Below are 55,854 nucleotides of genomic sequence, written 5' to 3' on the forward strand. Positions count from 1 at the left end.
CGAAGTCAGCGGTGCCCAGCTGTGGCAAGTTTTCCAGGACGAGTACCTGCCCTCGGGCAAGACTGACGGCCAGTGGGGCCGCTATGCCCTGGGTGCCGTCAAGACGGAAACGGACGACGACGGCGGCATGACGCTGCACGCCTCCCTCACCATTGACGGGGCGCAGGTCAGCCGTACGGGCACCGGCAACGGTCCCATCGCCGCGCTGCTGGGCATCCTGGGGGAAGACGGAGTGGATGTCCGCGTGCTCGACTACAGCGAACACGCCCTCTCCGAGGGCGGCAGCGCCATGGCAGCTGCCTACGTCGAATGCGCCGTGGGGGAGCGGGTGCTCTGGGGCGTCGGCATCGATGCCAACACCAGCATGTCCTCCCTGAAGGCAGTCATCTCCGCCGTGAACCGCGCCATCCGGGACGCCCAGGCCTGAGCATCGCACTGCCGTGCCGCCGGAAGCTTCCGCCGGCACGGCAGCACGCGGCACGGCTGTGGCGGCAAAGAATGGGAAGATAGAAGGCGTGGCCCAACACTCTTTCGCCTCCCGCGCGTACCGGGACGACGCCGTCGTCCTGCGCACCCACAAGCTGGGCGAGGCGGACCGGATCATCACCCTGCTGACCAAGCACCACGGCCAGGTCCGGGCTGTGGCCAAGGGAGTCCGACGCACCAGCAGCCGGTTCGGCGCGCGGCTCGAGCCGTTTATGGTGGCGGACCTCCAGCTCGTGTCAGGCAAGACCCTGGACATCGTGACCCAGGCCGTGGCCAAGGGCGCCTACGGCGGGAACATCGCCGCGGACTACGGCCGTTACACGGTGGCCGCTGCCATGACCGAGACAGCTGAGAAGCTGACGGACGTGGACGGCGAGGCGGGGACAGCGCAGTACAACCTGCTGGTGGGCGCGCTGGCGTCCCTCAGCAGGGATGAACATGCTGCCGGCCTGATCCTCGATTCCTATCTTTTGCGGGCATTGGCCACCGGAGGCTGGGCGCCCAGCTTCACGGACTGCGCCCGGTGCGGCCTGCCGGGCCCGCACACGGCATTTTCGGCTCCCCTGGGAGGGATGGTCTGCAGCGGATGCAGGCCTCCTGGCTCGCCGGCTCCGGCGCCGGAGACTGTGGTGCTGCTGGCGGCGCTGCTGACCGGTGACTGGACGACGGCGGACGGTTCCCTTCCCGTGCACCGGAAAGAGGCCGCGGGCCTGGTGGCCGCATACCTGCAATGGCACCTCGAACGGGTGCTGAAGTCCCTCAAACATGTGGAGCGTAGCTGACAGTGGCCCTCGGCAAAAAGAACACCGTGTCCCGGAAGCGCACCCACCCGGTGGTTGCCCCGTACCCGCACCCGTCCGGGGCCGTTGCGCCCTCCATTCCGGCTGAGTTCATTCCCCGCCATGTGGCGATTGTGATGGACGGCAATGGCCGCTGGGCCAACCAGCGCGGCCTGCCGAGGATTGAAGGGCACAAGGCCGGGGAGCCTGCGCTGCTGGATGTGATGGCAGGTGCCATCGAGCTGGGCATCGAGTACGTCAGCGTGTATGCCTTCTCCACGGAGAACTGGCGGCGGTCCCCGGAGGAAGTCCGTTTCCTGATGGGATTTAACAAGGATGTGCTGCGCCGGCAACGGAACCAGCTCGATGAATGGGGAGTCCGGGTGCGGTGGTCCGGCCGGCGGCCGCGGCTGTGGGGTTCCGTCATCCGCGAGCTTGAGGAAGCGGAAGAGTTCACGGCGGGCAACAGCACCTGCACGTTGACCATGTGTGTTAATTACGGCGGCCGGGCAGAAATCACGGATGCCGTCACGGCCATAGCAGCCGAGGTGGCCGCCGGGAGGCTCAAACCCGGTGCCATCACCGAGCGGACCATCCAGAAGTACCTCGACGAGCCGGACCTGCCGGACGTGGACCTGTTCCTCCGCAGCTCGGGGGAGCAGCGGCTGTCCAACTTCCTCCTCTGGCAGTCCGCCTACGCCGAGTTCGTCTTTATGGACACCCTGTGGCCCGACGTCGACCGGCGGACGCTCTGGGCCGCAGTGGAGGAGTACGCGCAGCGGGACCGCCGCTACGGCGGGGCCGTGGACGCGGCCGCGCCCGCGGGTTCCTAGGCTCCAGGCTGCGCAGGCGACGCGCCCGCGGGTCAAGCAGGGGGCGCCATTCAGCCGGAGTAAGCCCTGAGCCACGCTGCCAGGTCCCGGCAGGCCTCCTCCCGTACGCCGCGGCGGGAAAGGAAGACGTCGTGGATGGCGCCGGGATAGCGGAAGACTGCCACCCGCCGTCCCAGGCGCAGCGCACGGTGGGCTGTCTCCTCGACGTCGATCACGGCGTCGGCCTCCATCATTTCGGCGGACCACTCGATCTGGATGCGCGTACGGTTCGAGAGCAGGACGAGCGCCGGAGCCAGGATGTCCAGCCTGCGCTCCACCGCGGCATGGCCGGCAAGGACCGCTTTGGCCCAGCCGGCCCTGATAGGAAATGATGCTCTGGGACGCCACCGGGGGTCGAAGTGCCATTCGCCGTGGGCCTCTCTGCTGACGCTTTGCCAGTAGCCGGGCATCTCCGGGAGCCACAAGGGACGGCGGGGGTCGGCCCTGGACAGCGGGTCCACCAGGTGCATGGCGAGGGTGCGGATGATACTGCTGCCCTGCAGCTCCAGCCATGGCGCGTTGAGGATCAGGGTACCCAGTGCCGTCGGGTTCCGGTCGGCCCACAGCGCCGTAATGAGCCCGCCCAGTGAGTGGGCCAGAACATGGACGGTGGGTTCAACCCCCGGCCCCAGGAGGTCGGCGAGGTCTTCCCTGATGGCCGCGAGGGCGGCGGCGAGGTCCTCGTCATAGACCGCCAGGTCATCAGTGAACCCGGGCGTCTGCCAGGGCCGCAGGCTGCGGCCGAACTTGCGCAGGTCCACGGCGTAAAAGGGGAACCCGGCGTCGGTCAGGTACGCCGCAAGCTCCTCCTGGAAGAAATAGTCCGCCCAGCCGTGGACGTACAGCACCGCGTTAACCGCAGGCTGCTGCGCCGCCGTCGGTAGTGGCCCCGGACGCGTGGTGCCGCAACGGACGAGCGTCGCGCAGACGTCGCCCTCGTAATCCGGGGCAAGGGGAAGGACGCGCTGTTCGAAGCGCCGTCCCAGGATGTCGGCGGTCCACAGAACCTCGTTCGTGTCCCTGTCAACCTGTGTGCCGCTCATTCGCTGTCCCAGCTGCCGGATGGGTCCGGTTCACCGTCCCCATAGGCCCGGAGCCAGCGCGCAAGCCTGGCGTAGGCGTCGGCGCGCACGGCGGCGGGGGAGAGGAACACGTCGTGCAGGGCGCCGTCGATCCGCTCCACGGTGACGGTCCGGCCCAGGGTCAGGGCACGGGCAGCAATGATATTGACGTCGAGGACGGCATCCGTCCGCCGCATCTCCTCGGACCAGAAGAGTCCGTTGGCGCTGCCGCTGGAGAGCAGGACAAGGATGGGGACCTCGATCTTGAGTCCCCGCGCCACCCGCGTATGCCCCGCCAGCACGGCACTGAGCCAGCCCGCCCGCACGGGAAAAGCCATCGGGGGACGGTAGCGGTCATCGAGCGTCCATTCTCCGTCGGCCGAGCTGCTGATGGTCCGCCAGTAAAAGCCACGCTCCGGCAGCCGGAGCACGGCTTCGGGCCGGAACCGGGCCACGGGTCCCACCATGCCCGCAGTGGCACGCCGTACCAGTGAACTGCCGTGCATTTCCAGCCAAGGACTGTTGAGGACCAGCCGTGACACCCTGCCGGGATGCCGGTTTGCCCAGAGCACGGCCACCAGCCCTCCTGTCGAATGCCCCATGAGGGTGAGGGACAGGTCTGCCCCGTCCTGGGCGATCAGCCGGCATGCCGTGTCGATTTCGGCGTCATAATCCCCAAGGTCCGACACATAGCCGCCCGGGGTTTCCGGCCGCAGGCTCCGGCCATGGTTGTGCATGTCCAGTGCGTAGAAGTGGTAACCGGCCGCTGACCAGAAGCGGGCAAGGTCCACGTTGAAGAAATAGTCGCTCCAGCCATGGAGGAAAAGAACCACCCGGCGGCGTCCGGGGGAGGAAGGCAACGCAGCCACGGCAGGACGGAAGCGGACAAGGGTGGCCGTGCGTTCCACGCCGTCCGGACCCATGGCCTGGAAGGCGTGCGACTCGAAGCCCTCGCCCAGGATGTCCTGCTGCCACTCCATGGTTTTATGTTAATCCGCTCCCAGTTCGGCCGGCTCATTTTGGTCTGGGCCCTCCAAAGCGGAAAACTAGAGGCATGCGCGTTTACCCCACATTCTTCAGGCTTGCCTTTTCATGGATGGACGCCGAGCGCGCCCACAAAATCGGGTTCAAGGCCATCAGGCTGGCGCACCGTTCCGGCGCGGGAAGGGTCCTGGAAAAGCTGGCTGCGCCCGCACCATCCCTCCAGACGACGGCTTTCGGCGTAACGTTCCCGTCCCCGTTCGGGCTTGCTGCCGGATTCGACAAGGAGGGGCACGGCATCGAGGCGCTGGCCGAACTCGGGTTCGGCCACGTGGAGGTGGGTACCATCACCGGCCAGGCCCAGCCCGGCAACGAGAAGCCGCGGCTCTTCCGCCTGGTCCAGGACCGCGCCGTCATCAACCGGATGGGGTTCAACAACGACGGCGCAACCGCTGTGGCCCCGCGCCTCAAGGCTGCCCGTGCCGCCCTGCAGCGCCGGCACCCGGACGTGCGCCCTGTCATCGGTGTCAATATCGGCAAGACCAAAGCAGTGGAACTGGCTGACGCCGTGGGTGACTATCTTGTAAGTGCCCGCAGCCTTGCGCCTGCCGCCGATTACCTGGTGGTCAACGTGAGTTCGCCCAACACTCCCGGACTGCGCCTGCTGCAGGATGTGGAGTCGCTCCGGCCCCTGCTGGCCGCCGTGGGTGAAGAAGCTGACCGGGCTGCCGGGCGCCACGTGCCCCTGCTTGTAAAGATCGCACCGGACCTCAGTGACGAGGATATCGACGACGTCGCCCGCCTTGCGCTGGATCTCAAGCTGGACGGCATCATCGCCACCAACACCACCATCGCCCGGGACGGTTTGGCCTCGCCGGCGGACCAGGTGGAGAAATGCGGTGCGGGCGGGCTCTCCGGCGCTCCGCTGAAGCAGCGTTCCCTCGAGGTGCTGCGCAGGCTGAAGGATGTCACCGGCGACGCCCTCACCCTGGTGGCGGTGGGCGGCGTGGAAACAGCGCAGGATGTCCAGGACAGGCTGGATGCCGGGGCAACGCTGGTCCAGGGCTACACGGCTTTCCTTTATGAGGGGCCATTCTGGGCTGCACGCATCAACCGCGAACTGGCGAAGAAGCGCCGGTCCTGACCGATAGAGCGCGGCTCCCTGAGCGCACACGTTCTTAAACGCGAAACCCCGGCGGATCGACCGCCGGGGTTTCGCGTTTACTGGACCATTGCCGGTCAGGCGGGGTATTGCCCGCGCTTGACCTGGGGCTTGGGAAGGCGGAGTTTGCGGAACTGCAGCGAACGCATGGAGCCGTACCAGACGGTTCCGCGCTCCACCTCGCCGAACTTGGCGGTCAGCCGCTTGCGGAGCTGGCGGGACAGGATGAACACGTCCACGAAGACGGCCAGGAACATTACCCAAAACCCGCCCAGGACGTAAATCATCATGTCGCTGGATGCCGGGACCACCAACGACACCAGGACGAACACCAAGGCGCCGAACATCAGGTATTCGCCCAGGCTGAAGCGCGCGTCAACATAATCACGGGCGAAGCGTTTCTGCGGGCCCTTGTCACGCAAGGGCAGGAATTTTTCGTCGCCGGTATCCAGCGCCTGGCGCATCTTGAGGCGCTGGTCCTGGATGGCCTGGCGCTCGGCAGCTTTCGATGCCTTGCGGTCCTCAGGGACCAGCGGGCGCTTACGGGCTGCTTCCTGTGCCTTTCGGGTGGGAGTCGGGGCCCCCTTGCCGCTCAATCCGTTGGCCCGCGCCGCCGCCTCTGCAGCCTGTTGGTCTACTGTTTGCTGCGCCGAGGGCGCTTCCTTTTTACGTCCGAACACCTGAACAGAATACCTTGCGGCGGGCCCCGGATTTGATGCCCGGCCCTCGCCGCGCCCCACGGCGGGGCATGTGACGCGGGTAATGTTTTTGCCATGACGTCATCGCCCACGGCTACGCCGCAAAATCCCAGTGCCCACCCGTTCCCGGGCTTCGCCGGAAACAAGTCGACGGAGGACCTCCGTGCCGCCATCGACAGGTCCTTCGCCCTTACTGTTGAACGGCTTAAAGAGCTGGTCGCCATCCCTGGCATTGCATGGCCGAGCTTTGACCGCGGGCCCTTGGAACGCAGTGCTGAAGCCGTAGCGGAACTGCTGCGCGGCGCCGGCCTGGACAACGTTCAGATCCTTGCCTGCAACAAACCGGACGGCACTCCGGGAGGTCCCGCCGTCGTCGCCCGCAGGCCCGCCATGGAGGGCAAGCCGACGATCCTCCTCTACGCGCACCACGACGTCCAGCCCACTGGGGATCCCGGGCTGTGGGAGACCGAACCATTCACCGCCGTCGAGAAGGACGGGCGCCTGTACGGCCGGGGCGCAGCGGATGACAAAGCCGGGATCATGGCACACGTTGCCGCCTATGCGGCAGTTTCGGAGGTGCTCGGCAGCGCGCTTGGCCTCGGCGTGACGTTCTTCTTTGAGGGCGAGGAAGAAGCAGGATCACCCACCTTCCGGTCATTCCTGGAGGAAAACCGTGAACTGCTCCGCGCCGATGTCATCGTGGTCGCCGATTCGAGCAACTGGAAAGTGGGCATTCCCGCCTTGACCACCAGCCTGCGCGGCCTCGTGGACGGGACCATCGAAGTCCAGGTCCTCGAGCACGCCGTCCACTCGGGCATGTACGGCGGGCCCGTGCTGGATGCACCCACCCTGCTGTCCCGTCTCATCGCCACACTCCACGATGACGAAGGGAATGTTGCCATCGAAGGACTGCTGGCAAGGGACACGGCCGCCGTGGACCTTCCGGAGGAGGACTACCGGGCTGACGCATCAGTGCTCGACGGCGTCCGGCTGGCCGGGTCAGGGAGTATCACCTCGCGGCTCTGGACCAAGCCCGCCCTGTCCATCATCGGGTTCGACGCACCTTCCGTGGACGCTGCCTCGAATACGCTGCTGCCCCGCGCGCGGGCGAAGTTCAGCCTTCGGCTGGCGCCTGGACAGATTCCCGCAGAAGCGATGGAGGCCGTGCGCAGGCATGTGGAGTCGAACGCTCAGTTCGGTGCGCGGGTGACCTTCACGCCGGGGGAGAGCGGAAACCCGTTCCTCACGGACACCTCCTCGCCGGCGGCCTCGCTGGCGATGTGGGCACTGGGGGAGGCCTGGGGAGTGCCGGCAGTGGAGACCGGCATTGGCGGTTCCATCCCCTTCATCGCCGACCTGACGGAGCTGTACCCGGACGTGCATATCCTCGTGACAGGGGTAGAAGATCCTGACTCCCGGGCTCACAGCGCCAATGAGTCACTGCACCTTGGCGACTTCCGCAAAGCCATCCTTGCCGAGGCGCTGCTCCTCGCCCGGATCAACGAACAGGGGCTTTAGGGTCCACCCGAGGGGCGGCTGCCGGGAAGCGCTCCAGGACCGGATTAGGGGCCTCCCCGGGAACAAGGGGGGACCATCCATGGTTACCTCAGGAGTTAGAGCTACACGTCCGCCCCGCGTAGCATGTAGCTATAGCCCATACCGAAACCGTAGGGGCAGGCGCCGCCAGCGCGGCGCCGCCAGACCGTCCTAAGAAGGTAGGCCCATGAGCACCGCAACAAATGAGAACAGCACCGGTACCACCAGCACGGCCAGTGAAGAACTGCCCGTCCACGAGGTCAAGCTGACCGACGTCGCAGCAGGCAAGGTACGCAGCCTTCTCGAGCAGGAAGGCCGTACGGACCTGCGCCTCCGGGTTGCTGTGCAGCCCGGCGGCTGCTCCGGGCTGATCTACCAGCTGTACTTCGATGAGCGGCTCCTGGACGGAGACGCAGTCCGGGACTACGACGGCGTCGAAGTTGTTGTGGACAAGATGAGCGTTCCCTACCTCAGTGGTGCCTCCATTGACTTCGAGGACACCATCTCCAAGCAGGGGTTCACCATCGACAACCCCAACGCCGGCGGCTCCTGCGCCTGTGGGGATTCGTTCCACTAAGCCGGTTATTTCGCCCGATGCCGGCGCCGGGCCACCTGCCGAAAATAACGGTACGGAGGCACGGCGCCGACATGTGGGCGAAACGCCCGGCGGAGCGGTAAGCTCTACACCGAGTAGTAAAACTTTTAGTGTGCCCGGGGCGGCCGAGTCTTCCCGGACAGCAGCAACAAGTAGGAAGGGCCGTCTGTGAGTTCGCAGAACCGAACCGGCAGCCGACGCAAAACGATCACAACGATCACAAGCTTGGCAATTGCCGGCGCGTTGGTTTTGACCGGATGTTCGCCAGAGGTAGAGAAAGGGTGGCTGCCCACGGAACGTGGCACCACCAGCAACACCGACCGCATCATGGACCTCTGGGTCAACTCATGGATTGCCGCCCTGGTTGTGGGCATCATTACCTGGGGTCTGATCGTCTGGTGCCTGGTCGCATACCGCCGCCGCAAGGGCACCGTTGGGTTCCCGCGGCAGACCAGTTTCAACCTCCCACTGGAAGTCTTCTACCTGACCATCCCGCTGTTCATGGTTGTGGTGTTCTTCTACTTCACCGACCGCGACCAGCAGGCGATCGATAACCGCTCAGAGCCCGCCGACGTCGTTGTCGACGTCCGCGGCAAGCAGTGGGCATGGGACTTCAACTACAAGGCCGGCGACGTCATCGAAGAAGACGTCTACGAAGCCGGCGTGCAGACCAACCTCACCGGAAACACCATCGACAAGGAACAGCTCCCCACGCTGTACCTGCCGGTGAACAGGTCCGTTGACCTCGAGCTCAACGCACGCGACGTCATCCACTCCTTCTGGGTTCCCGCCTTCCTGCAGAAGCGCGACATGATCCCGGGCAAGACCAACTACATCAGGTTCACCCCCACTAAAGAGGGCACCTACGACGGCAAGTGTGCCGAACTTTGCGGCGAGTACCACTCCGAAATGCTGTTCCGCGTCAAGGTGGTGTCGGAATCCGAATTCCAGGCCCACATGGACGAACTGCGCGAAGCAGGCAACACGGGTCTCCTCGGCGTCGAGTACGACCGCAACCCGAACGTGAACGAAATTAAGTAAGGGGAGCGACGTGGCTACGTACACTCAATCCGCACCCACCGGAGCCCTTCAAGCTCCCGTGGTTCCGAAGTCCAAGGGACGCATCGTCGTCAACTGGATCACCTCCACCGACCACAAGACCATTGGGTACATGTACCTGATCTCGTCCTTCGTGTTCTTCTGCCTGGGCGGCGTGATGGCCCTGCTCATCCGCGCTGAGCTGTTCGAGCCCGGCATGCAGATCCTGCAGACCAAGGAGCAGTACAACCAGCTCTTCACGATGCACGGCACCGTGATGCTGCTGATGTTCGCAACGCCGCTGTTTGCCGGCTTCGCGAATGTCATTATGCCGCTGCAGATCGGCGCACCTGATGTTGCCTTCCCGCGGCTCAATGCGCTGGCTTTCTGGTTCTTCCTCTTCGGCTCCACCATCGCGGTGTCCGGCTTCATCACGCCCCAGGGTGCAGCGTCATTCGGCTGGTTTGCCTATGCGCCGCTGTCCAACACCACCTTCAGCCCCGGCATCGGCGGAGACCTCTGGGTGTTCGGCCTGGCACTGTCCGGCTTCGGGACCATCCTGGGTGCGGTCAACTTCATCACCACCGTTATCTGCATGCGCGCCCCGGGCATGACCATGTGGCGGATGCCCATCTTCACCTGGAACATCCTCGTCACGGCCATCCTGGTCCTGATGGCCTTCCCGCCGCTGGCCGCAGCCCTGTTCGCGCTCGGCGCTGACCGCCGTTTCGGTGCCCACATCTTCGATCCGGAGAACGGCGGCGCAGTCCTCTGGCAGCACCTGTTCTGGTTCTTCGGCCACCCCGAGGTGTACATCATCGCCCTGCCGTTCTTCGGCATCGTGTCCGAGATCTTCCCGGTGTTCAGCCGCAAGCCGATCTTCGGCTACAAGGGCCTGGTCTACGCCACCATCGCCATCGCCGCTCTGTCAGTGACTGTGTGGGCCCACCACATGTACGTCACCGGCTCGGTGCTGCTGCCGTTCTTCGCGTTCATGACCATGCTGATCGCGGTGCCCACCGGCGTGAAGTTCTTCAACTGGATCGGCACCATGTGGCGCGGTTCGCTGACCTTCGAGACCCCCATGCTCTGGAGCATCGGCTTCCTGGTCACGTTCCTCTTCGGCGGCCTGACCGGCATCATCCTGGCCTCCCCGCCGCTGGACTTCCATGTCTCCGATTCCTACTTCGTGGTGGCACACTTCCACTACGTGGTGTTCGGGACCGTGGTGTTTGCGATGTTCGCCGGGTTCTACTTCTGGTGGCCCAAGTTCACCGGCAAGATGCTGAACGAGCGCCTTGGCAAGATCCACTTCTGGCTCCTGTTCCTGGGCTTCCACGGCACCTTCCTGATCCAGCACTGGCTGGGTGTTGAGGGCATGCCGCGCCGCTACGCCGACTACCTGGTGGAGGACAACTTCACCTGGATGAACCAGTTCTCCACGGTTGCCTCGTTTGTCCTGGGTGCATCGCTGATCCCGTTCTTCTGGAACGTGTACATCACCTGGCGCAGCGCCGAGAAGGTGCAGGTGGATGATCCGTGGGGCTTCGGTGCTTCGCTGGAATGGGCCACGTCCTGCCCGCCGCCGCGGCACAACTTCACCTCGCTGCCCCGGATCCGTTCGGAGCGGCCGGCGCTGGACCTGCACCACCCTGAACTTCGCCAGGTCCACACCGTTGAGTCACCCGCTCCCGCAGCCAAGACGCTCGGAAACGCCGACCAGAGGGACAACTGACAATGAAAATTGAATCCTGGATTTTTGGTGCCGGAGTTTTCTTCTTCGTTCCGATCTCCCTGGTGTACGGCTTCCTGACGAACTGGGGCGAGTGGGTCGGCATCCTGGGCATCCTGCTCGTGGGCGGCCTCGCCGGCATGATCGGTGGCTACCTCGGGTTTACCGGCAAGCGCGTAGGCCTCCGTCCTGAGGATCGCAGCGACGCTGAGATCCACGAGGGTGCCGGCGAGCAGGGGCACTTTAGCCCCTGGAGCTGGTGGCCGCTGTTCCTGGGACTTGCCTGCGCTACGGGCTTCCTGGGACTTGCCGTAGGCTTCTGGATCGTCTACATCGCCGCAGGCATGGCCGTTGTAGCGCTGATCGGCTGGGTATACGAGTACAGCCGCGGAGACCACGCGCACTAGCAACACCCGAGCATAAAACAGAGACGTCGGGCCCCACCGGAAGGCGGGGCCCGACGTCTTTGTTTTGAGTGTCTCCAGCAGGCCTCAGGCGGCGCCCTGTGACTCCAGGAGATCGCTGAGTATACGGAGCGCCTCCTCAGCGGCCTGGCGGCTCTGCGCGCCGTCCAGCGCGGCATCGCTGACGCCCAGCTCCACCTCGCAGCCGTGCTCGAAGTCTGCCGTCATCACCTGGAGGAGTGAGCGTGCGTCCACGGGCCCGGCACCGTCCTTGCCGATGGTCACCGGCAGGCCTGTTTCTGTAACAGCCCGTACGAAGACGGCGGCGGGACGGGCATGCAGCCCCACCGAGGCTTTGACCACGGCCTTATGTACTGGCAAGGGGACTCCTTTGTTGTGGCGGCCCACCGCCGCCAGATGACATTTCCTGACAAATATAGCCGCCCGGCCTCCCGCTCCACCAAGCGGCAGGCGTGTGGACCGCACTGGTCTAGACCTGTCCTAAAATTGGAGGGTGAACTTTAACGCAGGGGAGACCCGCCATGGCTTCTAGCGCGGCAGCCATCACCGGCGACATCGACCGGACCAGTGGAACAGCGATCTATGTCCAGCTCCGTGAAATCCTGCGTTCTTACATTGCGCAGTCCTGTCCGCCCGGGTCGGCCCTGCCCTCTGAGCGCGATCTTGCAGAGCGGTTTGGCCTGGCACGGATGACTGTCCGGCAGGCCATAGACGCTCTGGTTGGCGAGGAGGTCATCGAGAGGGTGGTGGGCCTGGGGACCTTCGTCCGCAGGCCGAAGCTCGATCTCCAGGTCAAACTGACGTCGTACAGCGAAGAGATGCAGCGGCGCGGCATGGTTCCGGCCGCGAAGGTACTGAGCTTCGAGCAAATCGCTGCGAGTGCGTTCCTGGCGCGGGAACTGCAGTTGGACGAGGGAACGCCGCTGGTACGGTTCCGGCGCCTGCTCCTGGCGGACGGTGAGCCGATGAGCGTCGACGAGAACTTCATTCCTGCGCACCGCGTGCCTGGATTGCTGGACGGGGAGCCACCAACGTCGCTCTACAACGTCCTGAGTGAGCAGTTCGGCCTGGTGATGGAGTGGGGCGAGGACATGATAGAGGCTACGGCAGCGTCGCCCTCCACCGCCCGCCTGCTGAATGTGGAGGTAGGGTCACCCCTGCTGAAAATCCAGCGCCATGCGTTTGTTGCCCGGGCGATGGTGGACTACTCCGTGTCCTACTACCGCGCTGACAGATACAAGCTGTGGGTTCCGCTGCAGCGGCCCGGTGCGCGCAGGGCCCGAAACCATTAGGCGCCTCCGGCGGTCGCGGGAACACCCGAACCATGTTCTCGCTTCCGGCACGAGCTCAAAAAGATGAAGGCCCGGTCCGTGTGGACCGGGCCTTCATTGTGGATTTCGCAACCTAGCGGGACAGGCTCTTTGCTGATTCCTGCGCCTCGACTGCCTCATGGCCGTGGCCGTGGCCGTGGGCGGCTTCCAGCTCAGCGGGGCTGGCTGGGGCAACGCGGTCCTCGAAGAACCACTTCGAGAGGAACGCGCGGCGCTTCTCCTTGCGGGTCACCACTCCGTGTTCGTTGGGTACGGCAGGGAGGACCTCAGGGGACTCGAAGCCGACCAGCTTGTAGCGCTTGTACTCGTCCAGCGGTGCGTGCACCTCGATGAACTCGCCGTGCGGGAGACGGACGATGCGTCCAGTTTCCCGTCCGTGAAGTGCGATTTCGCGGTCCTTCCGCTGAAGGGCCAGGGCGACGCGCTTGGTCACGATGAAGGCAATGATCGGGCCAATGAAGAACAGTGCCCGCAGCCAGTACGTGACGTCGTTGAGCGAAACACTGAAGTGCGTGGCAATGAGGTCCGAGCCGGCCGCAGCCCACATGACGCAGTACCAAACGAAGCCGGCCATGCCGATGGCAGTCCGCGTGGGGGCGTTGCGGGGACGGTCCAGCACGTGGTGCTCACGGTCATCCTTGGTGATCCAGCGTTCAATCCACGGGTACATGAACATCACGGTGAACAGGATTCCGGCCGGTACCAGAGCGGGCAGCAGGACGTTGAACGAGAAGACGAAGCCAAGCCATGTCTGCTCCACCTGCCAATCCCCGAAGGTACCCGGCATCAGGCGCAGGGCGCCGTCCACGAATCCGATGTACCAGTCAGGCTGGGTACCGGCGGAGACAGGGGAGGGATCGTAGGGGCCGTAGTTCCAGATCGGGTTGATCGTGAAGAAGCCTGCCATGAGCGCCAGGACGCCAAACACAATGAAGAAGAATCCACCGGCTTTGGCAGCGTAGACAGGTCCGAGCGGGTAGCCCACGACGTTGTTGTCGTTGCGGCCCGGGCCGGGGTACTGAGTGTGCTTGTGGACCACCACCATGAAGAGGTGGAGGACGATCATCAGCAGGATCAGGGCCGGCACCAGCAGGATGTGCAGCATGTAGAGCCGTCCGATGACCGCGGTACCCGGGAACTCGCCGCCGAAGAGGAAGAACGAGATGTAGGTACCGATGACCGGGATGGACTTGATGACACCATCGATGATCCGCAGGCCGTTGCCGGAGAGCAGGTCATCCGGGAGGGAGTAGCCGGTGAAGCCGGCAGCCATGGCCAGGATGAGCAGTACGCTGCCCACAACCCAGTTCATTTCCCGGGGCTTGCGGAAAGCTCCTGTGAAGAAGACCCTGAGCATGTGTACGGCGATGGAGGCCACGAACAGAAGGGCCGCCCAGTGGTGGACCTGGCGCATGAACAGGCCGCCACGGATGTCGAAGGAAATATCCAGCGACGAGCTGTACGCCACGGACATCTCCACGCCCTTCAACGGCACATAGGAACCGTCATAGTGCGTCTCCGCCATGGACGGATCAAAGAAGAACGTCAGGAACGTACCGGAAAGCAGGAGGATGACGAAGGAGTACAGCGCCACTTCGCCGAACATAAAGGACCAGTGGTCAGGGAAGACTTTACGGCCGAATTCGCGGAGGATTCCGGAACCGCCAACACGCTGGTCGACAAAGTCGGTAACCCGGCCTGTCTTGGTTTTGGCGACGAAAGCGGGCTCAGCTGTCGATGCTGCGCTCATGCATATCACGCTCCCAGTAACTTGGTCCTACAGGTTCTTTGAAGTCGCTGGTGGCGACCAAGTAGCCCTCGTCATCAACCGCGATGGGCAGCTGGGGGAGAGGCCGGCTGGCCGGGCCGAAAATCACCTTGCACTCTTGAGTGAGGTCGAAGGTGGACTGGTGGCACGGGCACAGCAGGTGGTGCGTCTGCTGCTCATACAGAGCAACGGGGCAACCGACATGGGTACAGATCTTGGAGTAGGCAACGATTCCGTTGTAGCCCCAGTCCTCGCGGCCCTCGGACGGGTTCAGGGATGCCGGGTCAAGGCGCATGAGCAGCACAACGGCCTTGGCCTTTTCGTTGAGCTTCCCCTCGTGGAGGTCGTTGAGGCCTTCGGGGATGACGTGGAACGCCGAACCGATGGTGACGTCGGATGCCTTGATCGGCGTTCCGTCGGGGTCGCGGGCCAGCCTCTTGAGCTTCCCCTCCTGGGGTGCCCACAAGGTGTGGGCAAGCTTGTCGTCGGGACGCGGACCGAGGTCACCGAAGATGGCGACTGCCGGCAGCGGTGCAAGGGCAACCGCACCCAGGAGCGTGTTCCGGATCAGCGGACGGCGCTTGATGCCCGTCTCCTCAACGATGTCGTCAACGATGCGGACAGCCGCTTGGCGGTCCTCCTCATAGCGGATCGCGTGGCGTTCTTCGGAAACTTCGTGGTCAGGCATCAGGGCCTTGGCCCAGTGGACGATGCCGGTGCCGATGCCGAGCATCGCGAACGCGGTTCCCAGCCCCAGCAGCATATTCTGGAGCCTGATGGTTGCAATGCTCGAGTCTTCGGCTCCCAGGTCAATGGCGAAGTACGCCACCAGGAAGATCAGGGTTCCAACAACAGAGATGCCAAATAGTAAGGCGACCTGCCGTTCTGCCCGCTTTGCGGCCTTCGGGTCCGTGTCAGCCAGGCGCAAACGGTGCGGAGGAATTCCAGGATCCTGGAACTTCTCCACCTCATTCTGACCAGCCGTAGCTACGGTGCCCGAGTGGTTCGGACTGCCGTCACTATGGTTGCCCATAATTCGCCTCATCCTTCTCTCGTCCCGGCGGATACCGGGTTAGTTTCTAATATCAAGCTGCTGACTGATCAGCAGAAGTGTGCGGTGGCGCGGATGTCAGGATGTCCGGGAGGTCAACCAAATCGTGAAAGCGATGATGACGCCAAGGCCGGCAACCCATACAAACAGGCCTTCAGCTACAGGCCCCAACGAGCCAAGGTCGGCACCGCCGGGTGAACCCGTGGTCTCGATCTGCTTCAGGAAGGTGATGATGTCGCGCTTGTCTTCGGGGGTGATGTTGGAGTCGCTGAACACGGGCATGTTCTGGGGACCCGTCACCATGGCCTCGTAAATGTGCTTGCCCGATACATCTGCGAGGGCGGGTGCAAACTTACCGCGGGTCAGGGCGCCACCGGCAGCGGCGGCGTTGTGGCACATGGCGCAGTTCACGCGGAAGAGCTCGCCACCGGCAGCGGCGTCGCCGCCTTCGTCAAGCAGGCCTTCTTCAGGAATCGCCGGGCCTGCGCCCAGGGAAGCAACATACGCTGCGAGCTGGTTGGTCTGCTCGTCGTTGAACTGGACCGGCTTCTTCATCGCCTGGGGACCGTTCATCTGCATCGGCATGCGGCCGGTGCCCACCTGGAAGTCAACAGAGGCTGCTCCAACGCCAACCAGCGACGGACCGGCGTCCGTGCCGCTGGCACCCATGCCGTGGCACGTGGCGCAGTTGGCGGCGAAGAGCTTGCCGCCCTCTTCAACGTCATCGGCGCTGTAGGAGGTGGTGGAAGCCTTGGCCTCGTTGACGGTGGTAGCTACGGCGTAGAGCCCACCCGTGATGAGGAGCCCCATCAGGAGCAGCGCTATTGCTGCAAGTGGGTGACGCCGCTTTTGTGAGAGTGCCTTCACGTGGTGGTTCCTTTATTCGATCCTGCGCCGGCTCCGGGAGCCGCTACCTGAAATTCTGCCTCTTGTAGAAAAAGAATCAAAGCTGGCTACTTGAGAACGTAGATGACCAGGAAGAGGCCGATCCACACGACATCCACGAAGTGCCAGTAGTACGAGGTGACAATCGCCGAAGTTGCTTCGAAATGCCCGAACTTCTTTGCGGCGAAAGACCGGCCCATGATGAGCAGGAAGGCGACGAGCCCGCCGATAACGTGCAGGCCGTGGAAGCCGGTGGTCATGTAGAAGGCGGAACCGTAGGCGTTGGAGGAGAGCGATACGTGCTCAGAAACCAACATCGCGTATTCGGTGGCCTGGCCGGCGACGAAGAAGGCACCCATGAGGAAAGTCAGGGTGAACCATTCGTTCATACCCCAACGGGAGAACTGGAACACACCCCCGGTCCTTCGCGGCTGCAGGCGCTCGGCAGCGAAGACGCCCATCTGGCAAGTAAAGGAACTGGCCACGAGGACGATCGTGTTGGCAAGCGCGAAGGGGAAGTTGAGCTTGGCTGTCTCGTCCGCCCACATCTGTGCGCTTGTGGAGCGCAGTGTGAAGTACATGGCGAAGAGACCGGCGAAGAACATCAACTCACTCGACAGCCACACAACGGTTCCAACGGAAACCATGTTGGGGCGGTTCAGCGTGGGGTGCGCCGGGGTACTGGGGGCATGGGTCGCAGATGTCACATAGACATTATGTCTGTAAAAGTCCGTGCTGCCCAACGCAAACCGCCTTTTTGGGGGACTTTTTCTACAAAGACGCGAATTCGCGCGGAAAAGTTCCCGCAGGGGTTCATATTGGTCAGTCCCCGCCAACGCTCGATAGCATCAGGAGGTGACTTCACAGGCTTCCGCACCGTCCGGCAACTCTTGGCCCCGCCTGATCTCGGCACTGATCAGCGGGGCGGACCTTACGGCTGACAATACGTCCTGGGCGATGGACACCATCATGTCCGGGGAGGCCACGCCGGCGCAGATCGCAGGATTCCTCGTAGCCCTCAGCGCCAAGGGTGAGACGGTGGACGAACTCTCCGGCCTGGTGGATGCCATGCTTTCCCACGCAAACCCGATCAGCATTTCGGGCGAGAAACTCGACATTGTGGGCACCGGCGGAGACCAGCTGAACACGGTGAATATCTCCACGATGGCAGCCCTTGTCGCTGCGGGCGCCGGCGCCAAGGTGGTCAAGCACGGCAACCGGGCGGCGTCGTCGTCGTCCGGTTCTGCCGACGTGCTGGAAGCCCTGGGTGTCCGGCTGGACCTGACCATCGAGGAGGTTGCCCGCAACGCTGAGGAGGCGGGGATTACCTTCTGCTTTGCGCAGGTGTTCCATCCGTCGTTCCGTCACACCGCGGTCCCCAGGCGGGAACTGGCTGTTCCGACGGCGTTCAACTTCCTCGGCCCCCTCACCAACCCGGCCAAAGTACAGGCCTCGGCTGTCGGCGTCGCAAACGCCAGGATGGCGCCGCTGGTGGCGGGCGTCCTGGCACAGCGGGGGAGCAGGGGACTGGTCTTCCGTGGCAATGACGGCCTCGATGAGCTCACCACCACCGGGCCGTCCACCGTCTGGGAGATCCGGGGCGGGGCCGTGAGCGAAATGACATTCTCGCCCCAGGACCTTGGCATCGGCCTGGCAACGGTGGAGCAGCTTCGCGGCGGCAACGCGGAAGTGAATGCGGCGGTTGTCCGGGACGTCCTTGCGGGCAAGGAAGGCCCCGCCCGGGATGCCGTTTTACTTAACGCTGCTGCTGGACTGGTGGCCTTTGACCAAAACGCCGACGGGCCCTTCCTGGACCGGATGAAGACGGCCTTTGCCCGCGCTGCCGAATCGATTGATTCCGGCGCCGCCGCAGCTGTCCTGGAGAAGTGGGTTTCCCTTACAGCCCGCTGAGGGCGGCTTGCCTACTGCTCGAAGCCGAGGGAAAACGCCGCGTCCAGGTCATGCTGGGAGTAGGCGCGAAAAGCAATATGCGTCGTGGTGTGGACGACTGCCGGCACTTTCGAGAGCCGGTCTGCAATGACATCGGCCAGGTCCTCGTGCCGGTGGACGCGGGCGACGGCAATAAGGTCCCATTCGCCGGTGACGGAGTATACCTCGCTGATGCCCTCAATCGCCGAGATTTCCTCGGCTGTCTCGGGGATGCGGGCAGCGTCGGTCTTGATCAGGACGAATGCGGTGATCACGTTGAACCCTTTCGGATCTGTTGCGCCGTGGCAGTGCCCGGCCGGCTTCTGCTGCCAGCCTATTACATCAGCACCGGGGTGCTGATGGAGCACACCGCGTCCGGCCGCTCACGCCCGTCGGCGGCGCCTGGCGCCGGCAAGCAGCAGGCGGTAGCCGACCAGCAAAACCCCAAGGCTGAGCGATGCAACGATGACGAACGGGAGCACTACGGTCTGCCCCGTCACGGCCCTCAGTGCCATCCCGCCCGCGACGCTGCCGAGCCAGACGGCGAGCCCGGCCCGGCGCACCGACAACGGGTCCCGCCAGGCCCTGGCTACCAGCCACCCCAGGGCCGCGCCCGCGAGGAACGGCCAGGCCGTCAGCAGGACGCCGGTCAGAATATCGCCGCGCTGGTGTGCATCGCGTCCCACCGCGGCGAACACCAGTATCAGGACGGCGTCGGCTGCTGCGGCTCCCAGCAGCAGGGGCAGGGAGGGCGGCTTTATCGATTTCACAGCGCGGGAACTCATGGATTCGAGCCTAATGCCAGCCGTTGTGCGGTGTGGAATGCGGCATTAGGCTCGAGCCGGAAGGGAGCCATGGATGCCACGGAAAATCGGTACCTGCCTCTGGTTCGAGAACCAGGCGGAAGAAGCGGCACAGTTCTACACCTCAGTTTTCGACGATTCGAGGATCCTCGACGTGTCGCGCTTCGGGGAGGGCGGGCCGGGTGTGGCTGGTGAGGCAATCGCCGTCGACTTTGAACTTGAAGGACGCGGATTCACTGCGCTGAACGGTGCGCGGGGCTCGAGCTTCACGGAAGCTGTTTCGTTCGTGGTGGATTGCGAGGACCAGTCCTCGGTGGACCGGTACTGGGAAGCACTCACCGAAGGCGGCTCGGAAAGCCAGTGCGGCTGGTTGAAGGACCGCTTTGGAGTGTCCTGGCAGATTGTCCCGGCGATCCTGCCCTCACTGATCGCCGGCCCCGACCCCCACGGCTCTCAGCGGGCGATGCAGGCCATGCTGGGTATGCGGAAGCTGGACATCGCGGAACTCCAAAGCGCTTATGACGGCTGACGCCGCCGGTGCGGCAATGACAAAAGGATCCCTGTGAACAAGCCCCTCTGGATCTGCTCCCTGCTTGGCGCCGCGGTGGGCATCACCCTTGGATTGGCTGTCTTCGACAGCCCGGTCCTTGGTTTTGCACTGGGTCTTGGCGTCGGAGCGCTCGTAGGGGCCGGGATCGGATCCAAGGGCTGACCCCGTTCAGCTGCGTTTCACCTGCCCGCGCAGGAGGTCGTCATGGTGTGCCGGCAAGCACGGTGTCCCGCATGTAGGCGGCGAGTTCAGACCCGCCAGGGCCGCCGGCCAGGAACAGCAGGACCGGATTACGCGTACTGGCACCGCGCAGTATCGGGCCCCAGGTCCTTGCCGCCTGCCTGGCCACGCTGCTTCAGGGACATCCCATGCCGTTGCACGGACTTTCAGCATGAAGCGTTGCTGTTGCAGCAGGCAGAGCCGAAGGTCCCAAGGTGCGCGCATGGCCATCCCTGGCCGGGAGCCATACCGATAGCCCTCTCTCCTCTGATGGAAAGAGGACCGAACACATTGACAAGGGCAATCGAAATGAGGATCCTCAGTTCTACTGATCCTCCACATTTAGTTGAACCGAAATCGGGTTCCCATGGACGACGACGGCTATGGAGAATTGAAACTGGACCTGCTCGGGTCCTGGCGCTTACGCCGGGACGGCGTTGTCGTCCACGTCGCAACACGGCAGCAGCGGCTCATCGCAGCCCTTGCCATCAAGGGCCCACGTCTCCGCAGCTATCTCGTAGGGCTGCTTTGGCCCGAGTATCCCGATTCCAAAGCCTTGGAAAGCCTGCGGGTCAGCGTACACCTAACGTCCCGGCAGGTGCCGGGCCTGATCGTCAACGAAGGAAGGCTGCTGTCCCTGAGCGACCAGGTTGAGGTCGATCTGGACCGGGTCCGGGAACACGCGCGGGTGTTGGGCCAAGCCGGCATCGAGGCGGGCACCGCCTCCCTGCTGGAAGAGTTGCGTGACGCACAACTGCTTCCCGGCTGGTATGAGGACTGGGTGGTTTTTGAACAAAGCCGGCTGCAGCAGGACAGGCTGCGAATCTTCACGGATATCGCCGCAAGGTCACTCTCCCTGGGCGATTCCGGGACAGCTGGGGCAGCAGCTGAGGAGGCTGTGGGCATCGAACCGCTCTATGAGAATGCCGTCAGGCTGCTGATTCGGGCCGAACTGCAGCGAGGTAATCCCGCGGCCGCCTTGCGGGCCTATGAGCGGTACCGCCAGCAACTGCAGGAAGACATGGGGCTCCTGCCCGCGGAGCCGGTCAGGGAGCTCCTTGCCGCCATCCTTGAACGGCAGCAAAGCGGTGTGAAGGAGCGCCTAGTTCCGGCCGGTGACTCCTGGCTGGGCGGCCAGCCAGCGCTTAACAACTTTTAGTACTACTGCCGGGTCAGCAGTGGAAACAGTATCTTGGTGCCTTGCGGCTGTCTGTCCGTAGGTAATTCTTGCCCTGAAACCCTGGGGATGGCCCGGTTCGTGCCAGGTGCGGATGATCAACAAGCCTGTCGAGGGGACTTCCGGATCTGCACCGGACTCACCAGCGGCCTCGGACCAGCTGTGCTCTTGCATCGTCGCGGTCACGCCTCCCCGGGTTGGGCTCAATGCCTGGGAGGGCCGGGGCATGTGCCCGGGCCCATCCATTACCGCCTGAAGCTGGTTCTCCCCGGCGGGATGCCTGTTCAGGTGTTCTGATCTTGCTGGAGGAAAATCAGGAGTTGGCTCGCGTTTCCGAAATTTTGGCGCAAGAATGGCCGGCGGGGTCACCAGTGCATGACTGCGGTCTGTCCGGACTCGCCGGCCCAGTACAGGCGGATACGCACGACGTACCGCCTGCCCTGGAACAGCTTTGCGGAGACCCGTGAGTTCCGGTCTTCTCCGCTGTCATCGTCCCCGGCAACGAAGCGCAACTCGCCCTGCACTTCCTCGAACAGGACCAGCACGGTATCGGCTGCACCAAAAGTGCTGATCTCGTAATTGCGAGAGGCCTGGGGCTCCAGCGCAAAGTCAGCCTGGCCGCCAGGGACCAGTGAGAGCGGTACCGATTGAAAGGGCTGGAGAACGGGCAGTGTGGGGTGCAGGGCGGGAAAGAACTTCCGCACCCACTCCTTGTCCGCGGTTGACAGGCCTCCCGGTGGATTGAGCCCCGACTGAAACGGGCAGGTTCCTTGATCAGGCCGGCGGGGAACCAGTACTCCATGACCGACTCAGGGTCCCAGGAGGACCCGTCGACCTCACTGGTATCGATTTTCCGGAGGACATTGTGCAGTGTTTGTTCCGGCGGCCAGTGGTTGGGCGCGCCGCCGAAGTATTCGTACACCTTTGCTTCGTCCCAGACGATGCCGGAGAAGGGGTTCTGGTGTTCGTGCGGCAGGCCCAGGGTGTGGCCGATCTCGTGCAGGGCCGTGGTGCGGCCGTAATCGTCGGTGAGATCCCAGCCGAAATTCATGGTGGGCTCCTTGGCGCTAATGCCCAGGACGTCCCGCCCGACGTACGACCATGAGCCGTCGCCCTGGTCAAAGGCGATCCGGACTTCCGCCTCGCTGCGGTCTGCCACTTCGGAAAACTCCAGGCCGATGCCCAGATCCTTCCACTCCTTGAAAGCTTTGCGGACTGCTTCCTTTTGTGGCGCAGGCGCGGCCAGGAACCAGTAGTGCAGCATGGTGCCGTTGACCCATTTGAGCCTTAGCAGGCGGATGAGGCACTCTCTGCGGGTCGACAGATCCGGGCGAAGAACCGGACGTGTTTGGGGCTTTACGTCACAGTGGGGCCCAGCTGGCTGGTCATTCACGACTATTCGGTCATCCATTGGCTGGCTCCTCGAAAGCTTGTCATCTCAGACCAGTACACTGCGGTGCCGTTACGGCCGCGTTATCACGGGCTGCAGGCCGCTGGTGCAAGGAAAAAGGCAGCGCCGTAACGCCCCGGTAACGCCTCAAATGGTCAACTGCCGACAACAGGAGCCAGCACCTCTTAGTGAAAATGATTCGGGCTCTTTGTTCAGGAGGGACGAGGCATGGGATTCCCCGGCGATGATGGCAGGCTGCCGGTGATTTATGTCCGCGGTTTCGCCGGGACCGGCTCTGCTATTAACAATGCAGTGGATGATCCGTTTTACGGGTTCAGCCAAGGCTCCGTCCATGTCCGTGCCGACGGCAACGGACGCGCAAAGTTCCACCAGTTCGAGTCCCCGATGCTGCGGCTTGTCACCGATCACAAGTACGAGGTCCCCGTCCACGGCGACCAGTGGGCCTTCCTGAACGGCGTGGATTCCGGCTCCGTGAACCCGGCATCTGTTTGGATCCACCGTTTTTATGATGACTCCGCGGACACCTTCGGCGAGGAGGGGGAGAGCTTCTACTTCGAAGACGCCGCACGGGATCTGTTTGAGCTCATCAAGCTTGTGCTTGAGAAGACCGGCGCCCCCAAGGTCTTCCTGGTTGCCCATTCGATGGGAGGACTCATATGCCGCTCGCTGTTGCAGCGCGTCATACCGGAAACCCTTGCCGGCACGGAGGGCGAGATCGATCCTGCCGCCGGGGCGAGATACGTGGCACGGGTGTTCACCTATGCCACACCGCATGGCGGAATCCGCTTCGCCGTCGGCTTTGGCCTGCTTGAGAAAATCCGTGACGTCCTTGGTGTTCAAGGGGCAGACATTTTTGGACCGGACAGGATGTATGAGTACCTCACCCCGCCCGCGCTCAGGCGGCGACTGACGCGTAAGGCATTCGTAGGAACGCAGATGCCGGACGACGGTTTTCCGCTGGATGAACTGTTCTGCCTTGTAGGCTCCAATCCCGGCGATTATGACGTCGCTTTGGGCCTGTCGTCCAAAGCGGTAGGAGCCCGGAGCGACGGCCTGGTCCAGATAGACAACGCGGCTGTCCAGGGTGCGCCGCTGGCCGTGGTGCACCGAAGCCACAGCGGCCGTTACGGCATCGTCAATTCGGAAGAGGGATACCAGAACCTTCAGCGCTTCCTCTTCGGCGACCTCAAGATCGAAGTTGAGCTGGCAGGTTTCACTGTTGGGAAAGCGGCCCCGCCTGAGGTCGAGTTCCAGCTTGACGTGGGCCTGGCCATTCGGGGGCTGCCCGTTATGGTCCACGAACAGAGCGCCGCCCACTTCTGTCCAGTCCAGATCGAACATTGGAAGGAAGGGGACCCGATCGACTCGCCGTTGCCGCTGCTGACCACTTTCCTTTCCTCGAAAGCACCGCGGCCACGGGTTGGCGGCAGGGAAGTGCCCCGGCTCCGTCACGCGCTCATGCTGCGGTTGATGTCCATCAGGGAAAAGGAGGGACACTTCTTCTTCGATGACCATTTGGAGCAAACAGAGGACTGGCAGGACACCCTGGTTGTTGACATCGAACCTCCGGGCGAGGACAGGCCGCTGCCCAGAGCATGGGCGGCCTGGAACAGCACCATTCCCTCAGCCGTCCGCGACTGGAATCCCGAGGACAAAGACCAGTTACGGGACATGGACAATACTCCCGGCCGCTGGCGCGGGCACATCGGTGTTCCGGATTTTGCGAAGGACTTTCTCGGCGCCAAGGCTGGAATCATTCTCACCGTGACTCCGCGGACGCTGGTCCTCTGAGACCGGCCGGCACCAACCAGACCGAAGCAAACAGAATGCGGAGTGCACGCCACCACTTCCCACGGCAAAGCCGCCGCGGGGGAGCGGCGACTTTGCACGGATTGTTCGACGGCGTCCCACACCCGGGTGCACCCGCTTGGGACGGACTGCTCCGTGGCCCAAAAATTGCTGTGGCAAGATCAGCTGGTATTCATCGGTCCGGAGACAGATCGGCGGCGCCGTCGCCTTCAGGTATCCGTTTGGTTGCCTCACGTCGCGTGGAGGAGTTCCGTCGGGGGCCGCAAGGCGCAGTAACAGGGGTAGGGCGATTGACCTGGGGCGGACCCTCTCAGCCCGCTTCCAAGCTTTACTTTACATAATGTAGATTATCGGCGTTGCGTCAGTCAGTCCGGAAGCGACCGGATCCGCCACCGGGACGTCTCACAAAAACATTCAAACAAGTCCGCAGGTCAGCGCCTTGACCACCGTTGCCTTTATCCCGCCGCTCGCCAAGAATGAACCAATGACGGTCTACGTGCGTTCACTTGAAACTGCAGTTCCGAAAATAATGTTGATCCAGTCCGAGGCCCGGGACGTTTTCGCGGCGCAGCCCGGCCTGACCCGGCTCGGTTCGCGCCTGGTGGGCACATGCTTCGACGCGGCGGCCATCGACACCCGGTTTACTGCCGTTGAGGAAATGACCAACGATTTTCAGGCTGAGGAACCGCAGTTCTACGATGCCGCCACAGGCCTGCTGCTGAATCCCAGCACCAAAGTGCGCAACGAGATCTTCGGCCGCGAGGCCACCAAACTGTTCGTCGCCGCCGCCCGCCGCGCCGTCGAGGCCTGCCCGGAACTCGATTTACTTGACATAACTCATCTGGTAACCGTCTCCTGCACCGGATTCTTCAACCCCGGGCCTGACTACAAAATCGTGCGGGAACTCGGCCTGGATCCTGCCGTCCAGCGTTACCACCTCGGCTTCATGGGCTGTTATGCGGCCTTTCCAGCCCTCCGGGCCGCCAAGTTGTTTTGCGAGGCCGACCCCACCGCGGTAGTCCTGGTTGTCTGCGCGGAACTGTGCTCGCTGCACGTGCGCACCTCCAACGATCCGGACACCATCATGGGATCGGCGCTGTTCGCCGACGGCGCCGCGGCCGCCGTCGTGACAGCCAGGCCGGGCACGGAGGAAAATGCCCTGCTGCAACTGGACCACTTCGAAACCGTCCTTACTCCCGTCGGTGAAGACTCCATGGCATGGAACATCGGCGACAACGGATTCGAAATGGTCCTGGGCAATTACGTTCCGCACATCATTGATGACCACATCGTTGGTGCGCTCCGGCCGCTCCTGGCCCGGGAGCCGGAACTCGCGGCACTCCCCTACTCCTCCATCCGCCATTGGGCCATCCACCCGGGAGGCCGGAGCATCCTGGACAAGGTCGAATCCCGGCTCGGCCTGACGGAAGAACAGCTGGTCCCGGCCCGTGAAATCCTCAGGAACTACGGGAACATGAGCAGCGCCACAGTCCTGTTTGTCATCAAACGCATCCTGGAACAGGCCCCCGAGCCAGGAGACGAGCGGATCTGCTCCATGGCATTCGGTCCGGGGCTCACGGTGGAAACCGCGCTGTTCACCAAACTACGGCAGGCCCCGCGCCCTGTACCGGAAGAGCACAACGGGCAGGAGCGGCTGGCGTTGGAAGCTCCGGTGGCCTGAACCCAGTGGACTTCCTGCTGCGGCAGCGCGACGCCGGGGCCATGGAGATCATGGACCTGCCCGACTGTGACCCTGAGGCCCTGGACAATACGTACAGGCAGTTTGCCGTGGTTAACCGCGTGCTGTCCGGATGGCGGCGGCTGTACGTTCGGGAACTGCGCCCCTTCCTTGCAGCCACCTCCCGCCCGGCGACGCTCCTGGACATCGGTTCGGGCGGCGGCGACCTCGCCACCATGCTGGCGCGCTGGGCCGCACGCGACCGGCTCACACTCCACATCACGGGCATTGATCCGGATTCCCGCGCCGCCGCCTTCGCCCTCCGCAGGCCTGCCGTTCCCGGTGTCAGTTTCCGGCAGGCCCACAGCACCGACCTTGTACAGGAGGGCAGGCAGTACGACTTCGTGATCTCGAACCATGTCCTCCACCACCTTGATGCCGGCCAGCTGCAGGAGCTGCTGGCACACTCAGAAACGCTTGCCCGGAAAGCGGCGCTCCACAACGACCTCCGCCGCAGTCCGGCCGCCTACGCCCTGTTCAGCGCTGCAGCACTTCCTTTCCGCCACTCCTTCATCCGCGCGGACGGGCTGACCTCCATCCGCCGGAGCTATACGCGCGGGGAACTACAGGCCCTCGCTCCCCCGGGCTGGGCGGTCCGGACCGGCAGCGCGTTCCACCAGGTCCTCGAATACCAGGGGAACTGACATGGCCGCAGATGTGGTGATCGTTGGCGGCGGACCGGTGGGCCTGTACCTGGCCGCTGCACTTCTCCAGGAGGGGGTCTCGGTCCGGATCCTCGAACAGAGGACCGAACGGAACATCCATACCCGCGCCATCGGAATCCACCCGCCTGCCCTCGACGCGCTGGACCAGGTACAGCTGGCCGCCGCCATGGTGCAGGAGGGGGTCCCGATCCGTACAGGCCTTGCGGTCAGCGGCGGAAGAACAGTGGGGACCATGTCTTTCGACGGCGTTTCGGAGGCCTTCCCGTTCGTGCTGGCCCTCCCCCAGAACCGGACGGAACAGCTCCTGGAGGATCGCGTCCGTGCCCTCGACAGCGAGGCCATCGTCAGGGGCGTCAAAGTCACAGGACTGCACGACGACGGCGCAAGGACCGCCGTCGTCGTTGAACCTTCTGCCGGAGGGGAGGGTCAGCGCCATTTCACGGCGTCCTTTGTGGTCGCCGCCGACGGCGCGAGGTCGCAGCTGCGCAAGGTGCTTGGCGTGCCCGTCTGCACCAAGGCCTATCCGGACCATTACCTGATGGGCGACTTCGCGGACTCCGGACACCACGGGCAGATGGCAGTCCTGTTCCTTGAATCCGAGGGAATCGTGGAGTCATTCCCGCTCCCGGGCGGTCTGCGGCGGTGGGTGGTACGGCTCGGCAAGCCGGCGGAGGCAGCAGACGCCCATCGATTGGCCGGCCTGGTGCTGCAGCGGACGGGAATCCTGCCGGACGTGGAGACCAACACCATGCTGAGCGCATTCAGCGTACGGTCCACGCTGGCCCGTAGCACCGTGGCGGGACGGGCGCTGCTGATCGGGGACGCTGCGCACGAAATCAGCCCCATCGGTGGCCAGGGCATGAACCTTGGCTGGATGACTGCCCGGGCCCTGTCGCCCCTGATCCGCCGGGGCGTGGCGGGAGATCCCGTGGAAGGGGCACTGAAGAAGTTCGAGGTCCAACAGCTGCGTGCCGCCGTCGTTGCCAGGCGCCAGTCCGAAATCAACATGATGCTGGGCCGTCCCCTGCAGTCACCTTTCCTGCAGCTGCGGAACCTGGCCATTGGCGCCGCCGCTTCGGTTCCGGCCATTAACCGGTGGACGGCCAGGCGCTTCACCATGCAGCCGCCACGAACCCCGGAAGCGCATGCCGGTCAGGAACCATCCCGGAAGTAGCAGTCGTAGCTGTCCTGGCTCACAATCCTGCCGTCCCTGACCTCGAAGACCGACGACGTCCTGGCGCGGATGGTCTCTCCCCTGTCCCAGTACGGCAGGTCCAGCAGGACTGTTGCCGACCAGTCAGCCTCCACCGCCACCCTCCCGCCTTCACAGGTGGTGCGCCTGATGCTGAACACCTGGTCCGACACCACCTCCGAGCTCTGGTCAGCACCGGCAAGGACAGAGGCCAGCGTCCGGGTGGAACCCTCCGGCGCCAGGAGGTGCGGCGCTTCGACCAGCACGAAGGACTCCGCCAGGAAAGGCCGGATCCCAGCAGATCCTCCGCCTGCTTCCAGGACACGGATGAATCCCAGGACGCAGTCCAGGGCAGGGGTACTCACGGAGTGGTGTTCAGCCATGGAAAAGACACTAGCCCAGGCCGGCCGGCAGGATCCCTCACCGCCAGTAGGCTTTTCAGCATGAACCACAATCCGCCGGAAACCACCCTCAGCGACGAACAGATCAGTGAAGCTGTGGAGCGGCTCCTGTCAGCGGGCACGCTGCCGCCCATCGTCCAGGCCGGCCACCCCGCCCTGCGCCAGCGCGCCGCCGCTTGTGACGGACAGCTGTCCCCCGATCAGTTGGACCGGCTCATCGAACTCATGCGGCAGGTGATGCATGAGGCTCCGGGCGTGGGGCTGGCAGCACCGCAGCTCGGCATACCACTCCAGCTCGCCGTCATTGAGGACCAGTACGACGTCGACCCCGAGGCGGCAGCGCTGCGGGAGCGGAGTCCCCTTGAGTTCATGGCGCTCCTGAACCCCCGGTACACCCCACTGGGCACGGAACAGGCGTCCTTTTACGAGGGGTGCCTCTCCCTGAACGGACTGCAGGCAGTGGTTGCCCGGCCCGAAAAAGTCCTGCTGGAATTCCAGGCGCCGGATGGCTCACGGGTACAGAGGGAATTTTCGGGCTGGCAGGCCCGGATCGTGCAGCACGAGACAGACCATCTGAACGGCGTTCTCTACGTTGACCGTGCCCAGTTGCGTTCGCTCAGCAGCAACGCCGAGTACGCCGCCCGCTGGGCGGAGCCCGGAATCGGCAAGGCGCGTGAGGGGCTTGGGTTCGGTGACGGCCCCGTCGCCCTCTCCTGATCAAGGTACGGCTGACACAGGTACGGCGAAGGCAGCCAGGCGCAGCACCCTTGACTCCGCCCGCCGGGCAGCCCGTAGACAGCCCTAAGATAGAGCCTATGCCTTCCCCCGCGGACCTCCCGCTGCTGTGTCCAGTGTGTTCCCAGCCGTTGGAGCGGGTGGGACCGGATGCCTCGGGGCAGACCCGCCTTGCCTGCGGCTCCGGGCATAGCTTCGATGCAGCCCGCCAGGGCTATTACAACCTGCTCGTGGGCAAAGGCACCGCCTTCGAGGCTGATACCGCCGGGATGGTGGACGCCCGGTTCAACTTCCTGGGGAGCGGGCATTATCGGCCCCTCGCAGATGCTGTAGCGGCCGCCGTCGTTCCCTTCCTGTCCAGTGAACCCGCCGTCGTCCTGGACTCGGGAACCGGAACCGGACACTACCTGCGGGGCCTGCTGGATCACGCGGCGGCAGAAGGCCGGACTGTGGCCGCCGTGGGCATGGACATTTCCAAGTTCGCCCTTCGGCGTGCTGCCCGGCTCAACAGCGAGGCACTGAACCTGGTCTGGGACGTGTGGCAGCCCCTGCCAGTGGCCGGCAACTCGGTGGACGCCATCACGGTCATTTTCGCGCCGCGCAATGCCCCGGAATTCGCCCGTGTGCTGCGGCCAACAGGCCGGCTGGTGGTGGTCACGCCACGCTCCGGGCACCTCGGCTCCATTGCCCGCATCACGGGCATGCTCGGAATCGAAGAAGACAAGGACAGCCGGCTGGCTGCGGCGATGGTCCCCCATTTCACGGTCGCGGAAACCCTCGACATCGATATTCCTTTATCGCTGACCCGCAAGGAAGCAGCCGGCCTTGCCTTCATGGGACCCGCAGGGCACCACCTTGACCTCGGTGCCATCGCCGGCCGGCTTGAAAGCCAGCCCGAGACAATCCAGACCGAGGCAAGGTTCCGCCTCACTGTGTTCCGGCCCGCGGAACCCTCGCCAGCGTAACGACTTGGCCACTATCCCCCCACAAAAGTGCAGTGCCCCCCATAAGGCGGACGCCAGCACTACGATGGAAGGACAGTTACTGGCGGGCCCTAAACGGGGTCTCCCGTAGCGAAGGGGGAGCATGATGTTCGAATGGTTGGGCGAAAACTGGTGGGCACTGTGGCTCTCGGCTTTCCTCGCTTTTGCAGTGATCGAGATGATCACCCTTGACCTTTTTTTCATCATGCTCGGCGGAGGTACCCTCGCCGCCATGGTGGCGGACTTCGCCGGTGCGGACCCCTGGCTGCAGATCGTGGTTTTCTGCGTCGTCTCCCTGCTCATGATTGCGTTTGTCCGGCCCGTGGCCCTGTCCCACCTGAAGAAGGGGCCGTCCGAGCAGCGGACCAACGTGGACCGCCTGATCGGCGAACAGGCGGTAGTAATGGAACCCGTCTCGTCCGACAGCGGCCTGGTGAAAATCGGCGGGGACATCTGGAGTGCACGCTCTGCGGCGGGAGTCCTTCCCGCCGGGCAAAAAGTAGTCGTAGCCGCGATAGACGGCGCCACTGCCGTCGTCTCGGCGGCATCGGAAGCCGACGGCAAGTCCTGATACAGCCTGAACAATTGGGGAAAAAGGAGATGTATGGATAACGCAGGAGGAGCCGCACTCGCCATAGTGCTGGTGGTCCTGATCGTGTTTGTGATTATCGTTCTGGTCCGTGCGGTCCGGATCGTTCCGCAGGCCCGCGCGGGAGTAGTTGAACGGCTCGGCAAATACCAAAGGACCCTCAATCCGGGACTGACCATCCTGATACCTTTCGTTGACCGGCTCCTGCCCCTGCTGGATCTTCGTGAGCAGGTGGTTTCGTTCCCGCCGCAGCCCGTCATCACAGAGGACAACCTGGTGGTCTCCATCGACACCGTGGTCTACTTCCAGGTAACTGATCCGCGCGCGGCCACCTACGAGATTGCCAACTACATCCAGGCCGTTGAGCAACTGACCACTACCACTTTGCGTAACGTTGTGGGCGGGCTGAACCTGGAGGAGGCACTCACCTCCCGCGACCAGATCAACGGCCAGCTCCGCGGCGTCCTGGACGAAGCCACCGGCCGGTGGGGCATCCGGGTCTCCCGTGTGGAACTGAAGGCCATCGATCCGCCCCACTCCATCCAGGACTCGATGGAGAAGCAGATGCGTGCCGAGCGCGACCGGCGTGCGGCCATCCTGACTGCCGAGGGAACCAAGCAGTCGGCCATCCTGACCGCTGAGGGCCAGCGGCAGGCCTCGATCCTGGCAGCTGAAGGTGACGCCAAAGCGGCAATCCTCCGTGCTGACGGCGAAGCGCAGGCCATCCAGAAGGTCTTCGACGCCATCCACAAGGGCAATCCGGACCAGAAGCTTTTGGCCTACCAGTACCTGCAGACACTGCCCAAGCTGGCGGAGGGCTCCTCCAACAAGCTGTGGATCATTCCCAGTGAGGTCGGTGAGGCACTTAAGGGAATCGGCAACGCCCTGGGCGGGACTACCCCGGAAGCCGCCGGCGGCCTGTTCGACGAAGTCGGGGCCAAGCCGTCCGAACCCTAGAACCCGGCGCCCGGATCCAGCATCCTGGCCGGCCGTGAGGGAGGGATCCGCTTCAGGGCGGGTCCCTCCTTTTGGCTGTTCCACCGGGATGCCGGTATAATTGTGTATTTGTCCGGCCGGAGCAGATCCGCTGGAACAACAAAGCTTCGCGATGCGTTGAATCTAGAGATGCAGCACAGAGCACACAGTAGTCCGGCGGCGCTTCGCCGCCACCGGCTAGCGCGGTGTTGTACACCGCGAACCGACCAGAGGGAGAAATCATGAGCGATCGCAGCCTGCGGGGCATGCGCCTTGGTGCACAGAGCATGGAGACCGAGTCCGGAGTAGAGCCGGCTCCGCGCCAGCGTGTTGAGTACCGGTGCGAGGACGGCGAGCAGGTCTTCGTCACCTTCTCCTCAGAGGCGGAAATTCCTCCTGTTTGGGTTTCCAAGACCGGCAAGGAAGCGCTCCTGGTTGATGGCGAACGGCCTGACACCAGCAACGACAAAGCTGTCCGTACCCACTGGGACATGCTCCTGGAACGCCGCTCGCTGCCCGAGCTTGAGCAGATCCTCGAAGACCGGCTGACCATCCTGCGCGAACGCCGCGGAGAGCGCCGCTCCGCCTAAGGTTCAGGCCTGTTGCTCTGACAGAAAAGGGAGCCGCCCTGCACTTTCGTGTGGGGCGGCTCCCTTTTCTGTTGGTTCAGCCGGACGCAGTGGCGGCGGAGCTGCAGCCTTAGGGGCGGCCGGCTGCCTTCTTGCGGGTCAGCGTGTTCCAGCGTGCCTGCAGGCCCCACTTGGTGACGTTGACCATGGCTTCCACCACGATGTTGCCGCTCATCTTGGATGCTCCAAGTTCCCGCTCAACAAAAGTGATGGGCCGTTCCTCGATGCGGAGTCCCATCCGGGCCACACGGAAGGCGAGGTCCACCTGGAAGCCGTAGCCGACAGAATCCACCTGGTCCAGGTTGAGCTTCTCCAGCGTTGTCCTGCGGAACGCGCGGTACCCGCCGGTGACATCCTTGATGTTCAGCCCCAGCATGAGGCGGGCGTAGGTGCTTCCCACCCGGGAAATGGCCTGGCGGTACAGCGGCCAGTTCACAACCTTCCCGCCAGGCACCCAGCGGGAGCCCATGGCAAGGTCCGCGCCCTGCTCCACAGCTTCCAGGAGCTGGGGAAGCTGCTCCGGCTGGTGGGAACCGTCCGCGTCCATCTCCACGAGCACGTCATAGCCGGCGTCCAGGCCCCACCTGAAGCCGGCAATGTACGCGGCTCCGAGCCCTTCCTTGCCCTTCCGGTGCAGGACATGGACCTGGGAATCCCCAGCGGCGAAACGGTCCGCGAGCTGGCCGGTACCGTCAGGGCTGTTGTCATCCACCACCAGAACATCCGACGCCGGAACTGCCGCGCGAAGCCGCTGAAGGGTCTTGGGCAGCGATTCCAGTTCGTTGTAGGTGGGAATGATGGTGAGGACTCGCACAGGGGGCCTTTCCTGGGGGAAATGGTCAGTGCGCCCGGCTGCGAACGGATCGGCGGAGGGCGCAACTATCAATTATAGGACGGCAGCGGTCCGGTCAGGACCGCAGCGCCGGGCTTGCGTAAAGTTCGACGCCGTTGCGGACCGTCTGCAGGCACACCGGGTCACTGCCGGTATCGAGTGCAGGCAGCAGCGGCGTTCGCGCCCGCGGGTCGGTGCTCCAGGACTGGACCCGCCCGTCGGCGACCTGGACCATCAGTTCCTCAACCTCCCACACAGCGAAACTCGCCGGTGCCCCCGGTACCAGCTGGCCGGCCATCGGATCGGAGTACTTCGCCGCCCGCCAGCCCGCACGCGTGTGGCCCAGGAAGGCGGCACGGGCGGAGATCCGCTCATCCTCGTTGTGGTGCTCCAGGCACGCCCTCACGCTGGACCAGGGGCGCAGCGGCGTCACGGGGCTGTCGCTGCCGAAGCAGACGGGCACCCCGGCTGCGTAGAGGGTGGCGAACGGGTTCATGGACCGGCTCCGCTCCCCCAGCCTCTGCTCATACAGAGCTCCCGGTCCTCCCCAGGCGGCGTCAAACGATGGCTGGGCACTGACCGTCACGGCATACCGGGACAACACCTCGACGGCGGCGGAATCAATCATCTCCACGTGTTCAAAGCGGTGCCAGGCAGCGCGCAGCCGCTGCTCACCCACTTCCTTGGCTGCCAGTGCCAGCGCGTCCAGCGCGGCGTCCAGCCCGGCGTCGCCAATGACGTGGAAACCACCCTGGACTCCGGCAAGCGAGCACGCCGCCAGATGCGCCGCGGCCTCTTCCACGCTGAGGTAGAGGTTGCCCTGTTCCTCAGGAGCATCGCTGTAGCCGGACCGCAGGGCAGCTGTCCGGGAGCCCACGGAGCCATCGATGTTCAGGTCGCCGGCGAGCCCCCGCACCGGGAAGCCAAACTGGTCCAGGAGGTTGCGGACGTGCTCTTCCGAGGTGGCCAGTTCCCCCCAATAGGGCAGGACCTCGGGGACGCCTGCGGTTCCGGGCGCGCCGCTGTTCCAGGCCCCAGCCAGCCGGAGGTCCTCCACACCGCCGATATGCGGTGCCCCCATTTCCGCTACTGCCACGTAACCGTTGGCTGCAGCTTCGGACAAAGCCCGCGCCTGGTGGCGCTTCAACGCTTCTTCGGGCTGGCGCCGGGTTGCCTGCCGGGCGGCCGTGTGCGCGGCCCGGCGGACCCTGGCGCCGCCGTCGAACCCGTCCAACTGACTGACTCCGGCCGCATCGGCGAGTGACCCGGAAATCAGCGCGGAGTGCACGTCCACCCGGGACAGGTACACCGGCCGTCCCGCTGATGCCCGCTCCAGTTCAGCGGCGGTGGGGAGGCTGCTGTCCGGCCAGGCGGTCTCGTCCCAGCCGTGGCCCAGGACAGGCCCGTCACCGGGGACAGCAGCCACGGCGTCGAGCAACTCCCTGGCTGACCGGATTCCGCCCAGCCGGAGGGAGTCCAGCGCGATGCCCGTCTCGGTCAGGTGGATGTGGGAGTCCACGAACCCTGGCGTCACGAGGGCGCCGCGGAGATCGATGATTTCCATGGAGCTGTCCGCGATGGAGGTGGCCGCCTGTTCGGATCCCACCCAGGCCACCGTGCCGCCATCCACCACCATTGCCGTGGCAAAGGGGTCGGCGGCGGTGTAGACGGAGCCGTTCCGGTAGAGGACTGTTTTTGTGCGCGGGACGGGCAGCGGTTCAGGTTGGGACATACGGGGCAGTGCTCCTGGCGTTGGGGCGCGCCGGCGGGCAGCCGGCGTTGCTGGTCAGAGGACGGAGGAATAAGCCACGACACCGCGGCGGATCAGGGAGATGGCCTCGGCACAGAGCCTGGCCAGGCGGGGATCCAGCCCGGGGATCTTGGCGAGCTGGTCCAGAAGGTCCACAACCTGCTTCACCCAGCGGACAAAGTCACCCGCGGCCAGGTCTGTGCCGCTAAGGACGTCCTGCAGATGCCGGCCCTTGGCCCACTTATAGACAGGCCAGACAAGCCCCAGTTCAGGTTCGCCGGTCAGCGGAAGCTTCTTGTCCTCTTCCACATCCTCAAGCGCGGACCATTCACGGACGACGATATCCACCGATGTCTCCAGCGAAATGCTGGGCATCCGTGGCCTCAGCCCCCGGTCTTCGCGTTTCGCCTGGTACACCAGCACGCTGGCGAGGGCCGCAACCTCCACTGCGTCCAGGTCATCGAACGCGCCAAGCCGCAGCGACTGGGAAATCAGCAGGTCCTTTTCACCGTAAATCCGCCGGAGACGCTGGCCGTCAGGGCTGATGGAGAGCCGCCCGTCCGCTGCCTGTTCAAGGTACCCGTAGGTGGAAAGGACATCACAGACGCGGTCAAAGGTCTTGGCAATTGTGTTGGTCCTGCCCTGGATCTGCCGGACCAGCCCGTCGGTTTCACGGCGGAGCTTCCACCAGCGCTCGGACCAGCGGGCATGGTCTTCGCGCTCGCTGCAGCCATGGCACGGGTGGGCGCGGAGCGCGCGGCGGAGGTCCGCAATGCGCTTTTCCTGGTCAGGCAGGGCGGTGGCGAGGCCAAAGTCGTTGTTGCGGTTATTGCCCGGTGCGGGCGGCCGGTTTTCGCGCAGTGCATTCCGGGCCGACGAGGCCAGGTCCCGGCGGGACTTGGGCACTTTGGCGTTGAAGGACTTGGGAATGCGGATGCGCGTCACCGGAGCGATGGGTCCCTCCAGGTCGTCGGTCCCAATCCTGCGCAGTTGGTTGTCCAGCGTCAGGACGGCCGGCCGTGGCTCCCGGCTGGTGTGGTCCGAACTGAGCACAATAGCCGGACCAGGTGCCCTCCCGCCGGGAACGTCCACCACGTCACCCGGCAGCAGCCGGGCCAGCGAATCGTCACTGAGCGACTTCCGTACGCGGGACTTGGTGCGGGAGCCGGCGTTTTCGGCGTCGGACAGTTCCCTGCGCAGCCGTGCGTACTCGGTGAAGTCACCCAGATGGCAGGTCATGGACTTTGCGTACCCGGCCAGCGACTCCTCCCGGCTGCGCACCTGCCGCGCCAATCCCACAACGGAACGGTCAGCCTGGAACTGTGCAAACGAGGACTCTAAAATCTCACGGGCCCTTGCCCGGCCAAACTGTGCCAGGAGGTTGATGCTCATGTTGTAGGTGGGCCGGAAACTCGAGTTCAGCGGGTAGGTGCGCCGCGACGCAAGGCCGGCGACCGCCGTCGGATCCGTTCCAGGCTGCCACAGCACCACGGCGTGGCCCTCCACGTCGATGCCGCGGCGGCCGGCACGGCCGGTCAGCTGGGTGTACTCCCCTGCCGTGATATCCACGTGGGCTTCGCCGTTAAACTTGTCCAGCTTCTCGAGCACCACGGAACGGGCAGGCATGTTGACGCCCAGTGCCAGCGTTTCCGTGGCGAACACCGCCTTGACCAAACCGTCAGCGAAAAGCTTCTCCACCACTTCTTTGAACGTGGGGAGCATGCCGGCGTGGTGTGCTGCGAAGCCGCGGATCAGGCCGTCACGCCAGGTCCAGAAGCCCAGGACGTCCAGGTCATCGGGCGGAATGTCCTGCCCGGCCTCATCAACGCGCTGGGCAATGATGCTCTGTTCCCTCTCCGTGGTGAGCCACAGCCCGGACCCCACACACTGCGCCACCGCAGCGTCACAGCCCGCCCTGGAAAAGATGAAGGTGATAGCAGGCAGCAGGTCCATGCGGTCAAGGCTTGCGATGACCTGCGGCCGGCTGGCCGGGCGCACACCCCGCTCGTCCCCGCCACGGCCGGGCCGGTCATTGCCGCGTCTTCCGCGCTGGCCACGCCCTCCCGGTCCTCCCTGGCGGCTGCGGAAATTCTGCTGGATTTCGCTGCGCGCCACCTTCAGGAGGTCGGGATTGACGTCGAAGCCGCGCCCCTTGGCGCCGTCAGCAGACGGGACCGGCTGCGTCCCGTCGCCGTCCACGGGCGGGGCGATTTCATCGAAGGTGGTTTCCCCGGCAAACAGATCCATGACCTGGCGGCCCACCATCACGTGCTGCCACAGGGGTACCGGCCGGTGCTCGGAGACGATGATGTCGGTGTCGCCGCGCACGGTGTCCAGCCACGCGCCGAACTCCTCGGCGTTGGAGACGGTGGCGCTGAGTGAGACAACCTGCACCTCGCTGGGAAGGTGGATGATGACTTCCTCCCAGACGGCGCCGCGGAAGCGGTCGGCGAGGTAATGGACCTCATCCATCACCACATAGCCGAGGTCGTCAAGGGTTGCCGAGTCCGCGTACAGCATGTTCCGGAGGACTTCCGTGGTCATCACGACGACGGGCGCGTCGCCGTTGATGCTTGTGTCGCCGGTGAGCAGGCCTACGTTCCCGGCGCCGTACTTCTCGGCAAGCTCGGTGAATTTCTGGTTGCTGAGGGCCTTGATCGGGGTGGTGTAGAACGCCTTGAGGCCACGCTCCAGGGCGAGGTAGATGGCGAATTCCCCGACGATCGTTTTCCCGGCTCCAGTGGGGGCCGCCACCAGCACTCCCCTGCCCTCCTGCAGGGAGTGACAGGACTTCCGCTGGAAATCGTCCAGCTCGAAGTCGAGAGTGCGGACGAACGCTCCAAGGTACGTCGCTGCTTCGGCCCTGCGTTCGGCGCTGGCCTGGTACCGCTCTGCGGGGGAAAGCTCTTCGAAGTCAGTGGGGCCGGGAGTGAACGGTCCAGAGGAAGAAGGCCCGGTGTTGGAGGACATATCCCAAGCCTAACGGGCGCCTAGAGGTTCTTCAGCTCGCTGCCCGGGGTGGCGATGTCTGCTGTTGCGTCTGTTTCAGCTGCCCGCTTGGCCTCCCGGCGGGCCCGGCGCTTGTCGTTCATGAGACAAATGCCGATTGCTGCAAAGAACAGCACCAGCAGCGGCCCTGCCAGCATGAACATCGAAATGGCGTCGGCTCCGGGAGCGGCAATGGCGGCAAGGACGAACACCAGGAAAACGGTGATGCGCCAGGCCTTGAGGATGGTCTGCCCCGAGATGACACCGGCCATGTTGATGCCCACCAGGACCACCGGCACCAGGAAGGCGATGCCCAGCACCAGGACCATCCGGGTGACGAACTCGATGTAGGTGCGCGCATCGATGACGCTGGACGAACCGTCCGGAGTGAACTGGGTGAGTGCCCTGACCACCTGCGGGACCACAAGCCAGCCTGCCCAGATTCCGGCCAGGAACAGCGGGACCGCAGCCGCCATGTACCCCAGCGTGTACCGGCGCTCCTTGGACGTGAGGCCGGGCGTGATGAAGGCCCACAACTGGTAAATCCAGATCGGGCTGGAAATCACCACGCCAATCAGCAGCGACATCTGGAGTTTGAAGTCGAAGGGGGACGCGATGGTCCCAAAGTTAATTGCCGAAAGCCCGCCCGTCTGCTGGGAGATGCGGTTGACCGGATCGGCCAGGGCTTTCAGCAGCGGATCGTAAAGTATCCATCCTCCGATGCCGCCAATGACGACGCCGATGGCCGACTTGATCAGCCGGTTCTTCAGCTCTTTGAGGTGGTCCCAAAGAGCCATCCGCCCCTCGGGGTTGGCTTTACGGGCCCGCGACAGTGCCACTGGGGGTCAGGCGCGGTTCGACGGCGGAACGTCAGTGCCGTCGGTCGGCTCGCCGGGCTGCGCCTTGGGGTGGTTGACGATGGTTCCCTCCACCGGGCCTGAAGGGTCGGTGGACTCGGGCTTGCCGTCGTTCTTCATTTCCTTGACCTCGGATTTGATGATCCGCATGGACTGTCCAAGGCTGCGCGCCATGGCCGGAAGTTTCGGTGCGGCAAAGAGAAGCAAAGCAACAACAATGATAATTACGATGGGCCAGGGGCCATCAAAGAGTCTTCCCACGGGAAATCCTTTCGTCTAAGTTCATTTTACTTCTAAGTAAAGTCGAGATCGCCGAGCGCCTGCGGTTGGCCCCGGTCTTTCTTGCGCTGCACTCGTCGCAGGCGGCGCATTTCCCGTCGGGACGACTTGGATGCCTCGTAATCATGTCGCATGAGCGTGGGCGAGGCAAAAACCGCCGCACCCGGCGGGGGCGTTGCAGGATCTGCAGCGTCCGGCATAGCCATGGGGCCCAGGTGCCCCAGCTTCTCGCCGGCTGCCCCCAAATCCTTGACGGTCGCCATGAACTGGCGAAACAGGCGAATGCCCAACAAGACATAGAAGAGCAGTAAGAGCGCAACGAGCGCCACCCATATCAGGATCCAGGACCACCAAGGCATGCTGAGAAGTCTAGCCGCCGTACCTGGCCAAGGATGCCGCCAACCACCTGCGGGACGCCTCCGCCAGCTCACCTGGTGCCAGGATCCTGGCAGAACCGCCATGCTGGGCCACGAACATCGGCAGCCAGTCCGTCGTGCCGAACCGGATCTCGGCCACCAGCCCGCCGTCGGGCAACTCTGCGGTGCGTTCCGCGTAGTAGTCGTCTGCCAGCCCCCTCCCCTGCCGGGTGAGCTGGACGGTGACAGTAGTGTCGTCGTCGCTGGCGGTGAAGAGCCTGGCAGGAACTCCTTCGGTGGGCGTGATGCCCTCCGGGACGGGAGCACCGTTCGGGTGCACTTCCTGGACACGGTCCAGGCGGAAGTTCCGGAGGCTACGCACCAGGTGGCAGTAGGCCTCGAAGTACCAGGTGTTGTCCAGCGAAAACAGGCGGAACGGGTCCACGTCGCGTTCGGTGATGGTGCCCCGCTGGGGCGAAAGGTACCGGAGGCGGAGCTGGGAGCGGGATTCGATGGCCTGCCTGACCGTGGCGTGGGTAGCAGCATCGGCGGGTGCCACTTCCGGCCCGGCAAGGGATGCCGCCCGGAGGCCTTCTTCACCCGCGGCCGCCAGCAGCTTCAGGGTCACCGATTCCAGCACGCCGCCCTCGGCCACTTCCGGCAGCCCGTTCAGGGTCTCCAGCCCGGCCAGGAGGGCGCAGGCTTCCTCCACGGTGAAGCGGACCGGTTTTGTCAGGTCCAGGTCCTGGGTGATGTAAACGTGGTCGTCGTCCCAGTGGATGTCCAGGAGATCGTCAGGGTATCCCTCCGGCAGGCCGGAGCAGATCAGGATCTGCAGGTCATCCTCCAGCTCCTTCCTGGTGATGCCAAACCGGTCTGCCACGTCCTGGATGTGCAGGCCCTGGTTGTGCACCAGGAAGGGCACCAGCTGCAGCATCCGCTTGAGCTGGTCCTCGGACGTGCGTTTGCGGACAGCAGCGGCCCGGGCTGTGCCGAAGCTGTACGGAGGCTCAGGCTGGGCGCTGAACGCCGCAGCCGCGCGCAGCCTGCGGAGGACGGCAGCCACAAGCTCAGGCGGGGCTATGGCGTGCGCATCCGGTCCGTAAGAGGCCAGTTCCTCAGCCAGTGCCTCGGGGTCGCGGTACTGCACGGACAGCCGCTCGTAGCGGGCCTCACGCCTGCCAGCAGTGCCACCCTCCGCGGAACTGCGCCGCCGCAGGGCCAGCAGCTTTCCTTCGCGGACGTCGACGACGGCGGTGCGCAGCGGCAGTTCAGGGAGGCGGTCCAGCTCCTGCCGGACGTTGAAGTCCGCCGGTGGCGTGTACAGCTCCTTGTCCAGGGTTGTGACAGCACTGGTGATGCGGGAAAGACGGAAGTGGCGCGGTGCTTCCCGGCCGCGGTCGTGGCCTACCAGGTACCACTGGCCAAACCGGCTGCCCAGGCCCCACGGCTCCACTGACCGCAGCTCCTCGTTGCCTGTGCTGCCTGCAAGGTATGTGAAGGTGACCGGGTGTCGGGAGTGCAGTGCAGAGACCAGGTCGTCGAAGGCCTGTCCTGCCGGCTTGATGCGGGGCTGGACGCCGGCGGGAAGGGCGACGTCGGCAAGGCGCCCTGACGCCTGGAGTTTCCGGAGGGCGCTCTGCGCGGCTGTGCCAAGGGCGGCACGCTCCCACAGCTGTGAGGCCAGGAGGAGGACAGTCCATTCGTCCGGCCCCAGCTGGACATCCGGAAGGCGGTTGGATTCCTTGCCGATGCGGTAACGGGTGGTGGCAGGATCATCCTCGCTCCACCCCATGTCCGTCAGGGTTTCCACCTCGAACCCGAACTGGCGCAGGTCGTTTTTGTCCCGCTCGAACATCCGGCCGAAAGCCACGTCATTGCCTGAAGAATCGTGGTAGACCTTTTCGCGCAGCTCACTGCGGCGCAGCCCATACCGGGTGTTCAGGAGTGCGATCAGCAGGTTGAGGAGGCGTTCAGTTCGGGATACGGGCACTCTGGCTACGTTACTAAAGTCCGCGGCGGAACGCAGAAAGCGCGGCAGCACCAGGATTTTGCGTCCTGGTGCTGCCGCGCTTCTAACGCTACCGGTAATCCTTTTTAGCGGACTCCGACGAGGTCCACCACGAATATCAGGGCTTCGTTCGGAGCGATGGCTCCGCCGGCGCCGCGGGAGCCGTAGGCCAGCTCCGAGGGGATCTCCAGGCGGCGGCGGCCGCCCACCTTCATGCCCAGCAGGCCCTGGTCCCAGCCCTGGATGACCTGGCCGACGCCAACGCGGAAGTCCAGCGGGGCGCCCCGGCCCCAGGAGGCGTCGAACTCTTCGCCGGTGGACCAGGCTACGCCGACGTAGTGGGTGGAAACGGTGTCGCCGGCTTTGGCTTCGCGTCCGTCGCCCTCAATGAGGTCGGTGATGACCAGTTCCGTGGGGACATCACCCTCCGGGAAGTCGATCTCGGGCTTCTGGCGGTCGAATTCACGCTGTCCGAATGACATGGTTGCTCCTTTGATGTCTGTGCTGCTTTTATCTGTGCGGCTGGTTGATGCAGCCGCGGACCGGCCGCGGCAGGGCGGCAACCGGTGGTGCTTCGCCTGTAAGTGTTGCTACTTAGCCCCGAGGATGTCCACTACGAACACCAAATCTCCCTTGGCCTCACCCTGTCCAGCGTCGCCGTAGGCAAGATCCTTGGGGATGACCAGGAGGACGCGGGAACCTACCGTCTTGCCGGCAAGGCCCTGGGTCCAGCCCTTGATGACACCGGTGAGCGGAAAGCTTGCGGGTTCGCCGCGGTCAAAGCTCGAGTCGAATTTGGTGCCGCCCTCAAGGGTGACGCCCACGTAGTTCACGGTGAGGGTGTCGGATTCCTTCACGGTGGCGCCGGTGCCCTTGATGAGGTCCTGGGAAACCAGGGCCGTCGGGGCAGCCACACCCTCGACGTTGATCTCGGGGACGCCGTCCTTTTCGGACACGGTGGGCAGTCCCGCCGGCGGGGTGACGGTCTCGCCCTCGGGCTTTTCCAGTACGGGCGCCACGTCCTCGGCGGACAGGACCTTGATAATCAGCAACTGCGTGGGCTGGGCGGCGGCGGAGGGGCTGGGGCTGGCCCCGTCCGAGGGGCTCGGGGCACTCTGCTGTCCGGGGACAGCGAGGGCCAGGCTGGAGCCCACCTTGGCGCCAACGAACGCGTTGTAGATGACTTCGCTGCTGGTCTTCAGTTCGTCGTTGAGCTCAAGGGGTTCGGGCTCGCCGGGAAAAGTGTCCTCAAGGGTACTTCCGTCAGTGCCGTTGAGGGCCAGAATGGAGATGTTGGCGACCTGGTTTGCCTTTACCGTCTCGCCGCTACCCTCGGTGATGACCTTGATGGTGGGTTCTGCCACTTCCAATGGCTTGGTGAATTCCACGCCGGGGGCTTTCTTGTCCCCGTTGTCGGTCAGTTTGAGGGAGTCGAACTTGGCAGTCTCGCCGGCGGATACGCTGGTGGGTTCCGGCTCTGCGGTTGAACCGCCGCAGGCGGTCAGCAGCAGCAGACCGGGAAGAAGGATTGCTAGTAGTCGGCGCACGTAAGAAAACTTTCGTCGGGGCAGGGTGGATGCGATGTTCCGCATGGCAACGGCCGGCATCGCGGGGTCCCTTTAAAGGGCCCTATCCAGAATAGCCCCTGAAGCTGGGTGTCAGCCCATAGACTCAAGGAGGGCATCCACGCGCTCATCGACGCTGCGGAAGGGGTCCTTGCACAGGATTGTCTGGTGTGCCCGGTCGTTCAGCTTCAGGTGGACCCAGTCCACGGTGTAGTCCCGTCCCAGTTCCTGTGCGCGGCGAACAAAGTCTCCGCGGAGCTTGGCACGTGTGGTCTGCGGGGGGACGTCCACAGCGTCCTTGATGACTGTATCGTCCACGATCCGGCGCACCGCACCGCGTGACTGCAGCAGGTAATAGAGGCCGCGGCTGCGGGAGATGTCATGGTAGGTAAGGTCCAGCTGGGCTATCCGGGGGGCGTCCAGCCCCAGGCCGTGCCGTTCACGGTACTTGTCCATGAGCTTCTTCTTGATGGCCCAGTCGATTTCGGTGTCGATCCCGCGGAAGTCACCGCTTTCGATGGCCGTGAGTGTCCGCTCCCAAAGGTCGAGGATGAGCGGAACGTGCGGGTTGTGGGGGCCGTGCTCCTTCACGAATGCCGTGACCTTGGTCAGGTACTCCTGCTGGATTTCGAGTGCGGTGAGCTGGCGTCCGTTGGCAAGGCGGACCAATGCCCGGCCGCTGAGGTCATGCGAGATCTCGCGGATGCTGCGGATGGGGTTTTCCATCCTCATGTCGCGCATGATCACGCCTGCCTCGATCATGCGCAGGACCAGGTCCACGGTGCCGATCTTCATCAGGGCCGTGGCTTCGGACATGTTCGAGTCCCCCACAATGACGTGGAGGCGGCGGTAGAACTCTGCGTCAGCATGCGGCTCGTCGCGTGTGTTGATGATGGGACGCGACCTGGTGGTGGCAGAGGAAACGCCCTCCCAGATGTGGTCGGCCCGCTGGGAGAACGCGTACGTTGCGCCGTGGGGCGTCTTCAGGATCTTTCCGGCGCCGGCTATCAGCTGGCGGGTAACCAGGAACGGGATCAGGATCTCGGCGAGCCGGGAGAACTCGCCGCGGCGCGGAATGAGGTAGTTCTCGTGGCTGCCGTAGGAGTTTCCGGCGGAATCGGTGTTGTTCTTGAAGAGGTACACCGTTCCGTTGAAGCCTTCGGCTGCGAGCCGGGCCTGCGCCTCGTCCACGAGGTCGTCCAGGATCAGCTCGCCCGCCCTGTCGTGGGCGATGAGCTGCGCCAGGTCGTCGCATTCGGCGGTGGCGTATTCCGGGTGGGATCCCACATCGAGGTAGAGCCTGGAGCCGTTGGTCAGGAACACATTGGATGAACGCCCCCAGCTGACCACCTTGCGGAAGAGGTAGCGGGCCACTTCCTCGGGGGCGAGGGGCCTCGAGTCCGGGCTCGAATATGAGATCCCGAATTCGGTTTCGATGCCGAAGATCCTCTTGTCCATGTGTCCAGTCCTCCTAGGCCAGCAGTGCAGTGATGTCCGCGTCGTTGAGCCGGCGGAAGGCGCGCCTGGACCCGCGCATGGTTTCTGATTGCCGGTCCAGGACTGCCACTTCCAGCGCGCCAGCCGGAAGTGATTTCGCCTGTTCTTCCGCTTCTGCCGGGGGAACCAGGCCGTTGATGGCAAGGCGCACTGCGTCTGCGAAGTTCAGGGAGCCGCGCCAGCCCTGTCCAATGACAGAGGAGACTTTGTCCGCCTGGCCGCCCATCACAACAAAGGAGTGTTCATCCGCGATGGAGCCGTCAAAGGTCAGCCGGTAGAGGTGGTCTTCTGCCTGGGTGGCGCCGACCTCGGCCACCGCCAGCTCCACCTCGAAGGGCTTTTGTTCCGCTGTGAACACCGCTCCGAGGCTCTGCGCGTAGACGCTTGCCAGTCCCCTTGCCGTGACGTCCTCCCGGTCGTAGGAGTACCCGCGCACATCGGCGTAGCGGACACCGGCCTGGCGGAGGCTTTCGAACTCGTTGTATTTTCCGACGGCGGCGAAGGCGATTTTGTCGTAGATCTCGCCGATCTTATGCAGGGACGGTGAAGGGTTCTCGGCGACGAGGGCGATTCCGTCCTCGCAGCTGATGACCACGACGGACCTGCCGCGGGCAATGCCTTTGCGGGCAAAATCCGCGCGGTCCTTCATCAGCTGTTCGGGTGAAACATAGAACTGCTGTGTCATCTCAGGCCTCCCGTCCAGCGATGGTCCGCGCCTCGATCACGTTCCGCGATGCTGCAGCCAGCTCGCTTTCAGGCACCCGCCGCGCGCCCGAACTGTCCACGGTGTAGATGACAGGCCACAACTGCCGCACCGTGTCGGGACCGCCGGTGGCGGAGTCGTCGTCGGCCGCGTCGTAGAGGGATTCAACCGCGACGGCGACGGCGTCGGCGGCCGTGAGGTTGGGCCGCCAGAGCTTCTTCAGGGCACCGCGGGCAAAAACCGAACCGGATCCAACAGTGTGGTGTTCACGTTCCTCGTACCGGCCGCCGGTGACGTCATAGGAGAAGAGCCTGCCAACACCGGCGCTGGTGTCGAATCCGGCAAAGAGGGGCACAACAGCGAGTCCCTGCATCGCAAGGGGAAGGTTGCCCCGGATCATGGCGCCCAGCCTGTTGGCCTTGCCTTCAAGGCTGAGGAGCGTGCCCTCGATTTTCTCGTAGTGCTCAAGCTCCACCTGGAACAACCTGGTCAGGTCGATGGCGATTCCCGCTGTCCCGGCGATCCCCAGGACGGAATAGTGGTCGGCGGGGAAGACCTTTTCGATGCGCCTGCTGGCTATGACGTTGCCCATGGTGGCGCGCCTGTCCCCCGCCATCAGCACACCGCCGTCGTAACTCATGGCCACGATGGTGGTGGCATGCGGAACCTGCAAGGGGGCAGCCGCCGGCACGCCTGCCTGGAGGGACCGGCCATACGGAAGAAGCTCCGGCCGGTCCCGTTGCAGGTGTTCGGTAAATGACGAGGTGGCGTTGGCGGCTACCTGGTTGGCGGTTGATTCCTGCACTCATGCACTCCTTGAACGTGGTCCTTCAACGTCGGTACAGATTCGGGCCTTCCGCGGCTTCCGCCAGCCTCCGAATCCGGGTTACTGACCGCCCTTTTGGACGAACGCCCGGACGAACTCTTCAGCATTGGATTCGAGGACGCCGTCGATCTCATCGAGGAGGTCGTCGACGCCTTCAGTCGATGCTGATGCCTGTGCCTCCGGCGGCGCCGGCGGTGCCTCAGGAATGTCCTCTTCGACCTGGCTGTCGCGCGATTGCGGCTGCTGCTGCTCCTGGCCTGCCATTGTTACCCCTCCTTATATCCGTCATCGGATCCGGCGGATCCTCCGATATGCCCATCCTGCCACGGTGTGGGCTTCCGGTGGCGGTTTATGCCGCAGGCGGAGCGTTATGTCCCAAAAGCTCTGCCAGGAACGGTCCCGCCTCCCGGTAGCTTTCGAATAACGCTCCGGTCAGGGCTTTGGTTCCCCGGAGTGGCTCCCTGGTGGGTACACGCTGGAGCCGCCCGTAACCCGGAACGTCGAAGATGACGGAGTCCCAGCTGGCGCCCACCACATCCTTGCCGAAGCTGCTGATGCACCTGCCTCGGAAGAACGCCCTGGTGTCCGCCGGCGGTTCGGAAACCGCTGCCGCGATGGCCGCGTCCTCAAGGATTCGCTGCATCCGGTTCCTGGCAAGGAACCGGTAATAGAGTCCCTTTTCGGGCCTGATGTCTGCCCACTGGAGGTCGACTAGCCCCAGCCGGGCATCATTCCATTCCAGCCCGTCACGTTCACGGTATCCGTCGAGGAGGGACAGCTTGGCCAGCCATTCCACCGAGGAAGCGGCAGCGGCCCGGTCATTGTCGAGTTGGGTCAGGACGGCGGCCCAGCGTTCCAGGACATCATGCGTGTGCCCGTCGCCGTCCACCTTGTCTCCAACGCCGGTATCCTGGGCCAGCTTGGCAGCGGCCTCGTGGTACATCCATTGCAGGTCAAGGGCGGTGACCCGCCTGCCGTCGAGCAGCCGCAGCCTGGCCGTAAGCGTGGTGTCATGGCTCACCGCCTGGAGGGCGGCGACCGGCTCGAACACTTCGACCTTCGGTGCCAGTCCTGCCTCGATGAGGCTGAGCACCATCGCCGTGGTTCCGAACTTCAGGTAGTTGGAGACCTGGCTCAGGTTGGCGTCCCCGATGATCACGTGGAGGCGCCGGTACTTGTCCGCGGTGGCATGCGGCTCATCCCGGGTGTTGATGATGGGCCTGCGGATGGTAGTTTCCAGGCCCACTTCGGCCTCGAAGAAATCCGCGCGCTGGCTGATCTGGTATCCCGGCGTTGAGCTGTCCTGGCCGATGCCCACCCGGCCCGACCCGCACATGATTTGCCGGCTGACGAAGAAAGGCGTCAGCCCGCGCACAATATCGCCGAAGGGCACGGAGCGCGGCATGAGGTAGTTCTCATGGGAGCCGTAGGAAACGGATTTGTTGTCCGTATTGTTCTTGTAGAGGTTGACCGGCGGAAGGTCCGGATCTGCCGCCAGGCGGCGGACGGCGGCCAGTGCCACGAGGTCACCGGCCGCGTCCCATTTCACGGCATCCCGGGGGTTGGTCACCTCCGGGCTGGAGTATTCGGGATGCGCGTGGTCCACATACAGCCGTGCACCGTTGCCCAGGACCATGTTCATCAGGAGTGTCCCGGACTCGTCCTGACCGTCCAGCTCAAGTTCCTCGCGGCCGTAGGCCAGGGCCACCGCTTCCGCATCCAGTACCGGCGGCTGGTCCGTCAGCTGGCTTGGGTGGGCGGAGCTGCGGTCCACCGTCCAGCCGCGGGCGTCGTGCAGCGGCTCCTCGTCCGTGTAATCCCAGCGGGTCTCCGCGCCGCCGGCGGCGCGCTGGCGTGTGACCTGCGCATAGGCCTGGACCACCCGGGCGCTCATCATGGTGGCATTGGCAGAGGGGGCGGACGGGGCGTGGATGCCATATTCGGTTTCCGCGCCCATGACCCGCATGGCCCCGCCGGCCGGTAAGGTTCCCCCGGCGGCGGGCTCCGGTGCAGCGGTCATAGATACTGGCCTGTTGTCGGCATGGTCTCGATGGACTTGCCGGGTTCCTGGCCCGCCTTGCCCTGGACAATCGTGCGGATGTAGGTGATCCGTTCGCCCTTCTTGCCGGAGATCCGTGCCCAGTCATCAGGGTTGGTGGTGTTGGGCATGTCTTCGTGCTCGCGGAACTCGTCCACGACGGCGCGCAGCAGGTGCTCGATCCGCAGTCCCTTCTGGTGGGTGGTCAGGAGATCCTTGATGGCGTACTTCTTGGCCCGGTCCACCACGTTCTGCACTACGGCGCCGGAGTTGAAGTCCTTGAAATAGAGCATCTCGGTGTCCCCGTTGGCGTAGGTGACCTCCAGGAACTCGTTGGACTTGTCGGTGGAGTACATGGCTTCCACCGTCCGCTGGACCATGGCGTCCACCGTGGCCTGCACATCGCCGTCATGCTCTGCCAGGTCCGATTCATGGAACGGCAGGTCGGGGGTGATGTACTTGTTGAAGATATCGGCGGCGGCCTCGGCGTCGGGACGGTGAATCTTGACCTTGACGTCCAGCCTGCCCGGCCTGAGGATAGCCGGATCGATCATGTCCTCACGGTTTGACGCACCGATGACAATCACGTTGTCCAGCCGCTCCACGCCGTCGATCTCACTGAGCAGCTGCGGCACGATGGTCGTTTCGACGTCGGACGAGATTCCGGTGCCGCGGGTGCGGAAGAGGGAATCCATCTCATCGAAAAACACCACAACGGGGCTGCCGTCCGAGGCTTTTTCGCGTGCCCTGGAAAAGATCAGCCGGATGTGCCGCTCGGTTTCACCGACGTACTTGTCGAGGAGTTCCGGGCCCTTGATGTTCAGGAAGTAGCTCTTGAGGTCCACCTTGCCGGAACGCTCCGCGGCCCGGGCAGCCAGTGAGTTGGCGACGGCCTTGGCAATGAGCGTCTTGCCGCAGCCGGGAGGGCCGTAGAGCAGGATGCCCTTGGGCGCTTTGAGGCCGTGCTCGCGGTACAGGTCGGGGTGGAGGAAGGGCAGTTCGACGGCGTCGCGGATCTGCTCGATCTGGGGCCCCAGGCCGCCAATGTCCTCATACGTGATGTCCGGGACTTCCTCCAGGACCAGGTTCTCCACCTCTGATCGCGGCACTTTTTCAAGGGCGTATCCGGTCCTTGAGTCAATGGAAAGGGCATCACCCACCCGGAGCTTTTCGGCCAGGAGCGCACCGGAAAGCCGGACGACCCGTTCTTCATCGGCGCGCCCCACCACGAGGGCACGGTCCGCTCCCAGCATCTCCTTGAGCGTGGCCAGTTCTCCCGCGCGCTCATAGCCGAGCCCGGCGACGACAAGGAGCGCCTCGTTCAGGAGGACCTCCTGGCCCACGGCCAGCTGGTTCATGTTCACCAGGGGGCTGATGCCAACGCGCATCTTCCGGCCGGCATTGAAGATGTCCACCGATTCCTCGGTGGCCGCCTGCCCGCTGCTGCCAGGTGACGGCTGCCGCTTTGGATTCAGCTGGAGTATGGTTCCGAAGCTGTAGGGCGGTTGCCCTTCCTGGTCCAGGGCGTTCTTCAGCCGGAGGATTTCAGCCTTCGCGGTTTCAAGCATGCTGACCAGCTTGGTATTGTTCTGCGTTGCCGCAGCCAGCTGGCGGTCTATGTGCCTGAGCTTGTCCCGGAGGATGTTGACCTGGCGGTCTGCAACCGAGAGGTCGTTGGCGGCAGACTGCTCTGCCGGTGTACGTCCGGAGTCCTGGTTTGGTGTCTCCATGATGTATCAGCCCCTTCCTGCGCTTCTATTAAGACATTAGCCCCAAGACGGCAGGTAGGGATGGAGACTCCCGAAATGTGGACTAGTTCGTGACCTCGGGATCGTCCTTGACGTTGGTGCCCGCGATGGCGTCCCGGGCTGCGCGCCGGAGCTTCTTGTCGGAGACCTGCCGCTCCCCCACAGCACCGGGCGTCCACGCGTTGACGTCCTCTTCGTTGAAGTCGGTCTTGGAGGGGCGCCGCTTGACGGAGATACCGGTAACGCCGTCGGCCAGCCGCCGCGTGACCAGCAGGAAGCCCGTATGGGCCACCATCCTGTGGTCCGGCCTGACGGCGAGCCCCTCCAGGTGCCAGCCGCGCACCATTGACTCCCAGGCGTCGGGCTCCGTGAAACGGCCGTCCGCCCGGATGGCTTCGGCAGTGCGCGAAAGCTGCGTGACGGTGGCAACGTAATTGATCCATACGCCGCCCGGGGCGAGCACCGTCGCCACGGCATCCAGGCATTCCCAGGGCGCCAGCATGTCCAGCACCACGCGGTCCACGGAACCCGGCGCCTCGCTCCGGACAACCTCTTCCTGGAAATCGCCCAGCGATACCTGCCAGGCGGGGTGCGGGCCGCCGAATATCGTCTCGACGTTGCCGCGGGCGATGTCAGCGAACTCTTCACGCCGTTCGAAGGAGTGCAGGTATCCGTTGTCTCCAACGGCCCGGAGCAGCGAGATGGACAGGGCCCCGGAGCCAACGCCAGCTTCCACCACGCGGGCGCCGGGGAAGATGTCTGCCATGGTAACGATCTGCCCGGCGTCCTTCGGGTAGACGACGGCGGCACCGCGCGGCATGGAAAGCACAAAATCGGACAGCAGGGGTCGCAGGGTCTGGTACTGCTGCCCAACGTTGTTGACGACAACTGAGCCGTCCACCTTGCCGATGATGTCATCGTGGTTAAGGAAGCCGCGGTGGGTGTGGAATGCCCCGCCGCTTTCGAGGGTGATGGTGTTCATGCGGCCGCGTTCGTCCGTCAGTTGGACACGCTCGCCTTCGCGGAAGGGACCCCGGCGCCGGGCGGCGCCCACCGGCTGCGAGCCGCCGCTTGCAGCCCCGGCCGGGACCGCTGCTCCTGTGGCTTCGTTGACGGCGGTTTCGCTGCTCATGACTTTCCTCGCTCCTGTAAAACTGTGGCGCCTGCATGTGGTGTGGAAACATTCCGGCGTGCGCGGCGGCAATGCACCGGCCGGCAGGTAACTCTACCGGTTTTGGTCCTGCCGGCGCGTATCGGGCCGACGCGGTTTCCCGGTGATGGCGGCCAGGACAGCGTCCTGGGAAAGCAGCCCGGTCACCTTGCCGTTATGGTCTACGACGGCGTAGTGCCGTCCTTCCAGCTGGGACAGGAACTGGAGCAGCTCCTGCCCCTTGGACCATTCGGGGACGTATGCGCCGGGAGCCAGGGCATAGGAGACGGCGGTGATGGGGGTCGACGCCGCGGCGTGGACAGGAACCGAGGACAATGCAGCCGAATCCACAACTGCCTCCGGCCGGCCGCCCGGTCCGCAGACCACCAGCGTCGTCGCTCCCCCGCCACCGTACTGGAGGGCATCCTTCACTGTGGCCGTTGAAGGCAGGCCGGCGGCGGGGGTCGAAAGCCCTGCCGCGCTGACCAGGTGGAGCCGACCCCGGAGGGTTCCCTGCTGGATGGATGCTGAGGCGCCCATCCAGAGGAAGCCACCTACCAGCACGGTGATCATCAGCAGGCTGAAATCAGGAGCATCACCGGCAAGGAGCGGTCTGGCAACGAACCAGTAACCGATGGCGACGACGATGATTCGCCCTCCCCACCCGGCCGCCACCGTGCCCTTGGCCTGGCTGCCCGTGGCCTTCCACACTGCTGATTCGACCAGCCGTCCGCCGTCCAGCGGAAGGCCCGGGAGCACGTTGAAGACGGCAATCAGGAAGTTGGCCCACATAAAGATGTTGGTGAGAATCTCGGCAACGCTGCCCATGCTTGCCGTGCTGAGCAGCAGCCAGGCTCCTCCGGCCAGGATGAAGTTCGCAGCCGGCCCGGCGAGGGCCACGAGGACGGACCGTCCCGGCGACGCGGTGAAGCTCTCAAACTGGGTGTGCCCGCCCCACAGGTTGAGCACGATCTTCTGCGTGGGCCAGCCGTAGATTCTTGCCGTCAGGGCGTGGGCGAGCTCGTGGACCAGGACCGAGACGAGAAGCAGCACGGCGTAGGCGAACGCCACGATGTAGGCACTGACGCCGAGGGCAGGGTTCTGCCGGGCCAGGACGGGTCCGTACACGATGACCGTGAAGGCGGCGATGATGAACCAGGAATAGGCCAGTACCACCGGGACGCCGGCGATCCGGCCCAGCGGAATGCCTTCGCGCCTGGCCGGGACAGTGGTCTCGGTCACCGGCGGTCCCCAAGCGGCCTGGCCGGTTCAGCGGACCGGTGAAGCTCCGGGCCGCCGAGGAGGAGCGATTCGAGGTCGGTCACGGTGCGGCCTGCCAGGGAATCCCACAGGGTGTAGCGCTCATCCTCGGGCAGCGGAACAATATGGGGAATTGCCACGGTTGCCACGCCGGATGCCACGGCCGCGGTGACGCCGGGCACCGAGTCCTCCAAAGCGACGCAGTGGTGCAGGCCCAGGTCCGGGTCTGCGTCCTGCAGCCATTCGACGGCGGTCAGGTACGCCTCGGGGTGTGGTTTGCCTTGGGCTACGGTGTCCCCTGTTACCAGGACCTCGAAGTACTGCCGTGGAAGGCTGGCCACCACCTGCCTGGCCAGCGGGCCCTCGGACATGGTGACCAGTGCGCACCGGACACCGGCGAGGTGGAGTTCCTCAAGGAGTTCGCGTGCACCCGGCCGCCACGGCACCTGGCGCTGGACGCTGCTGACCACCGAGCCGGTGAGGCTATCGATGATGTCCCGGATTTCCAGCTCCACGCCGGCATCCTGGAGGAGCCCGGCGGAAAAAGTCAGCGACTGCCCAACCAGCTGCATGGCCTGGTCATGGGACCACGTCCCGCCGTGGGCTTCCACCAGCGCGTGTTCGGCGGCGATCCAGTAGGGCTCCGTATCAACGATCGTCCCGTCCATGTCCCACAGGACGGCTTTGAGCGGGGAACTGTCGGCTGGCAATCGCATGCCCTCAGTCTACGGGGACTGCCTGGGCGCCGGCTGATGGCTACGCCCTCGGCGAATATCGCGCTCTCCGGCACCGCCGGCGCTGCTTCTGCATGATGTTTCGGCGCTTCATTCAATGCAAAGCCGCGGTCCTTGGACGTAGGGTGAAGAAATGAATAGCTTCGAGGGAGACACCACAGAACCGGGTGCCGGGCCCGAACAGGAGCGGTTCCTGCAGCCGGCAGCTGACGGACAGCGCGTGACAGTGATGCTTGCCGCCTTTGAAGGCTGGAATGACGCGGGGGAAGCGGCCAGCGACTCCCTGCGCTACCTGAACAAATTGTGGGGCGGCAAGAAAGTGGCCTCCATCGACGCCGACGAGTATTACGACTTCCAGTTCACGCGCCCCACAGTGCGCCGGAACGCAGCCGGTGAACGCAAAATCAAATGGCCTTCCACACGTATCTATAAAGCAAGCGCTCCGGACTCCAACGTGGACGTCATCTTTGTCCAGGGCACGGAGCCGTCCTATAAATGGCGCGCCTACACCGCGGAACTCCTGGTCCATGCCGAAGCGCTGAACGTTGACTATGTTGTCCTGGTCGGGGCCCTGCTGGCGGATGTTCCGCACAGCAGGCCGATTCCGGTCAGCACCTCGTCGGACGATGCCCCGCTGCGCGAACGGATGAACCTGGAAGCCTCCCAGTATGAAGGCCCGGTGGGCATCGTCGGCGTGCTGTCCGAGGTGGCACTGCTGGCAGGCATCCCCACGGTTTCGCTGTGGGCCGCCGTCCCGCACTATGTTGCCCAGGCGCCGTCGCCGAAAGCCCAGTTGGCACTCCTGCACCGGATTGAAGAACTGCTCCAGGTTCCCCTGGACACGCACGAGCTGGCTGAGGAAGCGGACGCGTGGGAGCGGGGCGTGGACGAACTGGCCACGGAGGATCCCGAAATCGCGGCCTACGTCCGGCAGCTCGAGGAAGCAAAGGACACGGCCGATCTCCCGGAAGCCACCGGCGAATCGATTGCCCGCGAATTCGAGCGTTACCTCAAGCGTCGGGGCCAGGACCGGCCCTGACCGGCAGCGCCCTGCGAGAGGGCGCTGCCTCATGCCCTGGACGGTGATTTAGAGAAGCACTCCCAGCAGGGCGTCCACCGCATCCTTGACAAGGGCCTGGTCGGCAGGACTTGCAGGTCCGCCGTCGGCGTTTGCCTGCTCCGCCCAGCGGGAGATCGCCGCGACGGCGGCAGGAGCGTTGAGGTCGGCGGCAAGCGCTGCGCGCATCTCGGCCACCAAGGGGGCGGCGGAGCCTGTGGGGGCCTGGCCCAGGGCACGGCGCCACGCAGCCAGTGTGGCCTTTGCCTCCTCGAACCCTTCGTTGGTCCAGGCCCAGTCGGAGCGGTAGTGGTGGGCGAGGATGCCAAGGCGGATCGCGGCGGGGTCCTCCCCCGCCGCCCGGAGTTTCGACACGAGCACCAGGTTTCCCCTGGACTTGCTCATCTTCTCGCCGTCGAGGCCCACCATGCCGGCGTGGGCGTAGTGCTTTGCCAGCGGAACACCCGCAAGCGAGTAGGCGTGCCCGGCGCCCATCTCGTGGTGCGGGAAGATGAGGTCCGAACCGCCGCCCTGGACAGTGAAGGGTGAAGGCAGGTACTTCTGCGCGATGACTGTGCATTCAATATGCCAGCCGGGCCTCCCTGCTCCCAGGCTGCCGCCGGGCCAGCTCGGTTCGCCTTCGCGGGCCACGCGCCACAGCAGTGGGTCCAGTGCCTGCCGCTTGCCGGCCCGTCCGGGATCGCCGCCTCGTTCCGCGAAGAGCTCGAGCATCTCGCTCTCTGCGAGCCCGGAGATGCATCCCAGCGTCCACGCATCAGGTGCGACGGACTGCTTGCCCGCCGCCTCGACGTCGTAATAGACGTCCCCGTCAGGCTCGCCATTGCTGCCCTGCACTGTGTAGGCCAGCCCCAGGCTCACAAGCCGTTCCACTTCCGGGACGATCAGCCCAATGGACTCCACGGCGCCCACATAGTGGTCCGGCGGCAGGACGTTGAGTGCCTCCATGTCCGCTTGGAAAAGCTCGATCTGGCCGGCAGCCAGGTCCCGCCAGTCAACACCCGTCGCCTCGGCACGTTCCAGGAGCGGATCGTCAACATCCGTGACGTTCTGCACATAGGAAACCTCACGGCCGGAGTCCCGCCAGGCGCGGTTCAGGAGGTCAAAAGCCACGTAGCTGGATGCGTGCCCCATGTGGGTGGCGTCGTACGGCGTGATGCCGCAGACATACATGGAAGGCCTGTCCTCGTTCTCCAGTACCACCTCGCGGCGCACCGCTGTGTCGAACAGCCGGATGGCGGGCATGCTTCCGGGCACGTCAGGAACGGGGCAGGATATCCAGGATTTCACACACCAAGCCTAGTGCTAGGCGCTGATGACATTGAAACCGAGCAGGAGGTACAGGGCCAGCCCAAGGAAGATCCGGTACCAGACGAACAAGCGGTAACTGCGGGTGGACACGAACTTCAGGAACCAGCCGATGATGACGTATCCCACAACGAAGGCGATCATCGTGGCCAGGGCGGTTTCCGGCAGCCCGTACGGGCCGGCGATGCCCTCATTGGTGACCGTCTTGTAGAGCTGGTAGAACCCGCTGCCGAACACCGCAGGGATGGCAAGAAGAAAGGAATAACGCGCGGCGGCCTCGCGGGTGTAGCCCATCAGGAGGCCGGCCGTGATGGTGCCTCCGGACCTGGAAACGCCGGGAATCAGGGCCAGGGCCTGCGCGAAGCCATAGAGGATGCCGTGCTTGTAGGTCAGCCTGCTGAGGTCCCGTTCCTGCCTGCCGATAGCGTCCGCAACGGCAAGGAAAAGCCCAAAGACTATCAACATGGTGGCAACGATCCACATGCTGCGGAGCACGGACTCGATCTGGTCCTGGAACAGAAGGCCCAGAATGATGATTGGAAGGCTGCCCAGGATGACCAGCCAGCCCATCCGGGCGTCCGGGTCCTGCCGCGATACCTTCCCGGTCAGCGAACCCGTCCAACCCTTAACGATCCGGACAATGTCCCGCCAGAAATAGACCAGGACCGCGGT

At 64.5% G+C, this 55,854-nt stretch carries 56 protein-coding genes and 1 pseudogene (2 of these 57 running past the window's edge); 24 read left to right on the forward strand and 33 right to left on the reverse strand.

The features are described 5' to 3' along the window. The 3 genes from leuA to IEX43_RS02270 form a co-directional block, all read left to right on the forward strand. On the forward strand, nucleotides 1-427 hold the final stretch of the coding sequence (leuA, locus tag IEX43_RS02260; protein ID WP_188808874.1) for a 2-isopropylmalate synthase. Its footprint begins 1,313 nt before the window's first position; 427 of the gene's 1,740 nt are visible here — the last part of the coding sequence; its start codon lies off the left edge, out of view; it ends in the stop codon at nucleotides 425-427. Between the two features lie 88 nt (nucleotides 428-515). Next, nucleotides 516-1,268, forward strand: a complete 753-nt coding sequence (recO, locus tag IEX43_RS02265) for a DNA repair protein RecO (protein ID WP_066280682.1) — start codon at nucleotides 516-518, stop codon at nucleotides 1,266-1,268. Between the two features lie 2 nt (nucleotides 1,269-1,270). After that, nucleotides 1,271-2,098: an isoprenyl transferase gene (locus IEX43_RS02270; RefSeq protein WP_188808875.1), complete on the forward strand. Its 828-nt coding sequence runs from the start codon at nucleotides 1,271-1,273 to the stop codon at nucleotides 2,096-2,098. 50 nt (nucleotides 2,099-2,148) lie between these two features. Here the strand turns inward: IEX43_RS02270 and IEX43_RS02275 are convergent, their stop codons facing one another. After that, entirely contained in the window at nucleotides 2,149-3,180 is a 1,032-nt protein-coding gene (locus IEX43_RS02275) for an alpha/beta hydrolase (protein WP_188808876.1), read from the reverse strand. Further along, on the reverse strand, nucleotides 3,177-4,178 hold the full coding sequence (locus tag IEX43_RS02280; RefSeq protein ID WP_188808877.1) for an alpha/beta hydrolase: 1,002 nt from the start codon (nucleotides 4,176-4,178) through the stop codon (nucleotides 3,177-3,179). Before IEX43_RS02280 ends, IEX43_RS02275 begins: the two co-directional genes overlap by 4 nt. A 74-nt stretch (nucleotides 4,179-4,252) precedes the next feature. Here IEX43_RS02280 and IEX43_RS02285 point away from each other — a divergent pair, with 74 nt between their 5' ends. Further along, nucleotides 4,253-5,323 carry a quinone-dependent dihydroorotate dehydrogenase gene (locus IEX43_RS02285; protein WP_188808878.1) on the forward strand — a complete coding sequence of 357 codons (1,071 nt, stop codon included), beginning with the start codon at nucleotides 4,253-4,255 and terminating at the stop codon, nucleotides 5,321-5,323. Nucleotides 5,324-5,418: 95 nt separating this feature from the next. On the opposite strand, the gene IEX43_RS02290 is transcribed toward IEX43_RS02285, so the two are convergent. Continuing rightward, the gene (locus tag IEX43_RS02290) at nucleotides 5,419-6,021 is read right to left on the reverse strand and encodes a DUF3043 domain-containing protein (protein ID WP_066275932.1); all 603 of its coding nucleotides are present in this window, start codon (nucleotides 6,019-6,021) and stop codon (nucleotides 5,419-5,421) included. Nucleotides 6,022-6,114: 93 nt separating this feature from the next. Here IEX43_RS02290 and IEX43_RS02295 point away from each other — a divergent pair, with 93 nt between their 5' ends. The 5 genes from IEX43_RS02295 to IEX43_RS02315 all read left to right on the forward strand — a co-directional run bounded on the left by IEX43_RS02295 (nucleotide 6,115) and on the right by IEX43_RS02315 (nucleotide 11,347). Further along, the gene (locus IEX43_RS02295) at nucleotides 6,115-7,557 is read left to right on the forward strand and encodes a dipeptidase (protein WP_188808879.1); all 1,443 of its coding nucleotides are present in this window, start codon (nucleotides 6,115-6,117) and stop codon (nucleotides 7,555-7,557) included. 205 nt (nucleotides 7,558-7,762) lie between these two features. Next, nucleotides 7,763-8,152 carry a HesB/IscA family protein gene (locus IEX43_RS02300; RefSeq protein WP_188808880.1) on the forward strand — a complete coding sequence of 130 codons (390 nt, stop codon included), beginning with the start codon at nucleotides 7,763-7,765 and terminating at the stop codon, nucleotides 8,150-8,152. A 186-nt stretch (nucleotides 8,153-8,338) separates the two neighbouring features. After that, a complete protein-coding gene (ctaC, locus tag IEX43_RS02305) occupies nucleotides 8,339-9,211 on the forward strand; it encodes an aa3-type cytochrome oxidase subunit II (RefSeq protein WP_188808881.1) in 873 nt (290 codons plus the stop codon). 10 nt (nucleotides 9,212-9,221) lie between these two features. Continuing rightward, nucleotides 9,222-10,943, forward strand: coding sequence for an aa3-type cytochrome oxidase subunit I (ctaD, locus tag IEX43_RS02310; protein WP_188808882.1), 1,722 nt, complete (start codon nucleotides 9,222-9,224; stop codon nucleotides 10,941-10,943). A 2-nt stretch (nucleotides 10,944-10,945) separates the two neighbouring features. Further along, nucleotides 10,946-11,347 (forward strand): cytochrome c oxidase subunit 4, encoded by a 402-nt coding sequence (locus IEX43_RS02315; RefSeq protein ID WP_066275919.1) that lies wholly within the window; start codon nucleotides 10,946-10,948, stop codon nucleotides 11,345-11,347. Nucleotides 11,348-11,431: 84 nt separating this feature from the next. On the opposite strand, the gene IEX43_RS02320 is transcribed toward IEX43_RS02315, so the two are convergent. Beyond that, complete coding sequence (locus IEX43_RS02320; protein ID WP_188808883.1) at nucleotides 11,432-11,725, reverse strand: HPr family phosphocarrier protein; 294 nt, start codon at nucleotides 11,723-11,725, stop codon at nucleotides 11,432-11,434. Nucleotides 11,726-11,886: 161 nt separating this feature from the next. Between IEX43_RS02320 and IEX43_RS02325 the strand changes: the two genes are divergently transcribed. Beyond that, entirely contained in the window at nucleotides 11,887-12,657 is a 771-nt protein-coding gene (locus IEX43_RS02325) for a GntR family transcriptional regulator (RefSeq protein WP_104190057.1), read from the forward strand. A gap of 112 nt (nucleotides 12,658-12,769) precedes the next feature. On the opposite strand, the gene qcrB is transcribed toward IEX43_RS02325, so the two are convergent. The 4 genes from qcrB to ctaE all read right to left on the reverse strand — a co-directional run bounded on the left by qcrB (nucleotide 12,770) and on the right by ctaE (nucleotide 17,107). Continuing rightward, on the reverse strand, nucleotides 12,770-14,446 hold the full coding sequence (qcrB, locus tag IEX43_RS02330) for a cytochrome bc1 complex cytochrome b subunit (RefSeq protein WP_188808884.1): 1,677 nt from the start codon (nucleotides 14,444-14,446) through the stop codon (nucleotides 12,770-12,772). After that, a complete protein-coding gene (qcrA, locus tag IEX43_RS02335) occupies nucleotides 14,424-15,497 on the reverse strand; it encodes a cytochrome bc1 complex Rieske iron-sulfur subunit (RefSeq protein ID WP_188729652.1) in 1,074 nt (357 codons plus the stop codon). Before qcrA ends, qcrB begins: the two co-directional genes overlap by 23 nt. Before the next feature lie 96 nt (nucleotides 15,498-15,593). Beyond that, nucleotides 15,594-16,382 (reverse strand): cytochrome bc1 complex diheme cytochrome c subunit, encoded by a 789-nt coding sequence (gene qcrC, locus IEX43_RS02340; RefSeq protein WP_188808885.1) that lies wholly within the window; start codon nucleotides 16,380-16,382, stop codon nucleotides 15,594-15,596. 86 nt (nucleotides 16,383-16,468) lie between these two features. Then, nucleotides 16,469-17,107, reverse strand: a complete 639-nt coding sequence (ctaE, locus tag IEX43_RS02345) for an aa3-type cytochrome oxidase subunit III (protein ID WP_188729654.1) — start codon at nucleotides 17,105-17,107, stop codon at nucleotides 16,469-16,471. A 148-nt stretch (nucleotides 17,108-17,255) separates the two neighbouring features. On the opposite strand from ctaE, the gene trpD reads away from it, so the two are divergent. After that, complete coding sequence (trpD, locus tag IEX43_RS02350) at nucleotides 17,256-18,311, forward strand: anthranilate phosphoribosyltransferase (protein ID WP_188808886.1); 1,056 nt, start codon at nucleotides 17,256-17,258, stop codon at nucleotides 18,309-18,311. An 11-nt stretch (nucleotides 18,312-18,322) separates the two neighbouring features. Here the strand turns inward: trpD and IEX43_RS02355 are convergent, their stop codons facing one another. Beyond that, nucleotides 18,323-18,604, reverse strand: coding sequence for an Lrp/AsnC family transcriptional regulator (locus IEX43_RS02355; protein WP_013601017.1), 282 nt, complete (start codon nucleotides 18,602-18,604; stop codon nucleotides 18,323-18,325). A 108-nt stretch (nucleotides 18,605-18,712) separates the two neighbouring features. Beyond that, nucleotides 18,713-19,114, reverse strand: coding sequence for a DUF3054 domain-containing protein (locus tag IEX43_RS02360; RefSeq protein WP_188808887.1), 402 nt, complete (start codon nucleotides 19,112-19,114; stop codon nucleotides 18,713-18,715). A 73-nt stretch (nucleotides 19,115-19,187) separates the two neighbouring features. Between IEX43_RS02360 and IEX43_RS02365 the strand changes: the two genes are divergently transcribed. The 3 genes from IEX43_RS02365 to IEX43_RS02375 all read left to right on the forward strand — a co-directional run bounded on the left by IEX43_RS02365 (nucleotide 19,188) and on the right by IEX43_RS02375 (nucleotide 21,060). Beyond that, nucleotides 19,188-19,661 (forward strand): VOC family protein, encoded by a 474-nt coding sequence (locus tag IEX43_RS02365; RefSeq protein WP_188808888.1) that lies wholly within the window; start codon nucleotides 19,188-19,190, stop codon nucleotides 19,659-19,661. A 33-nt stretch (nucleotides 19,662-19,694) separates the two neighbouring features. Further along, entirely contained in the window at nucleotides 19,695-19,844 is a 150-nt protein-coding gene (locus tag IEX43_RS02370) for a hypothetical protein (RefSeq protein WP_188808889.1), read from the forward strand. Between the two features lie 424 nt (nucleotides 19,845-20,268). Continuing rightward, complete coding sequence (locus IEX43_RS02375) at nucleotides 20,269-21,060, forward strand: AfsR/SARP family transcriptional regulator (RefSeq protein ID WP_188808890.1); 792 nt, start codon at nucleotides 20,269-20,271, stop codon at nucleotides 21,058-21,060. A 383-nt stretch (nucleotides 21,061-21,443) separates the two neighbouring features. Here IEX43_RS02375 and IEX43_RS20190 read toward each other — a convergent pair whose 3' ends face one another. Then, nucleotides 21,444-21,782: a hypothetical protein gene (locus IEX43_RS20190; RefSeq protein WP_229666292.1), complete on the reverse strand. Its 339-nt coding sequence runs from the start codon at nucleotides 21,780-21,782 to the stop codon at nucleotides 21,444-21,446. Between the two features lie 314 nt (nucleotides 21,783-22,096). Next, a pseudogene (locus IEX43_RS20485) lies at nucleotides 22,097-22,489 on the reverse strand (hypothetical protein); the annotation flags it as partial. A 207-nt stretch (nucleotides 22,490-22,696) separates the two neighbouring features. Here IEX43_RS20485 and IEX43_RS02385 point away from each other — a divergent pair. The 4 genes from IEX43_RS02385 (at nucleotide 22,697) to IEX43_RS02400 (ending at nucleotide 27,875) form a co-directional block, all read left to right on the forward strand. Beyond that, nucleotides 22,697-24,280: an esterase/lipase family protein gene (locus tag IEX43_RS02385; RefSeq protein WP_188808891.1), complete on the forward strand. Its 1,584-nt coding sequence runs from the start codon at nucleotides 22,697-22,699 to the stop codon at nucleotides 24,278-24,280. A gap of 502 nt (nucleotides 24,281-24,782) precedes the next feature. Next, nucleotides 24,783-25,979, forward strand: a complete 1,197-nt coding sequence (locus IEX43_RS02390; protein WP_188808892.1) for a type III polyketide synthase — start codon at nucleotides 24,783-24,785, stop codon at nucleotides 25,977-25,979. Between the two features lie 50 nt (nucleotides 25,980-26,029). Beyond that, complete coding sequence (locus IEX43_RS02395) at nucleotides 26,030-26,680, forward strand: methyltransferase domain-containing protein (RefSeq protein ID WP_229666287.1); 651 nt, start codon at nucleotides 26,030-26,032, stop codon at nucleotides 26,678-26,680. 1 nt (nucleotide 26,681) lies between these two features. Then, entirely contained in the window at nucleotides 26,682-27,875 is a 1,194-nt protein-coding gene (locus tag IEX43_RS02400; RefSeq protein ID WP_188808894.1) for an FAD-dependent oxidoreductase, read from the forward strand. Here the strand turns inward: IEX43_RS02400 and IEX43_RS02405 are convergent. Next, entirely contained in the window at nucleotides 27,854-28,276 is a 423-nt protein-coding gene (locus IEX43_RS02405; RefSeq protein ID WP_188808895.1) for a nuclear transport factor 2 family protein, read from the reverse strand. The genes IEX43_RS02400 and IEX43_RS02405 overlap by 22 nt on opposite strands. Before the next feature lie 60 nt (nucleotides 28,277-28,336). Here IEX43_RS02405 and IEX43_RS02410 point away from each other — a divergent pair, with 60 nt between their 5' ends. From IEX43_RS02410 to IEX43_RS02430, 5 genes are all read left to right on the forward strand, one after another. Further along, entirely contained in the window at nucleotides 28,337-29,011 is a 675-nt protein-coding gene (locus IEX43_RS02410; protein WP_188808896.1) for a peptide deformylase, read from the forward strand. Between the two features lie 98 nt (nucleotides 29,012-29,109). Next, nucleotides 29,110-29,994 carry a putative RNA methyltransferase gene (locus tag IEX43_RS02415; RefSeq protein ID WP_188808897.1) on the forward strand — a complete coding sequence of 295 codons (885 nt, stop codon included), beginning with the start codon at nucleotides 29,110-29,112 and terminating at the stop codon, nucleotides 29,992-29,994. A gap of 124 nt (nucleotides 29,995-30,118) precedes the next feature. Continuing rightward, the gene (locus IEX43_RS02420) at nucleotides 30,119-30,583 is read left to right on the forward strand and encodes an NfeD family protein (RefSeq protein ID WP_188730123.1); all 465 of its coding nucleotides are present in this window, start codon (nucleotides 30,119-30,121) and stop codon (nucleotides 30,581-30,583) included. A 33-nt stretch (nucleotides 30,584-30,616) separates the two neighbouring features. Further along, nucleotides 30,617-31,558, forward strand: a complete 942-nt coding sequence (locus IEX43_RS02425; RefSeq protein ID WP_188808898.1) for an SPFH domain-containing protein — start codon at nucleotides 30,617-30,619, stop codon at nucleotides 31,556-31,558. Nucleotides 31,559-31,818: 260 nt separating this feature from the next. Then, nucleotides 31,819-32,166 carry an RNA polymerase-binding protein RbpA gene (locus IEX43_RS02430; protein ID WP_013600997.1) on the forward strand — a complete coding sequence of 116 codons (348 nt, stop codon included), beginning with the start codon at nucleotides 31,819-31,821 and terminating at the stop codon, nucleotides 32,164-32,166. 109 nt (nucleotides 32,167-32,275) lie between these two features. Here IEX43_RS02430 and IEX43_RS02435 read toward each other — a convergent pair whose 3' ends face one another. From IEX43_RS02435 to IEX43_RS02520, 18 genes are all read right to left on the reverse strand, one after another. Next, nucleotides 32,276-33,019, reverse strand: a complete 744-nt coding sequence (locus IEX43_RS02435; protein ID WP_188808899.1) for a polyprenol monophosphomannose synthase — start codon at nucleotides 33,017-33,019, stop codon at nucleotides 32,276-32,278. A gap of 94 nt (nucleotides 33,020-33,113) precedes the next feature. Continuing rightward, on the reverse strand, nucleotides 33,114-34,769 hold the full coding sequence (locus IEX43_RS02440) for an amidohydrolase (protein ID WP_188808900.1): 1,656 nt from the start codon (nucleotides 34,767-34,769) through the stop codon (nucleotides 33,114-33,116). A 54-nt stretch (nucleotides 34,770-34,823) separates the two neighbouring features. Next, nucleotides 34,824-37,757 carry a DEAD/DEAH box helicase gene (locus tag IEX43_RS02445; RefSeq protein ID WP_188808901.1) on the reverse strand — a complete coding sequence of 978 codons (2,934 nt, stop codon included), beginning with the start codon at nucleotides 37,755-37,757 and terminating at the stop codon, nucleotides 34,824-34,826. 20 nt (nucleotides 37,758-37,777) lie between these two features. Then, complete coding sequence (gene tatC / locus IEX43_RS02450; RefSeq protein ID WP_104187123.1) at nucleotides 37,778-38,572, reverse strand: twin-arginine translocase subunit TatC; 795 nt, start codon at nucleotides 38,570-38,572, stop codon at nucleotides 37,778-37,780. A gap of 48 nt (nucleotides 38,573-38,620) precedes the next feature. Further along, a complete protein-coding gene (tatA, locus tag IEX43_RS02455) occupies nucleotides 38,621-38,893 on the reverse strand; it encodes a Sec-independent protein translocase subunit TatA (protein WP_104187125.1) in 273 nt (90 codons plus the stop codon). Between the two features lie 32 nt (nucleotides 38,894-38,925). Beyond that, complete coding sequence (locus tag IEX43_RS02460) at nucleotides 38,926-39,270, reverse strand: hypothetical protein (protein ID WP_188808902.1); 345 nt, start codon at nucleotides 39,268-39,270, stop codon at nucleotides 38,926-38,928. Nucleotides 39,271-39,280: 10 nt separating this feature from the next. After that, a complete protein-coding gene (locus IEX43_RS02465) occupies nucleotides 39,281-41,260 on the reverse strand; it encodes a helix-turn-helix transcriptional regulator (protein WP_188808903.1) in 1,980 nt (659 codons plus the stop codon). Nucleotides 41,261-41,364: 104 nt separating this feature from the next. Further along, nucleotides 41,365-41,760 (reverse strand): FKBP-type peptidyl-prolyl cis-trans isomerase, encoded by a 396-nt coding sequence (locus tag IEX43_RS02470; RefSeq protein WP_066275847.1) that lies wholly within the window; start codon nucleotides 41,758-41,760, stop codon nucleotides 41,365-41,367. A gap of 108 nt (nucleotides 41,761-41,868) precedes the next feature. Continuing rightward, nucleotides 41,869-42,825 carry an FKBP-type peptidyl-prolyl cis-trans isomerase gene (locus IEX43_RS02475; protein ID WP_188808904.1) on the reverse strand — a complete coding sequence of 319 codons (957 nt, stop codon included), beginning with the start codon at nucleotides 42,823-42,825 and terminating at the stop codon, nucleotides 41,869-41,871. 111 nt (nucleotides 42,826-42,936) lie between these two features. After that, nucleotides 42,937-44,301, reverse strand: a complete 1,365-nt coding sequence (pafA, locus tag IEX43_RS02480) for a Pup--protein ligase (protein ID WP_188808905.1) — start codon at nucleotides 44,299-44,301, stop codon at nucleotides 42,937-42,939. Between the two features lie 13 nt (nucleotides 44,302-44,314). Beyond that, a complete protein-coding gene (prcA, locus tag IEX43_RS02485) occupies nucleotides 44,315-45,025 on the reverse strand; it encodes a proteasome subunit alpha (protein WP_188808906.1) in 711 nt (236 codons plus the stop codon). A gap of 1 nt (nucleotide 45,026) precedes the next feature. Further along, entirely contained in the window at nucleotides 45,027-45,848 is an 822-nt protein-coding gene (gene prcB / locus IEX43_RS02490) for a proteasome subunit beta (protein ID WP_188808907.1), read from the reverse strand. Between the two features lie 81 nt (nucleotides 45,849-45,929). Beyond that, complete coding sequence (locus tag IEX43_RS02495; protein WP_104187137.1) at nucleotides 45,930-46,133, reverse strand: ubiquitin-like protein Pup; 204 nt, start codon at nucleotides 46,131-46,133, stop codon at nucleotides 45,930-45,932. Between the two features lie 85 nt (nucleotides 46,134-46,218). Then, a complete protein-coding gene (gene dop, locus IEX43_RS02500; RefSeq protein ID WP_188808908.1) occupies nucleotides 46,219-47,889 on the reverse strand; it encodes a depupylase/deamidase Dop in 1,671 nt (556 codons plus the stop codon). Further along, nucleotides 47,886-49,637: a proteasome ATPase gene (arc, locus tag IEX43_RS02505; RefSeq protein WP_104187141.1), complete on the reverse strand. Its 1,752-nt coding sequence runs from the start codon at nucleotides 49,635-49,637 to the stop codon at nucleotides 47,886-47,888. The genes dop and arc overlap by 4 nt, the downstream gene beginning before the upstream one ends. A gap of 82 nt (nucleotides 49,638-49,719) precedes the next feature. After that, entirely contained in the window at nucleotides 49,720-50,787 is a 1,068-nt protein-coding gene (locus tag IEX43_RS02510; protein ID WP_229666268.1) for a tRNA (adenine-N1)-methyltransferase, read from the reverse strand. A gap of 93 nt (nucleotides 50,788-50,880) precedes the next feature. Then, a complete protein-coding gene (locus tag IEX43_RS02515) occupies nucleotides 50,881-52,047 on the reverse strand; it encodes a site-2 protease family protein (RefSeq protein ID WP_188808909.1) in 1,167 nt (388 codons plus the stop codon). Beyond that, nucleotides 52,044-52,781 (reverse strand): HAD family hydrolase, encoded by a 738-nt coding sequence (locus IEX43_RS02520; protein ID WP_188808910.1) that lies wholly within the window; start codon nucleotides 52,779-52,781, stop codon nucleotides 52,044-52,046. Before IEX43_RS02520 ends, IEX43_RS02515 begins: the two co-directional genes overlap by 4 nt. 151 nt (nucleotides 52,782-52,932) lie before the next feature. Between IEX43_RS02520 and IEX43_RS02525 the strand changes: the two genes are divergently transcribed. Beyond that, nucleotides 52,933-53,838 carry a PAC2 family protein gene (locus tag IEX43_RS02525; protein WP_188808911.1) on the forward strand — a complete coding sequence of 302 codons (906 nt, stop codon included), beginning with the start codon at nucleotides 52,933-52,935 and terminating at the stop codon, nucleotides 53,836-53,838. 48 nt (nucleotides 53,839-53,886) lie between these two features. On the opposite strand, the gene mshC is transcribed toward IEX43_RS02525, so the two are convergent. Continuing rightward, nucleotides 53,887-55,164 (reverse strand): cysteine--1-D-myo-inosityl 2-amino-2-deoxy-alpha-D-glucopyranoside ligase, encoded by a 1,278-nt coding sequence (gene mshC / locus IEX43_RS02530; protein WP_188808912.1) that lies wholly within the window; start codon nucleotides 55,162-55,164, stop codon nucleotides 53,887-53,889. A gap of 15 nt (nucleotides 55,165-55,179) precedes the next feature. After that, nucleotides 55,180-55,854, reverse strand: partial view of an undecaprenyl-diphosphate phosphatase gene (locus tag IEX43_RS02535; protein WP_188808913.1) — the 3' portion only. The gene runs 159 nt beyond the window's last position; the window shows 675 of its 834 coding nt (coding positions 160-834); its start codon lies off the right edge, out of view — the gene reads right to left on this strand; it ends in the stop codon at nucleotides 55,180-55,182.

Origin of the sequence: Pseudarthrobacter polychromogenes, from assembly GCF_014644495.1 — a bacterium.
GTDB lineage: Bacteria > Actinomycetota > Actinomycetes > Actinomycetales > Micrococcaceae > Arthrobacter > Arthrobacter polychromogenes.

Excerpts from the sequence above, each read along its gene's own strand:
- IEX43_RS02275 (WP_188808876.1), bottom strand. The coding sequence starts at position 3,180 with ATGAGCGGCACACAGGTTGACAGGGACACGAACGAGGTTCTGTGGACC.
- IEX43_RS02280 (WP_188808877.1), bottom strand. The coding sequence starts at position 4,178 with ATGGAGTGGCAGCAGGACATCCTGGGCGAGGGCTTCGAGTCGCACGCC.
- IEX43_RS02285 (WP_188808878.1), top strand. The coding sequence starts at position 4,253 with ATGCGCGTTTACCCCACATTCTTCAGGCTTGCCTTTTCATGGATGGAC.
- IEX43_RS02295 (WP_188808879.1), top strand. The coding sequence starts at position 6,115 with ATGACGTCATCGCCCACGGCTACGCCGCAAAATCCCAGTGCCCACCCG.
- IEX43_RS02300 (WP_188808880.1), top strand. The coding sequence starts at position 7,763 with ATGAGCACCGCAACAAATGAGAACAGCACCGGTACCACCAGCACGGCC.
- IEX43_RS02315 (WP_066275919.1), top strand. The coding sequence starts at position 10,946 with ATGAAAATTGAATCCTGGATTTTTGGTGCCGGAGTTTTCTTCTTCGTT.
- IEX43_RS02325 (WP_104190057.1), top strand. The coding sequence starts at position 11,887 with ATGGCTTCTAGCGCGGCAGCCATCACCGGCGACATCGACCGGACCAGT.
- qcrB (WP_188808884.1), bottom strand. The coding sequence starts at position 14,446 with ATGAGCGCAGCATCGACAGCTGAGCCCGCTTTCGTCGCCAAAACCAAG.
- qcrA (WP_188729652.1), bottom strand. The coding sequence starts at position 15,497 with ATGGGCAACCATAGTGACGGCAGTCCGAACCACTCGGGCACCGTAGCT.
- IEX43_RS02360 (WP_188808887.1), bottom strand. The coding sequence starts at position 19,114 with ATGAGTTCCCGCGCTGTGAAATCGATAAAGCCGCCCTCCCTGCCCCTG.
- IEX43_RS02365 (WP_188808888.1), top strand. The coding sequence starts at position 19,188 with ATGCCACGGAAAATCGGTACCTGCCTCTGGTTCGAGAACCAGGCGGAA.
- IEX43_RS02375 (WP_188808890.1), top strand. The coding sequence starts at position 20,269 with ATGGACGACGACGGCTATGGAGAATTGAAACTGGACCTGCTCGGGTCC.
- IEX43_RS02385 (WP_188808891.1), top strand. The coding sequence starts at position 22,697 with ATGGGATTCCCCGGCGATGATGGCAGGCTGCCGGTGATTTATGTCCGC.
- IEX43_RS02390 (WP_188808892.1), top strand. The coding sequence starts at position 24,783 with ATGACGGTCTACGTGCGTTCACTTGAAACTGCAGTTCCGAAAATAATG.
- IEX43_RS02395 (WP_229666287.1), top strand. The coding sequence starts at position 26,030 with ATGGACCTGCCCGACTGTGACCCTGAGGCCCTGGACAATACGTACAGG.
- IEX43_RS02400 (WP_188808894.1), top strand. The coding sequence starts at position 26,682 with ATGGCCGCAGATGTGGTGATCGTTGGCGGCGGACCGGTGGGCCTGTAC.
- IEX43_RS02405 (WP_188808895.1), bottom strand. The coding sequence starts at position 28,276 with ATGGCTGAACACCACTCCGTGAGTACCCCTGCCCTGGACTGCGTCCTG.
- IEX43_RS02410 (WP_188808896.1), top strand. The coding sequence starts at position 28,337 with ATGAACCACAATCCGCCGGAAACCACCCTCAGCGACGAACAGATCAGT.
- IEX43_RS02415 (WP_188808897.1), top strand. The coding sequence starts at position 29,110 with ATGCCTTCCCCCGCGGACCTCCCGCTGCTGTGTCCAGTGTGTTCCCAG.
- IEX43_RS02420 (WP_188730123.1), top strand. The coding sequence starts at position 30,119 with ATGTTCGAATGGTTGGGCGAAAACTGGTGGGCACTGTGGCTCTCGGCT.
- IEX43_RS02425 (WP_188808898.1), top strand. The coding sequence starts at position 30,617 with ATGGATAACGCAGGAGGAGCCGCACTCGCCATAGTGCTGGTGGTCCTG.
- IEX43_RS02430 (WP_013600997.1), top strand. The coding sequence starts at position 31,819 with ATGAGCGATCGCAGCCTGCGGGGCATGCGCCTTGGTGCACAGAGCATG.
- IEX43_RS02440 (WP_188808900.1), bottom strand. The coding sequence starts at position 34,769 with ATGTCCCAACCTGAACCGCTGCCCGTCCCGCGCACAAAAACAGTCCTC.
- IEX43_RS02445 (WP_188808901.1), bottom strand. The coding sequence starts at position 37,757 with ATGTCCTCCAACACCGGGCCTTCTTCCTCTGGACCGTTCACTCCCGGC.
- tatC (WP_104187123.1), bottom strand. The coding sequence starts at position 38,572 with ATGGCTCTTTGGGACCACCTCAAAGAGCTGAAGAACCGGCTGATCAAG.
- IEX43_RS02460 (WP_188808902.1), bottom strand. The coding sequence starts at position 39,270 with ATGCCTTGGTGGTCCTGGATCCTGATATGGGTGGCGCTCGTTGCGCTC.
- IEX43_RS02470 (WP_066275847.1), bottom strand. The coding sequence starts at position 41,760 with ATGTCATTCGGACAGCGTGAATTCGACCGCCAGAAGCCCGAGATCGAC.
- pafA (WP_188808905.1), bottom strand. The coding sequence starts at position 44,301 with ATGGACAAGAGGATCTTCGGCATCGAAACCGAATTCGGGATCTCATAT.
- prcA (WP_188808906.1), bottom strand. The coding sequence starts at position 45,025 with ATGACACAGCAGTTCTATGTTTCACCCGAACAGCTGATGAAGGACCGC.
- IEX43_RS02495 (WP_104187137.1), bottom strand. The coding sequence starts at position 46,133 with ATGGCAGGCCAGGAGCAGCAGCAGCCGCAATCGCGCGACAGCCAGGTC.
- dop (WP_188808908.1), bottom strand. The coding sequence starts at position 47,889 with ATGACCGCTGCACCGGAGCCCGCCGCCGGGGGAACCTTACCGGCCGGC.
- arc (WP_104187141.1), bottom strand. The coding sequence starts at position 49,637 with ATGGAGACACCAAACCAGGACTCCGGACGTACACCGGCAGAGCAGTCT.
- IEX43_RS02510 (WP_229666268.1), bottom strand. The coding sequence starts at position 50,787 with ATGAGCAGCGAAACCGCCGTCAACGAAGCCACAGGAGCAGCGGTCCCG.
- IEX43_RS02520 (WP_188808910.1), bottom strand. The coding sequence starts at position 52,781 with ATGCGATTGCCAGCCGACAGTTCCCCGCTCAAAGCCGTCCTGTGGGAC.
- IEX43_RS02525 (WP_188808911.1), top strand. The coding sequence starts at position 52,933 with ATGAATAGCTTCGAGGGAGACACCACAGAACCGGGTGCCGGGCCCGAA.